Here is a 56,233-nt window from a genome sequence, read left to right on the forward strand (position 1 = left end):
ACATGGTGAAGTCGACGAACAGGTGGGTGCCGAAGAACACCACCACCACGACCGCGACGATCAGCCACAGACGCGAAACGATTTGCGCGGCGAGAAACTCGATGGCCGACAGCGGCGTGGCCTTGAGGCGCTTGAGCACACCGTTCTTGCGGTAGCGCACGATGACATAACCGACACCGTACAGTGCGCTGAACATGATGTTCATGCCCAGTACACCGGGGATCAGCCAGTCCACATAACGGATGATGCGGCCGCTCACCGCCTGCTTCTGCAGCGCGCCTCCGCCGCTGCCCAGCAGCAGCCGCTCCAGCAACTGGCCGCGCGGCGATTCGTCGTTCACCCAGTAACGGCCCCCGGTCGCGTCCACCAGCAGGTCCAGCCGGTGCCGCTCGACCTTGGTGACGGCGACGGCGAGGTCGTCCACGGCGATGAACTGCACCTGCGGGGTGGAGAAGAAACCGCTCTGCGGCGTGTGGCCGACGACGCCCACCTTGTACAGCGGCGCCGGCTCGCCGGAGAAGGCGAAGGCAAATCCGGCGACGATCAATACCGGAAACAGCAGATTCCAGCCCAGCGCGGCACGGTCGCGCAGGAACTCCTTGTTGCGCGCGACGAATACCGCCAGCAGACGCCTGAGCATCATGGCCGCAGCTCCTTGCCGGTGAGTTCCAGAAACAGGTCGTCGAGGGTGCGGGCGCGGATGCGCAGCCGATCCAGCGACACGCCGCCGGCGAGCAGACGTTGTACCGTTTCCGTCACGGCACTGGTGAGGATTTCCACGCTGTCGCCGCAATCGAGCACGGTCAGATCTGCCACGCCGCCGGCGTTGAAGTCGCTTTTTGGCAGTTGCAGCACCACATCACGGAAATGACGCGTCAGCAGATCATCGGGCGAGCCCTGGGCGATGATGCGGCCATGATCCATGATGATGATCTCGTCGCACAGCTCGTAGGCCTCTTCCATGTAGTGCGTGGTGAGCAGCACGGTCTTGCCACGTGCCTTGATGGCGCGCACCAGCTCCCACAACAGGCGCCGCGCCTGCGGGTCGAGGCCGGTGGTGGGCTCGTCGAGAAACACCACCTCCGGGTCGTTCACCAGAGCGATGGCCAGCAACAGGCGCTGGCGCTGGCCGCCGGAAAGTTTGCGCGTATCGCGGTCGAGAAAGGCGTGCAGGGCGCAGGCGTCGATGAGTTCGTCCAGCGCTGCGCCATGATCGTACAGGCTGCGGAACATGCGCAGTGTCTCGCGCACGGTGATGAACTCCTGCAGCGCGGTGGACTGGAACATGATGCCGGCCTCACGGCGGAATTGCGCGCCGAGCGGCGCGCCCTTGTAACGGATGCTGCCCGCGGTGGGCGGCTTGATACCTTCCAGCATCTCGACCGTGGTGGTCTTGCCGGCACCGTTGGGACCGAGCAGGCCGAAACAGGCGCCGCGCGGAATGGTGAAGCTGATGCCATCCACCGCACGCACGCCCTGATAGTGCTTCACCAGATTGTCGACTTCGATCAGTGCGGACATGGCAGGGACGGGCAGAAAAAGGAGGCCAAGTCTTGCCCGCCACGCCGTCCCTGTCAACCGCGCCGGGGGCCCTGATTGTAGCGACTGGCGGCGAAAAGAGTGGCCATCTGCGGGCGGAAATACTGGTAGTTGTTGCGGCCGGCCTGCTTGGCCGCATACATCGCCGCATCGGCATGGCGCAGTAGCATCGCCTCGTCATGGGCGTCGCCGGGGAACAGGGCGATGCCGATACTGACGCCCACCGACAGCTCGCGCCCCTCCACCTGGAACGGCTGCGCAAAGGCCGCGATGATCTTGTCCGCTACCTGGGCGGCATCAGCGCTGCCATTCACACCGGTGAGGATGACGGTGAACTCGTCGCCGCCGAGCCGCGCCACCGTGTCGCTCTCGCGCACGCACAGGCGCAACACGTCGGCGATCACCCGCAGCAGGCTGTCGCCGACGGCATGGCCATGGACATCATTGACCGGCTTGAAGCGGTCCACATCGAGAAACAGCAACGCCATCTGCCGCTGCTCACGCCGCGCCTGCACCAGCGCATTGTGCAGGCGGTCGTGAAACAGCTCGCGGTTGGGCAGGTCGGTGAGCGCATCGTAATAGGCCAGACTGTGCAGACGCTTGCGCACGTGCTCCTGGGTGACGATATCGGAAAATATTCCGGCATAGTTCTGCACCTCACCCTGACTGTCACGGATGGCGATGATGTTGAGCCACTCCAGATAGATCTCGCCGTTCTTGCGCCGATTCCATATCTCGCCCTGCCAGCGCCCCCCCTGGGCGATCTGCCGCCACATGGCCTGATAGAAGTCGGCGTCGTGCCGGCCCGAGGCGAGCAGGCGCGGCGTCTTGCCCAGCACCTCGTCCTCGCGGTAGCCGGTGGTGGCGGTAAAGGCCGGATTGACCGAACGGATGTGCAGATCGGCATCGGTGATCATCACACCGTCCGGGGTGTTGTCGATGACCTTGGCGGCCAGCTGCAACTCTTCCTGCGCCTCGCGCCGTTCGTGGGTGGCGGCAATCAGAATCAGCCCGGTCACCGACCCCAGCACGGTGAAACCCTGCAGGCCGAGCTGGGTGAACAGTTCCGACGGGCCGACGAGGGGACCGAGGCCGCGCCCCGTGTAGTAAGCCGCGACGAGAGCGGTGAGCAGGGTCAGGGTGGCCATGCCGCGCACCTCCAGCCGCAGTGCCGCCCAGATGAAGAACACCAGCAACACGAACTCCAGTGAACCGGAGGACGGTGCCACGCTGAAAACCCACTGGCTGACCAGTACGGCCAGCACGGTCAGCAGCGCCAGCTCCGCCCCCCGGCCCGCTGGCGGCGCATAGGCGCGATTGCTCCACGCCAGGACAAAGGGAGTGAACAGCAGGATTCCCGCCATGTTGCCCAGCCAGCATTCCGGCACCGCCTGCCAGCCTGCATGCCCAAACTCGTCGCGCAACAGCCCGCCCTCGAACAGGGCGACGGGCAGGGTCGCCAGGACCACGGCCAGGATAGCGCGCATGATGTCGCTGATATGACAGAGCGGCAGCTCGCTGTTCACCCAGCGGCGGATCAGCCAGGTCGCCAGCATCGCCTGCGCCACCGCACCAGGTGCCAGCCACGCCATTGTATCGGGCAGGGAAGCAAGCAGCGGGGGGGACAGGACGGCACCGAGGGCGATCCCCGGCCAGGCCTGGTAACCCAATCGCAGCATGACGGCCACGGCAAGACCGGCCGGCAACCACAACGGCACCACCGTGACGCGCTCCGGGGCCAGATACAGGCTCAGCCATCCCAACGCGACATAAGCGCCCGCCACGGCCAGCCACCACATGGGTAACCGGATGCCCTTGCCCTGCACCATGCCGCGCACAGCCATGTGCCCCCCCTTTTTCGGCCCGCTATTTCTAGGGAAGGTCTGAATAAGTCCATCCTGGACTTTTCAGACCACGCCAAGCGAACAGTGTGATTTTCGCTTGGCTTCATTTTTCAACGACTTATCGTCGTTGAAAAATGGCGGCACATCCCTGTGCCGCGGAAGCTCTGAACTTATTCAGAGCTTCCCTAGGGAAGGCCTGAATAAGTCCATCCTGGACTTCTCAGACCACGCCAAGCGAACAGTGTGATTTTCGCTTGGCTTCATTTTTCAACGACTTATCGTCGTTGAAAAATGGCGGCACATTCCTGTGCCGCGGAAGCTCTGAACTTATTCAGAGCTTCCCTAGCTGGGGATGAAACACCCGCTTTTATTCCAATAGTAGACTCTTTTACCTGGTTAAAAAGACCGACAGCGCAAAGCCCCAGACGCAGCGCGGTTGAATGCCATCCGCCCCGCCGCCATGTGAACGCCATGCGCCGCCTCGAAAAGCTCAATCTCACCAACAGCTACGCCCGCCTGCCGCAGCCTTTCCATACCCGCCTGCAGCCCACGCCGCTGGCAGGTACACGTCTGCTCAGCTTCAATCCGGCGGCGGCGGAACTGCTCGACCTCGATCCGCTGGAGGCGCTGCGCCCGGAGTTCACCGCCTGGCTGTCGGGACAGGCCCCGCTGCCGGGCAGCGAGCCGCTGGCAGCGCTCTATGCCGGCCACCAGTTCGGCCACTACGTGCCGCAACTGGGGGACGGCCGCGCCATCCTGCTCGGCGAGGTGCAGAACGATCGGGGCGAACGCTGGGAGGTACAGTTGAAGGGCGCCGGGTTGACGCCCTATTCGCGCCGCGGCGACGGCCGCGCCGTGCTGCGCTCGACCATCCGCGAATACCTGTGCAGCGAGGCGATACACGGCCTCGGCATACCCACCACCCGCGCCCTGTGCCTGTTCGGCAGCGACGAGGAGGTGTGGCGCGAGGAGCCGGAAAGCGGTGCCCTGCTGGTGCGCCTCGCCCCCAGCCATGTGCGCTTCGGCTCCTTCGAGGTGTTCTACTACCGCCGCCAGTTCGACCACCTGCGCCGTCTGGCCGACTACGTCATCACCCACCACTACCCGGAGCTGGCAGAGGAAAAGAATCCCTATCTGGGACTGTTCCGCACGGTGACGGAGCGCACCGCGCGCCTCATCGCCCAGTGGCAGGCCGTTGGTTTCGCCCACGGCGTGATGAACACCGACAACATGTCCATCCTCGGCCTGACCCTGGACTACGGCCCCTTTGCCTTCCTCGACGATTTCGCTCCCGGCCTGGTCTGCAATCACTCCGACTACGAGGGCCGCTACGCCTTCGACCGCCAGCCGAATATTGCCCATTGGAACCTGAGCTGCCTGGGCCAGGCCCTGCTCCCCCTGCTGGGCGAACCGGTGGAGGCAGCGGTGGAACATGACAACGCCGTGTTGGAGGAATACGCCCCGGCCTTTCATGCCCACTATCAGGAGCTGATGCAGCACAAGCTGGGGCTGCGCGAACCGCGCCCCGGCGATGCGCAACTGCTGTACGACCTGCTGCAGCTGCTCGCCGCCCAGCACATCGACTACAGCAACTTCTTCCGCGCCCTGAGCCGCTTCGACAGCACGCCGGGGGCGCGCAACACGGCCCTGCGCGACATGTTCCCGGACCGCGCCGCCTTCGAGCGCTGGGCGGCGGGCTACCGTGACCGCCTCGCTGCCGAGCAGAGCGACGATGCCGCCCGCGGCGATGCCATGCGCCGGGTCAACCCGAAATACATCCTGCGCAACTATCTGGCCCAGCAGGCCATCACCCGGGCGCAGCAGGGTGACAACGATGAAATCGACACCCTGCTGCGCCTGCTGCACCACCCGTTCGACGAGCATCCGGGCTACGAGGACTACGCCGCACCACCGCCGGACTGGGGCCGCCGCCTGGCCATCAGCTGCTCCTCCTGAGCCGGTATGGGCGCTGGAAAACCCCATGCGTTTGGGCTGATAATCGGATTTCCCCACGCCTGTGGAGCACGCCGATGCAACAGACCCTGCGCAAGCTGCTCGACCACCCGGAATTCCAGGAAGGGCGCGACTGGCACCGCCTGCGCTGGCCGGCCAACGAGTACATCTTCCGGGAAGGTGATCCGGCCGATCGGCTGTACCTGCTGGTATCGGGCCAGGTGCGCATCATCGCCGACCTGGAGCTGGAGGCCGGGCGCCACATCCACCCGGGGGTGTGTGACCTGGAAGCGGGGGAAGTCTTCGGCGAGCTGGCGCTGTTCGACAGGCAGGCGCGCTCCGCCTCGGCCATGGCCATCAGCGACTGCGAGGTCATTGGCCTGGACGGCCAGCAGTTGCTGGCCTTCCTCGACGCCCACCCGGACATCGGCTATGCGGTGCTGCGCGAACTCATCACCGCCCTGGTGGGCCGGCTGCGCAACACCAACCGCAAGCTGTTCTCCATCCTGGCCTGGGGCCTCAAGGCCCACGGCCTGGAACAGCATCTCTAGCCGTCTGCTGGCACCACATCACTCCAGCAACAGCACCAAACCCATCGTCAGCAGGGCGATGAACAGGGTCTGCAGACCGCTGCGCAGCCAATGCTGGCCGGAAACCCGCCCGAGAAACACCCCCAGCAGGAATACCGCGACAACGGCACAGCCCAGCGCCGTGTGCAGGGGCAGCCAGGGCAGCGCCACCCCGGCGCGCGCCAGCCACAGGGGCAGCAGGATGAACAGCGAGATGAACAGCGGTGCGGCACCGTTGACCAGGGCAATCAGCAGCGGCACCCAGCGTGCCGCATGACCGTGGGCGCTGTCGCCCAGTTCCTTGCCCATCGCCGCCTCCAGCTCGGCCAGCGCCTTACGCCGCTCCGCCGCCTCGCTGACATAGGCACTGCTCACCCCGCTGACGCCCAGCGCAATGGCCGCGCCGAGACAGGCATTCAGCACGACGGAGAGATCACTGGCGCCGCTGATCGCAAACCCCATGATCAGTCCCAGCATGGTCAGGGCACCGTCAAAACCATTGACGACGAAATAGCGCCGCGCGATGCCCTGCGAGCGGGTGATGTCCAGCCACAGGCGGGCACGGTGCAGCCAGTGCACGTCAAGCCCCGCCGTCGCTGCACACCTCGACCTCGTCGATGCTGTGCAGGGAGCCGCCGCACTGGCCGATGGCCTCGTGCACGCGCCCGAAGTCCAGCGCGCTGCCCGTCACCTCCACCCTCAGGGTCTCGGTCTTCTCATCCACCTCCAACACCGTCACCTGCACCCGACAGTCCGGACCGGTGGCGGCAATGGCATGGGCGAACTCCAGTGCATTGGGGTGGTGTGGCTTGAGTACATCCAGCACCAAGCGTTTGACATTGATCATGGCGGGCTCCAGGCGGCATTCGACATGCTTGACGCGAAGTTATCCTAACGCAGCCGGTGACGGGTGGCATAACCGTCCGCAATGGCGTTACAGTGGGAGCCTGCGCCAAGCCAGTGAATCATGACCATGCACCGCATCCGACATTTCGCCCTCGCACTGCCCGGCCTGCTGCTGGCCCTCGATGCCGCCGCCTTCAGTCCGGTGCAGCATGAAACCGTGATCCGCCTTGGCGAACTCAACGGCGTTGCATTGCAGTGTGGCTACAACGCCGACATGCGCCGCATGAAACAGGCCCTCGTCGACACCGTGCCCAAAGTCAGCCAGCTCGGGGAGCTGTTCGAGCAGGAAACGCGGAAGTCCTTCCTGCGCATGGTGGAGAAGCGCCAGCCCTGTCCCAATCCGGCCCCCTTCCGCAGCGAGGTGGACGGCGCCATCAGTGCCCTGCACCGCGCCTTTGCCGGCACCCGACCTTAAGGGAGTTCACATCATGACACGCACGCTGCTGCTGTTGGCACTGTTACTGCCCGCGCTACTGTCCGCGGCGGAAAACGAATCGCCCATCAATGGCCGCTTCATGTTGATGAACCATTACGGCGAAATGGTCACCGACCGCGACTTCGGCAACCGCTACCAGCTCATCTACTTCGGCTACACCTTCTGTCCCGACGTCTGTCCCTCGTCACTGATGGTCATCACCCAGGCGCTGAAACTGCTCGGCGACGACGCCGCGCGCATCCAGCCACTGTTCATCAGCGTCGACCCGGAACGCGACACGCCGCAGGTGCTGCGCGAGTACGTCTCCTATTTCCACCCCAGCATCATCGGCCTCACCGGCTCACCGGAACTAATCGCCCGCACGGCACAGAATTTCCGCGTCAGCTATGAAAAGGTACTGGTCCCCGGCATGCCGCCCGACCAGTACCAGATGGACCACTCCGCCGGGGTGTTCCTGCTCGCGCCCGACGGCCGCCTGCTGGTCAAGTTCGCCCACGGCATCCTGGCCAAGGACATGGCGGCGCGCATCAAGGACTTTCTGTAAGAAACCCGCGTCATCCGCACTGCAAGCCAGCGCGGATGATGTGCCTACTCGATCTTGATGTAGGCAAAGCCCTCTTCCTGCTGCAACTGCGCCAGCCGTACCACCCCCGAGGGAATCAGCTCCACGGCACTGTACAGCTTGTCCTCCGCCAAGCCGATCTGGCTGCGCGTGATGTTGCACAGCTCCAGCTTGACGTTGTGTATCTCCGCCAGGGTGAGCAGGCGACCACGCAGATTCTCGCGCAGCTCGGCCAGCGGCTTGTCCTCGGCGAAGGGCGTGCCGGCCAGCTTGTCGTCGGTGACGAAGCGTATGCCGTGGGCAACGAACACGATGCGCACGTCGTACTCGATGAACTCGTTGGCGTAGTAATTGACCATGTTGTTGATGCTGGTCAGCATCGCGCTGAAGCGCCGCGGATCGGCAAAGTCGGCGTGATAGACCACCTTCGCCATGCCCTCGGCACGCGCCTGTGGCACCGCCACGCAGGCCAGCAGCACCAATGCGAACAGTATCAACCAGCCGGCGCGGCGGCCGGAGGTCGGGGCATGGACTCGGGAAAGAGGGTGAATATGCAGCATGGCGTTGTTCTCCTCCTGTCGGGCATGGGGGACACGGACGCCCCCTTACCGTGAAGGTGCAGCAGACGGGCATTTCATTCCCGAATCCGGGGAGGCAACAAAGAAAAAGGGCCGCATTGGCTTGCGGCCCTGGTTTCCCTGAGGGAATATCTGAATGGTGGCTACGCTCAGAATCGAACTGAGGACCCCAGCATTATGAGTGCTGTGCTCTAACCAGCTGAGCTACGTAGCCTTGGCGCGAAGAGGCGGCATTCTCCAATCTTCCCCCCGTCCTGTCAACCCTATAGACTGCTCGGCAGGAACCAGAAGGCAACGGGATGTTACGGAAAATCCAGCAGTTTCTCGCCGGCGGCAAGGAGCACGATCGGACCACGCACAACTACCGCCTGATCTTCTTCCACAACGCCACCAGCATGGTGGGACTGGTGGCGGGTGTCTTGCTGCTGCCGATCAATTTCTACCACGGCCACCTGGCCATCGCCGGGATGCTGGTGCTCGTCCTGGCCGCCACCCTGCACAACCTCTACGCGGTGCGCCGCCTGCACCGCATCGAGCGCGCCAACATCATCACCCTGGCAACCCTGCTGCCGCTGTTCGTGGTCCTGGCGGCGGAAGGCGGAATCGAGGGCAGCGGTCCCTACTGGCTCGGGCTCTACCCGCTGATCACCTTCTTCGTCGCCGGGCTGCGCGGCGGCCTGTTCTGGAACAGCCTGTTTCTGCTGCTCCTGTTCGGCATGGCGCTACTGCGCGCCGACGGCGCCGAGTTCATCGCCCCCAGCACAATGCAACTGGTGCTGATGGCCGCGGCCTACCTGTTTTTCACCCTGTTCTGCGCCGTCTACGAATACTTCCGCCAGGCCACCGAGGAGGCGTTGCGCCAGTCGCGGGAGCGCCTGCATCACCAGGCCATGTACGACCCGCTTACCGGCCTGCCCAACCGCACCCTGCTGTACGACCGGCTGAAGACCCTGGTGGAGCAATCGCAACGCTATCAGCGCCGCTTCGCGCTGCTGTTCATCGATCTGGACGGTTTCAAGGACGTCAACGACGCCCATGGCCACATGGCGGGCGATACGGTGCTACGGGTGATGGGGGAGCGCCTGCGCGACCTGTCGCGCCTGGCCGACACGGTAGCCCGCCACGGCGGCGATGAATTCGTCTGGCTGCTGGAGGAGTCCGGCGATGAGGCCGCCGCGACCGAGGTAGCACGGCGCTGCATCGAGGAACTGAGCCGCCCGCTGCCGCTGAACAGCCATCATGTCAGCCTCGGCGCCAGCATCGGCATCGCCCGCTACCCCGAGCACGGCGACAATGCCGATGCCCTGATCCAGGCCGCGGACGCAGCCATGTACGCGGCCAAGCGCGCCGGCCGCAACGCCTGGCGCATGGCGGGACCGCGTGCCGCCTAGAGAACGAAACGAAATCAGACGTTGAAGCGGAAGTGCATGACGTCGCCGTCCTGCACGATGTAGTCCTTGCCCTCCAGGCGCAGCTTGCCGGCCTCCTTGGCGCCCTGCTCACCGTTGTACTTGATGAAGTCCTCGTAGGCGATCACCTCGGCGCGAATGAAGCCGCGCTCGAAATCGGTATGGATGACACCGGCGGCCTGCGGCGCGGTGGCGCCGATGGGCACGGTCCAGGCGCGCACCTCCTTCACGCCGGCGGTGAAGTAAGTCTGCAGGCCGAGCAGCTTGTAGCCGGCACGGATGACGCGGTTCAGGCCCGGCTCCTCCAGCCCCATCTCGGCGAGGAACACCTCTTTCTCCTCGTCATCCAGATCCACCAGCTCCGACTCGATGGCAGCACACACCGCCACCACCACCGCCCCCTCGGCGGCGGCATAGGCACGCACCGCGTCGAGGTGCGGGTTGTTCTCGAAACCGTCCTCCGCGACATTGGCAATGTACATGGTGGGCTTCACGGTCAGCAGGTGCAAATCGTACAGGTGCGCCAGTTCCTCCTTGGCCAGGCCCATGGCCCGCACCGGTTTGGCGCTGTCCAGATGCACCTTGACGCGCTCCAGCAGCGCCAGCTTGACCTTGGCTTCCTTGTCGCCGCTCTTGGCCACCTTGGCGACGCGCAGGATCCCCTTCTCCACCGACTCCATGTCCGCCAGAGCCAGCTCGGTGTTGATCACCTCGATATCGTCGAGCGGATGCACCTTGCCGGCAACGTGGACCACGTTGCTGTCTTCGAAGCAGCGCACGACGTGGGCGATGGCGTCAGTCTCGCGGATGTTGGCCAGAAACTTGTTGCCCAGGCCTTCGCCCTTGGAGGCGCCGGCCACCAGACCGGCGATATCGACGAATTCCATGGTGGTGGGCAACACGCGCTGCGGCTTGACGATCGCCGCCAGCTTGTCCATGCGCGGATCCGGCACCGGCACGATGCCGACATTGGGTTCGATGGTGCAGAACGGATAGTTGGCCGCCTCGATGCCCGCCTTGGTCAGCGCATTGAACAGCGTGGACTTGCCGACATTGGGCAGACCGACGATACCGCATTTGAATCCCATAGAATCAGTTCCAAGTAATGAAGTTACAAGTGACAAGTTACAAGTGGCAAGTAAAGGCTCTTTAATCTTGCAACTTGTAACTTGGAACTTGTCACTTCGTAGAGTGCAATCTATTCATGGCGCGCGCCATCTCGCCCTGCATGATCCACGGCAGGGTTGCGACCGCGGCGGCGATTGCCTCTTCAATCAGAACGCGCTCGCTCTGCGGTGGTTTGCCCAGCACGAAGCCAGTGACCTGGCTGGCGTGACCGGGGTGGCCGATGCCGATGCGCAGACGCAGAAAATTATTGCCGCCCATCAGGCTGCCGATGTCACGCAGACCATTGTGGCCGGCATGGCCGCCGCCCTGCTTGAGTCGTGCGACTCCGGGCAGCAGGTCCAGTTCGTCGTGGGCGACCAGGATGTTTTCCAGGGGGATCTTGTAGAACCGTGCCAGCGCCGCCACGGCCTGGCCGCTGCGATTCATGAAGGTCATCGGCTTGAGCAGCCAGACCTCGTGGCCGTCGAGGCGCACCTTGCATGTCTCGCCGTGAAACTTGGACTCCTGCCTGAGGTTGCCGCCGGCGCTGCGTGCGACGGCATCCACAAACCAGAAACCGGCGTTGTGCCGCGTCTGTTCGTACTCGGCCCCGGGATTGCCGAGACCGACGATGAGCTGAACAGGCGCGGACACAGACGCCGGCTTTGGCAGTGCGTTGCGCGAAGGCGATCAGGCGCCTTCACCCTCCGCCGTTGCCGCACCGCCTTCCTCGGAGACACTGCCGCGAGTGGCGTGTACGCCACCGACCGGCAGATCGTGACCGTGGGCCAGCTCGACCAGCTCGACACCGGCGGGCAGCTTCAACTCGGACATATGGATGGAGTGGTTCAGCGCACAGTTGGACAGGTCCACCTCGATGAACTCCGGCAGGTCCTTGGGCAGGCAGCTCACTTCCACTTCGTTCATGTTGTGGGTGACGATGCCGCCGCCGACCTTCACGCCCGGAGCAACATCGCCACCGACGAAGTGCAACGGTACGTGCACGCGAATCTTTTCCGTGGCGCTGACGCGCTGGAAGTCGATGTGCATGATGAGCGGCTTCACCGGATGACGCTGCAGATCCTTCAGCACGGCCTGCTCGGCCTTGCCGTCCACATTGATGGTGATGATGTGGGAGTAGAAGGCTTCGTTCTCCAGGTGGTGAAACAGGTCATTGTGATCCATGGTCAGGGGCGCAGCTTCCTTGTGACCGCCATACAGCACGGCAGGAACCTTGCCTTCGCGACGCAGGCGGCGGCTCGCACCTTTCCCCAGATCGCTGCGCAGGCTGGCTTCCAGTACAAAATCATTCTTCATTACGATTGCTCCAGGTTGCTATTACCACGGCCCGGCGTCACCACCGGGCCAAACTGCCTCCCCCGCGACCAAGGAAGGCTGACAAGGTACGAGATTCGAGATGCGAGGTACGAAAAACCCTGTTTTCGTACCTTGTTCCTCGTACCTCGTACCTGGGACCAGCGCCTATGGCGCTAGTCCATATACAGCGAACTGACCGACTCCTCGTTGTTGATGCGGCGCATGGTCTCCGCCAGCATCTCGGCGATGGACAGCACGCGGATGCGACTGCAGGCGCGCGCCTCGGGCCGCAATGGTATGGTGTCGGTCACCACCAGCTCGTCGAGCTGGGAGTTTTCTATATTCTGCACCGCCGGACCGGACAGCACAGCGTGGGTGGAATAGGCCGTCACCTTGGCGGCGCCGTGTTCTTTCAGCGCCTTGGCGGCCTTGCACAGGGTGCCGGCGGTATCCACCAGGTCGTCGACCAGGATACAGGTACGCCCTTCCACCTCACCGATGATATGCATCACCTGCGACTCATTGGCACGCGGACGGCGCTTGTCGATAATCGCCAGGTCCGCATCGTCCAGCCGCTTGGCCAGGGCGCGGGCGCGCACCACGCCACCCACGTCGGGTGACACCACCACCACGTCTTCCTTGTGGTTGTTCTTTCTGCGCCACACGTCGCCGAGCAGGATCGGCGAGGCATACACATTGTCCACCGGGATATCGAAGAAGCCCTGGATTTGGTCGGCGTGCAGATCCACGGTCAGCATGCGATCCACTCCGACACCGGTCAGCATGTTGGCCACCACCTTGGCGGTGATGGGCACACGCGCCGAGCGCGGACGGCGATCCTGGCGTGCATAGCCGAAATACGGCACCACTGCCGTGATGCGGCCGGCCGAGGCACGGCGCAACGCATCCACTATCACCATCAACTCCATCAGATGGTCATTGGTCGGCGCGCAGGTGGGCTGAACCACGAACACATTCTTGCCGCGCACATTCTCCAGGATTTCCACCATGATCTCGCCATCGCTGAACTGGCCGACCACAGCCTTGCCCAGCCGCAGACCGAGATAGGCTGCGATGTCTTGTGCCAACTGCGGGTTGGCGTTACCCGCGAAGACCATCATTTCGGAAACCATGGTTCCTCTGCTCTTGAGTGCACGGCGAAGTCAGCTGGCTGGGGCGCTAGGATTACTCGGGGCTTCCGCCCCTCGCCCTGCGGGCCAGCGTCGCTGCGCTCCGCTGTTCCGGTTCGCCGCCGCGAACCGGTCGAACCTTACGGTTCAAATCCTGGCCGCCCAGCAACATGTTCCAGACCGCCTGCGGCGGCCTGAGTTTAGATGGCTGGGGCGCTAGGATTCGAACCTAGGTATGACGGGATCAAAACCCGTTGCCTTACCGCTTGGCGACGCCCCAAAAAACAAAAATGTTGAATTTTGAATTCTGGCCGTCCGAAGGCGGACAAAACTCATAATTCAACATTCTTCCCAACGCCCGTCCGAACCCGCGGTCAGCACACGCCCTGCGCCAGACGCTCCAGCAATGGCGAGCGGTTGCGCCCCCGGGCTACAAAGCCACGCCACCCCGCGGGTAACCGCGCAGCCACCGCACGCGCCGCATTTTCATCGGCAAAGGCGGCGAACACGCAGCAGCCGGTGCCGGTCATGCGGGCCGGGGCAAAGCGGCCCAGCCAGTCCAATGCCTCGGCAACGGCGGGGAAACGTGCCCGCACCACCGGTTCGCAGACGTTGCCACCCCTACCCGCAAGAAAGTCGCGTATTGTGATGGGCGGGCAATCCCGTGTCAATTCCGGGGCCCCGAACACCGCAGCGGTGGCCACCGCCACCGGGGGCACCAGCACCAGATACCAGGGCTCCGGCAAGTCCACCGGTTCCAGCCGCTCCCCCACCCCCTCGGCCCAGGCGGCCCGGCCGCGCACGAACACCGGCACGTCAGCCCCCAGGCGCAGGCCCAGGGCGGCCAGCCGGTCTTCCTCCAGACCGAGGCGCCACAGGGCATTGAGGGCCACCAGGGTGGTGGCGGCATCGGAACTGCCGCCGCCCAGGCCGCCGCCCATGGGCAGGACCTTCTCCACTGTGATGTCGGCGCCGAGCCCACAGCCGGTCTCCGCCTGCAACAGGCGCGCGGCACGCACCACCAAATCGGACTCCGCCGCGACCCCCGGCAGATCGCTGACACGCCGCACCGCACCGTCGTCCCGCACGGTGAAATGCAGGACATCCCCGTAGTCGAGGAACTGGAACACGGTCTGCAACAGGTGGAAGCCGTCGGCCCGGCGGCCCGTGACGTGCAGGAACAGGTTGAGCTTGGCCGGGGCCGGCCAGGGGGCATGCGTATGGGATGAGACGGGATTCACGACGTGATTTCAGCGCGTAGGCACGCAACCGTCAGAGCCGTTCCCAACGATCCACTACCAGGCGGATCTGGGCGCGGTGGTTGCTGATGAACAGGCGCCCGGGCAAGGTCAGTTCGCCATGCCGGGCGTAGTCGCGGAACTCGATGCTCCAGCCGGACTGGCGCAACCGCGCCAGCAGCCCCTGCGGATTGAGCTCCTGTTCGGCGGCCCCCGGCGCCGGCAGGCCCAGCGCCCAATAGCGCAGGGCGGCCACCGGGACGCGCCAACCCATCTCGCGGTACAACAGGGACTCGGCATCCTCATCCACCAGGGTGCTCTCGCCGTCGCTCAGCGAGACGAAGTGGCCATCGCCCTGCAGATGCACGCTGCCCTGGCCCAGCGGGCCGGTGAGATGTATGGCGTAGTCCTGCCCCTCCTGACGCCAGTCGATGCCGGCCTGCCAGCCTTCATCTTCGGTACGGATGGCGATACGGCCGCCCAGCACCCAGGCGGTGACACCGGCGAGCTGGTGCTGGTGCGCGCTCCAGGCCTGCACCGGATCGGCGACCGGCGGCAGTACCGGCGCGGAGCTACAGCCCGCCAGCAGCAGGAGCCCGAGGAGAAGCAGGGTACGCATCACGGCCGGGTGTAGCGTTCCATTACCCGCTTGAGCAGGGCGTGGTCAGGGGCACGCCGCAGGGCGTCCTGCCAGACCTGGCGCGCCTCATCGCGGCGGCCCAGCACCCACAGCACCTCGCCGAGATGGGCGGCGATCTCGCCATCAAAGTGCTTGTCCAGGGCACGGCGCAGGTGGTGTTCGGCCTCCTCCAGCCGGCCCAGGCGGTAGAGCACCCAGCCCATGCTGTCCATGATGGCCGGGTCGTCCGGACGCTGCTCGTAGGCGCGGCGCACCAGGTCGTAGGCCTCCTGGTAGCGATCGGTGCGGTCGGCCAGGGTGTAGCCCAGGGCATTGAGGGCCTGCACATTGTCCGGTTCCTGCTTGAGGATCGCATTGAGGTCGCGTTCCAGCAGATCGAGACGTCCCATGCCCTCGGCATTCATGGCGCGGGCATAGAGCAGTTCGATATTGTCGGGAAACTCCGCCAGCGCCTCGTCGTAAACCTGCTGCGCCGCCTCCGCCTGCCCTGCATCGCGCAGCAGTTCACCCTCCACCAGGCGCAGGCGCAACTCCTGCTGCGAAGTCTGCGGCACGATGCCGCGCAGGTAGGCACGCGCCGCCTCCAGCCCCTGCTGGCGATGGATGAGCACGGCCGAGCGCACCATGGCATCGAGATAGTTGTTGCCGTCCGTCACCTGCTGATACCAGCGCAGGGCCTCGTCCGGGCGCTCGCGGTTTTCGGCAATCTGGCCCAGGGCATAAGCGGCCTCGTCGACGCGCTGGCCCAGCTTGAGCAGGCGCTTGAAGTGCTTTTCCGCCTGCGCCAGGTCCCCGGCCTGCATCGCCAGCAGACCTTCGGCATAGGCCACGTCGGCATTGTCCGGCAGCTCTTTGCCGAGCAGGCGGAACTGTTCACGGGCCTCCGGCAGGCGCTCCATGTCTACCAGCATGCGCGCATACCCGAGGCGCAGGGCGCTGTCCTTGGGCAAGGTCTCCAGGGCGCGGCGGTAGGCCGCCAGGGCCTCCTCGTCGCGCCCCATCTTGCGCAGCACATTGGCCTTCAGCACCAGGGCGCGCGGCAGCTTCGGCTGCATGGCCAGCAGGCGGTCCACCTGCTGCATGGCTCGGGGGAACTCCTCCACCAGATAGGCCAGATTGGCGTAGGCAAACACGGCATTGACATCATCGCTGCGCGGGGCCACCAGGGCCTCCATCACCTGCAGGGCACGGCGCTTGTCCTGCTCGCGGGCGAGGATGTTGGTCACCAGCATGAAGCCGTGGGCGGTGCCGTCAGGAGAGAGAGTGAGCAGTTTTTCCAGATGGATCATGGCCTCGTCGGCCTGGCCCCGGCGGATCAGCAGGGCGGCCAGCGACTGCTGCGCCTCCACCGCCTCCGGCGACAGTTCCACCCACAGGCGGGCGGCCTTGAGCGCAGTGGTGTAATCCTGGGCATAGACGGCAATCTGGGTGGCGCGCCGGGCCAGGCGGGGGTCACGGGTATAGGCCGCGGCTTGCTGGTAGGCATGGGCCGACATCTCCAGCTCACCGCGCTGGGCGGCCACTTCACCCACCAACAGCTGGTACAGCAGACCGGAACTGAGCTCCACCGGCGGTGCCTTTTCCGACTCGGCCCCCGGGAACGGCACCTCTTCCTGTACCACTTCATCCGCGGGCAACGCAGCCTCGTCACGCGGCGCCACGGCAGTACAGCCCGCCAACACCCAGACTCCCGCCATCAGCATCAAGATACGCTTCATCTACCCACACTCCAGACCAGATGTCCGCCAACTATACCCGACTTGCCGTCGCTTTTGCCCGGCGCGCCGAACCCTATACTTGATATTCCCATGGCCTGTCCCGCAGAATTGCAAACCCGCCCATGCCCTGCAAACGACACATGACACTGCTCGCCCTCGGCCTGAATCACCGCACTGCGCCCGTGGAGATTCGGGAGCGGGTGGCGTTCGCTCCCGAGAAGGTACCGCAGGCCCTGCAGGAACTGACCGGCAGCGGCCCGGTACGCGAGGCGGTGATCCTCTCCACCTGCAACCGCACCGAGGTGTATTGCGGCATCGAGGGCGAGGAAAAGGGACCGGTGCTGGAGTGGTTCCGCGACTTCCACCGTCTCAGCGCGCAGGAAGTGGACCCCTATCTCTACACCCACCCGGACAGCCAGGCGGTGCGCCACATCCTGCGCGTCGCCAGCGGCCTCGATTCCCTGGTGCTGGGCGAACCGCAGATCCTCGGCCAGATCAAGCAGGCCTACGGCACCGCGCTGCAGGCCGGCTGCATTGGCCAACTGCTCAACAAGCTGTTCCAGCACACCTTCTCGGTGGCCAAGCAGGTGCGCACCGACACGGCCATCGGCGCCAGTCCCGTGTCCGTCGCCTTCGCCGCGGTCAGCCTGGCCAGGCAGATCTTCTCCGACCTGAACAAACACACCGCCCTGCTCGTCGGCGCCGGCGAGACCATCGAACTGGTGGCGCGCCACCTGCACGAACAGGGCATCGGCCGCATCATCATCGCCAACCGCACGGTGGAGCGCGCCCACAACCTGGCGCAGGAATTCGGCGGCTACGCCATCGCCCTGCCGGAGATCCCGGCCCACCTGGCCGAGGCCGACATCGTCATCTCCTCCACCGCCAGCCCCCTGCCGATCCTCGGCAAGGGCATGGTGGAGAGCGCGCTCAAGGCGCGCAAGCGCCGCCCCATGCTGCTGGTGGACATCGCCGTGCCGCGCGACATCGAACCGGAAGTGGCCGGCCTCGACGACATCTATCTCTATACCGTCGATGACCTCTCCGAGATCATCCAGGAAAACCTGCAGTCACGGCAGCAGGCCGCCCTGCAGGCGGAAGAGATCATCGACACCCAGGTCAGCCACTTCATGGGCTGGCTGCAATCGCTGGAGGCGGTGGACACCATCCGCGCCTTCCGCTGCACCGCCGAGGAGATCCGCGACCAGGTGCTGGAACACTGCATGCGCCAGCTCGCCGCCGGCAAGGACCCCGACCATGTGATGCGCGAAATGGCGCGTCTGCTCACCAACAAGCTGATCCACGAACCCACCGCCCAGCTCAACCGTGCCGGCTTCGAAGGCCGCAAAGAGCTGCTGGACGCCGCCCGCGTCCTGTTCAATCTGAAGCAAAACTAGCCCCGTGAAACCGTCCATCCTCAGCAAGCTGGAGAATCTCTCCGAGCGGCTGCAGGAGCTCAATGCCCTGCTCGCCGATCCGGATACCATCACCAATCAGGACCGCTTCCGCGCCCTGTCGCAGGAGTACGCCCAGCTCACCCCGGTGGTGGATTGCTACAACAGCTATCGCGCCGCCCTGGCCGACATCGAAGCCGCCGACGAGATGATGCGCGGCAGCGACCCGGAGCTGCGCGAACTGGGCCAGCTGGAGCTGGAGGCGGCGCGCGAGAAACGCGATGCCCTGGAGCTGGAGCTGAACAAACTGCTGCTGCCCAAGGATCCCAACGACGCCAAGAACATCTTCCTCGAAATCCGCGCCGGCACCGGCGGTGACGAGGCGGCGCTCTTCGCCGGCGACCTGTTCCGCATGTACAGCCGCTACGCCGAGCTGCGCCGCTGGCAGGTGGAGGTGGTCTCGGAAAGCCTCGGCGAACACGGCGGCTACAAGGAGATCATCGCCCGCGTCATCGGCCAGGGCGCCTACTCGCGCCTCAAGTTCGAGTCCGGCGGCCACCGCGTGCAGCGCGTGCCGGAAACCGAGTCGCAGGGCCGCATCCACACCTCCGCCTGCACCGTGGCGGTGATGCCGGAGGTGGACGAAGTGGAGGCGCAGGAGATCAATCCCGCCGACCTCAAGGTGGACACCTATCGCGCCTCCGGCGCCGGCGGCCAGCACGTCAACCGCACCGAATCGGCCATCCGCATCACCCACCTGCCGACCGGCATCGTGGTGGAATGCCAGGACGAGCGCTCGCAGCACAAGAACCGCGCCCGCGCCATGTCGGTGCTGGCCTCCAAGCTGCTCGCCGCCGAACAGGAAAAACAACAAAGCGAACAATCCGCCACGCGCAAGCTGTTGGTGGGCAGCGGCGACCGCTCCGAACGCATCCGCACCTACAACTTCCCCCAGGGCCGCGTCACCGACCACCGCATCAACCTCACCTTGTACAAGCTGGAGGACGTGATGGCCGGCAATCTCGATCAGCTGATCGAGCCGCTGATCAGCGAATACCAGGCCGACCAGCTCGCTGCCATGAGCGCGGAATGAAAACCATATTCCAGCATCGGCCCCGACCTGTCGCCGAGGCGGGTGTCAGGTTGGCCGTGTAGTCATGCCGACGGTGGCGGAGGCGCTTGCCGCGGCGCAGTTGACCTTGACGGGCAGCGATACACCGCGCCTGGACGCCGAGCTGCTGCTGTGCCACGTGCTGGACAAAAACCGCGCCTGGCTGCGCACCTGGCCGGAGCGTGCGCTCACTGCCGATGAACAGGCCACCTTCGCAGAACTCGTCGCGCGGCGCGCGGCCGGCACACCGGTGGCCTATCTCACCGGCCACTGCGGCTTCTGGTCGCTGGAACTGAGGGTTACCCCCGCCACCCTGATCCCGCGGCCGGACACCGAAACCCTGGTGGAGTGGGCGCTGGAGCTGATCCCGGCGGACGCGGCCTGGTCCATCGCCGACCTCGGTACCGGCAGCGGCGCCATCGCCCTGGCCATCGGCCGTGAGCGGCCCCGCTGCCGCATCGTCGCCACCGACGCCTCGGCCGACGCCCTGGCCGTGGCACAGGAAAACGCCACGCTGAATCAGGTGAACAACGTGGCATTCCGCCACGGCGCCTGGTTCACGCCGCTGGCCGGCGAGCGCCACCACCTCATCGTCAGCAACCCGCCCTACATCGCCGAACACGACCCGCACCTGGCCGGCCTGCGCCACGAACCGCGCAGCGCCCTCAGCGCCGGCCCCGACGGCCTGGACGACATCCGGCTGCTCATCGCCGGCGCCCCGCACCATCTGCCCCCCGACGGCTGGCTGTTGCTGGAGCACGGCTGGGACCAGGGTGCGGCGGTACGCGAGCTGCTGCAGCGGCACGGCTACCGTCAGGTGCAAACCCGCCGCGACGGCGCCGGTCACGAGCGCATCAGCGGCGGACAATGCCCCCTGATCACTGCCGCAGGGCACGGATGTGGTTATACTTGGGCAACGTCAAGAGATGCAGCGGGCTGGAAACAGCCGGGGTGAACGGCATGCCGCAGGAAAACAGCGAATTTCTCAAAATCCGTGACGTCACCTTCTGTACCCTCAACCCGGATCCCAAGCAGGCCCACACCGCCACCCTGCTGCTCACCGGCATGGAGGGCATCGTCGACGCCCACCCGCAGGCGGATCACATCATGCAGGTGCGCTACGACATCACCCTGATCACCCTGCGCGCCATCGAGGAAGTACTCAGCGAGGTCGGCTTCCATCTCGCCAACAACCTGATGTGCAAACTCAAGCGCGCGCTGTACTACTACACCGAGGACACCCAGCGCGCCAACCTCGGCCTCGACGGCCACGCCGCCCCCAAGGACGTGAAGGTCTACGTCAAGCGTTATGAACAACTACGCCACGGCTGCCGCGACGACCGACCGGAGCACTGGCGCAACTATCTGTAGAGTCGCAAGTTACAAGTCACAAGTGGCAAGCGAAAATCCTTTTCTTGCCACTTGCCACTTGTGACTTGTAACTCGTAACTTGTAACTTTCCTGCCATGAACGACGACCAACTCCAGCGCTACAGCCGCCACATCACCCTGCCGCAGGTGGACGCCGCCGGGCAGCGCAGGCTGATGGGAGCGCGCGTGCTGATCATCGGCATGGGCGGCCTCGGCTCGCCCATCGCCATCTATCTCGCCGCCGCCGGTGTCGGCACCCTGGTGCTGGTGGACTACGACACGGTGGAACTGTCCAACCTGCAGCGCCAGGTGGTACACCGCACCGCCGACGTCGGCCGGCCCAAGGTGGAGTCGGCGCGCGATCATCTGCTGGAGCTCAATCCGCACATCGACGTCATCGCCATCAACGGCCAGCTCACCGACGATGCCCTGGACGAACAGGTGCGCCTGGCCGATGTGGTGGTGGATGCCAGCGACAACTTCGAGACCCGCTTCGAACTCAACGCCGCCTGTGTACGCCAGCGCACCCCGCTGGTATCCGGTGCCGCCATCCGCATGGAGGGGCAGGTCACCGTGTTCCACAACGAGCTGCCCGATGCCCCCTGCTACCGCTGCCTGTACCGCGACGAGGAGGGCGGCGGCGACACCTGCGCCCTCACCGGTGTGCTGGCGCCGGTGGTCGGCATCATCGGCACGGTGCAGGCAACGGAGGTGCTCAAGGTGCTGCTCGGTATCGGCGCCACCCTGGGCGGCCGCCTGCTGCTGCTCGACGCCTTGAGCATGGAGTGGCGCACGCTGAAGCTGCGCAAGGACCCGCACTGCCCGGTGTGCGGTGCGGCAGATCGAAGATGAAAGGGACAAGAGAAAAGCGCACCGTAATAAGCGTGCCGCGTACCACCGGCACTTGTATCTTCCCTCTTGTATCTTGTCTCTGAACCATGCCCATCCACATCGCTCGCCCCCTCGTCAACCGGATCCTGGGCCAGGCATTGTGCGCGCCGGAGCAGGAAATATGCGGCCTCATCGGCGCGCGTGACGGTACGCCGCAGACGGTGTATCCGGTAGCCAACGTCGCCGCCGAACGCGACCGTTTGTTCGCCATGGACCCGCAGCAGCAGATCGATGCCATGCGCCGCATGCGCGAGAACGACGAAACGCTGTTCGCCATCTATCACTCCCACCCCCACGCCCCGGCCGTGCCTTCGGCACTGGACCTGGCACAGGCCGCCTACCCGGAGGTGCTGTATCTGATCGTCTCGCTCAACACCAAGGGCGTGCTGGAGATGCAGGGCTACCGCCTGCGCGGCCGGCATATGGAGCCGGTCGAGCTGGCGATGATTACCGATTGACCCATCACGGCCTCGACCTCGCACACTCCCGCCACCCGACCTATGCTTTACCAGGAAGGGCAGCTGTCGCTCTCAACAACCATACGCATGAAAGGGGAGTGTCATGAGTGAAAAACTTATCAAAGAAGCGCGCAAGGTGCTGGACGGCAAGAGTGGCCCGCTGGACGACGAGGAGCTGGAATTTCTTGCCCGTGACATCACCAAGCTGGGCTTCAAGCTCGGTTTCGCCCGTGCCTATGCCAGCGGTCCGCAATTGGTGGAAAAACTGGTGGACGAACTGGAGCGCAAGGAAAAACTGCTGGATCAACTCCGCGCCATGCTGAAGGCACACTAGGGAAGGTCTGAATAAGTCCATCCTGGACTTCTCAGACCACGCCAAGCGAAAAGTGTGATTTTCGCTTGGCTTCATTTTTCAACGACTTATCGTCGTTGAAAAATGGCGGCACATCCCTGTGCCGCGGAAGCTCTGAACTTATTCAGAGCTTCCCTAGAACACCGGACTACGCGGCACTGAATCCGGCCCTCCGGCGGAGGGCCGGATTCAGTGCCGCGTAGTGCCCATATCCGGCGCCGACGGCACAAACAACTGCCCTGCATCCACGGCATCAAAATGATAGCGCTGGTTGCAGAACTCGCAGGTCACCTCGATCACACCCTCGCTGTGCAGAATATCCTGCACCTCGGACTCGCCGAGATTGTGCAGCATGCCAGCCACCCGCTCGCGCGAGCAGGAGCAGTGAAAGCTGACCGGCTCGGCATCGAACAATCGCACATCCTCCTCATGAAACAGGCGATGGATGATTTCCCGTGCCTGGAGGGTCAGCAACTCCTCCGCCGCAACCGTGGCCCCCAGTGCCTGCACCCGCCCCCAGGCATCGGCGTCCTGCTCCGTACCCGGCAGCTTCTGCAACAGGAGTCCCGCTGCGTAACGGCTATCGGCCGCCAGCCACATGCGCGTCGGCAGCTGCTCCGAGCGCTCCAGATAGGCATCGATGGCATCCGCCAGGCTGTGCCCTTCCAGCGCCACGACACCCTGGTAGCGTTCGCCGCTACCCGCATCGATGGTGATGGTCAGGCGACCGGAACCGAACTGGGCCTGCAGGTCAGCCGCGACCACCTCACCCTGCCACTGTGCCATGCCGCGCACGGTGCGCCATGCCGTAGCCTCCACCACCATCAGGTTGATCGGGCCATCACCCTGTAGCTGCATGGTGACCGCCCCCTTGAACTTGAGTGTGGCCGACAACAGCAGGCAGGCCGCCATCATCTCCCCCAACCGCGCGCGCACCACCGGCGGGTAGTCGCGCCGCGACAGCACTTCCTGCCAGGCGGTGTCGAGGCGCACCACCTCGCCGCGGATCGGCGTGTGTTCAAACAGAAAACGTTGCAGGATGTCGTTCATGGCAGACCGGCTATTGATTGATGCATGCGGGACGCAATTATAGCCGGGCGGCGGGTGTACGCGGAGCCTCGCCGCCGCCATTGCTGGGCAGCCAGACCCGGAACGTCGTGCTTGCTCCCGGCGAACTCTTTACCTCGCCATGCTTGTGCACGATACCGAACGAAAGGGACAGGCCGAGGCCAGTATCACGCGCCTCGAACCAGGTCCGGTCATCCTGGCAACCGGTACGGGGCGTGTTCGAAACAGTTGCGCAGATCTGATCACTGCCACTCGCCGCTGTCGGCATGGGAGAACGCCTTCAGGTCCTGCACGATCTGGCGCACACGATTCATGCCCGCACGTGACTCGCGCAACTCCACGGGCAGTGCTGGATGGCTTTCCCGAAGGCGGTTTCGGCCCAGTTCTTCGTCAGGCCGGGGATGTGCCTGCGGTGTTCGCACCGTACCCACTGCGCCGCTCCCCATGCCATCAAGGTCCAAAACACGTCCACCAGCGCGGCATGGCGCCAGAGGCGCCGCACCACTGCGGCCGGCCGCCTGTTCTCCGTATCCGCCACTGACTCTCCCCCTGCGCTTTCGCTCAGTTCAAGCGGCAGGCGCGCACGGACGCACAAAGGGGGCCGTGCGGCCCCCCTTTGCTTTGTACCAGCTGCGGAACAACACGACGGCTCAGCCGGACAGCTTCTTCTTCAGCAGTTCATTGAGCTGCTGCGGATTGGCCTTGCCCTGGGTGGCCTTCATCACCTGACCGACGAAGAAGCCGAACAGCTTGTCCTTGCCGCTGCGGTAGGCGGTGACGTTGTCCGGATTGGCGGCCAGAATGTCGTCGATGATCTTCTCGATGGCGCCGCTGTCGGTGATCTGCCTGAGGCCCTTCTTGTCGATCACCGCGTCGGCATCCCCCTCGCCGTGCCACATCGCCTCGAACACCTCCTTGGCGATCTTGCCGGAGATGGTGCTGTCGAGGATGCGCCGGATCATGCCGGCCAGTTGCTCGGCCGACACCGGCGAATCGGCGATCTCCTTGCCGTCGCGGTTGAGGTTGGCGGACAGTTCGCCCATCACCCAGTTGGCGCACAGCTTGGCCTCGCCGCCGACGCTCTTCACCACCGCCTCGTAGTAGTCGGCCAGCGGGCGGCTGGCGGTGAGGAAATCGGCGTCATAATTCGACAGACCGTACTCGCTGACGAAGCGCTTGCGCCGTGCCTCGGGCAGCTCCGGCAGGGTGGCGCGCACCGCCTCGATGAAGGACGGTTCGAGTACCACCGGCAGCAGGTCCGGGTCGGGGAAATAGCGGTAGTCGTTGGCCTCCTCCTTGGCGCGCATGGAGCGGGTTTCGTTCCTGTCCGGGTCGTACAGGCGCGTCTCCTGCACCACCTTGCCGCCGGATTCGATGAGCGCAATCTGACGCTCGACCTCGTACTCGATGGCCTTCTCCACGAAGCGGAAGGAGTTGATGTTCTTCAGCTCGGTGCGGGTGCCGAACTCCTTTTGTCCCTTCGGGCGCACCGATACGTTGGCATCGCAGCGGAAGGAGCCTTCCTGCATGTTGCCGTCGCAGATCTCGATGTAACGCACCAGCTCGTGGATGCGCTTCATATAGGCCACCGCCTCCTGGGCCGAACGCATGTCCGGCTCGGAGACGATCTCCAGCAACGGTGTGCCGGCGCGATTCAGATCGATGCCGGTCATACCGTGGAAGTCCTCGTGCAGCGACTTGCCGGCATCCTCTTCCAGATGGGCGCGAGTGATGCCGATGCGCTTCGTCGTACCGTCAGCCAACTCGATGTCGATATGGCCGTTGGCGACGATCGGCAGTTCGTATTGGGATATCTGGTAGCCCTTGGGAAGATCGGGATAAAAGTAGTTCTTGCGCGCGAACACCGAGCGCCCGGCCACGGTGGCGTTGATGGCAAGACCGAACTTGGTCGCCATGCGCACCGCCTCCTTGTTCAGCACCGGCAGCACGCCGGGCAGACCGAGGTCCACCGCGCAGGCCTGGGTGTTGGGCGCCGCGCCGAAGGCGGTGGAGGCACCGGAAAAGATCTTGCTTCGGGTGGCCAGTTGGGCATGGATCTCCAGCCCGATGACAGTTTCCCATTCCATAACTTCAGTCTCAAGTTGCAAGTTACAAGTGAAAAGCAGCGTTGTTTTCTTGCTACTTGTCACTTGAAACTTCGTTATTCAAAACCTTGCGGCGCGCGCTGGTGCCAGTCGGTAGCCAGTTGATACTGATGGGCCACATTCATCAGCCGCGCCTCATCGAAATAGTTGCCGATGATCTGCAGACCGACCGGGCGCTGGCCGACGAAGCCGGCGGGGATGGACATGCCGGGCAGGCCGGCCAGGTTGGCGGCGATGGTATAGACATCGGCCAGATACATGGCCACCGGGTCGTCGGTCTTTTCGCCGGCGTTGAACGCCACCGTGGGCGAAGTCGGCCCCATGATCACGTCGACCTCTTCGAAGGCGCGCCTGAAGTCGTCCGAGATCAGTTGGCGCATCTGCTGCGCCTTCAGGTAATAGGCATCGTAGTAGCCGGCCGACAGGGCGTAGGTGCCGATCATGATGCGGCGCTTCACCTCGGGGCCGAAACCCTCGCCGCGCGAGCGCTTGTACAGGTCCTCCAGATCCTTGGGATTCTCGCAACGATAGCCGAAGCGCACACCGTCCATGCGCGACAGATTGGAGGAGCACTCCGCCGGCGCCACCACATAGTAGGTGGGCACGGCGAGGGCGGTGTTGGGCAGGGATATCTCCACCACCTCAGCGCCCAGTTTTTTGTATTCATCGATGGCCACCGTCACCGCCTGCCCCACCGCGGGGTCGAGACCGGCGCCGAAATACTCCCGGGGCAGACCGATCTTCAGCCCCTTGATGTCGCCGCCGAGGGCGGCACGGTAGTCCGGCACCGCGCGCTCCACCGAGGTGGAATCGCGCGGATCGAAACCGGCCATCACACCGAGCAGCAGGGCGCAATCCTCCGCCGTGCGCGCCATCGGCCCGGCCTGATCCAGCGAGGAGGCGAAGGCGATCATGCCGTAGCGCGAGATACGGCCGTAGGTGGGCTTGATGCCGGTGATGCCGCACAGCGCCGCCGGCTGGCGGATGGAGCCGCCGGTGTCGGTGCCGGTGGCAACCGGCGTCAGGCGGGCCGCCACGGCGGCGGCGGAACCGCCCGAGCTGCCGCCGGGCACGGCGGCGGTGTCCCACGGGTTCTTTACCGGACCATAGAAGCTGGTCTCGTTGGAGGAACCCATGGCGAACTCGTCCATGTTGGTCTTGCCCAGCATCACCATGCCGGCGGCATCGCACTGCGCCACCACGGTGGCGTCATAGGGGGCGATGAAGCTGTCCAGCATCTTCGAGGCGCAGGATGTACGCACGCCGTTGGTGCAGAAAATATCCTTCTGCGCCAGCGGGATGCCGGTGAGTGGACCGGCCTCGCCGCGGCGGCGCCGGGCATCGGCCGCCGCCGCCTGGGCCAGCGCCCGCTCGGCGGTGACGGTGATGAAGCTGTTGAGCAGGCCGTCGTAACGCGCGATGCGATCGAGGAAGTGACGGGTCAGCTCCACGCTGGAGAACGCCCCGGCGGCAAGGCCGGCGGACAGTTCGGTCAGGGTCTTGTTGTGCATGGTCAATCCAGTGGCAAGTTACAAGTTACGAGTCGCAAGTGATTGGGTAGCAAGCCGCTTTCTTGCAACTTGCCACTTGTCACTTGCTACTCGATCACCTTCGGAACCAGGTACAGCCCGGCCTCGACGGCGGGAGCGATGGCCTGGAAGTGATCGCGCTGATCGGTCTCGGTGACCTCGTCCTCGCGCAGGCGCTGGGCTGCGTCCAGGGGATGGGCCATGGGGTGCACCCCGCTGGTGTCCACGGTGCGCATCTGCTCCACCAAGGCCAGAATGCTGGACAGATTGCGGGCGTATTCCGGGATGTCCGCCTCGCTGATGGCCAGGCGGGCCAGATGGGCGATGTTCTCGACGTCTTTACGTTCCAGGGCCACGGCTTGCTCCTGATTTTTACCGGGAGAAATAAAAGGCGAAACTTATCACAGATACCCTGCCGCCCGCAGCCCCGCCCATTGCGAAACCCCTAGGCCATTGCTAGAGTACCGAAGTTTTTTCAAGGAAACCCGCCCGTTGCCACTCCGGGCACGCATAATAAAGCTGGATCTACTCTATGTTCGGACGTCTGAAGGGCCTCTTCTCCTACGATATCTCCATCGACCTGGGTACCGCGAACACCCTCATCTATGTGCGCGGCGAGGGCATCGTCCTCAACGAGCCGTCGGTGGTGGCGATCCGGCAGGAGTCTGGCCCGAACAGCCCGAAGCGCATCGCCGCGGTGGGTATCGAGGCCAAGCGCATGCTGGGCCGCACGCCGGGCAACATCACCGCCATCCGCCCCATGAAGGACGGCGTGATCGCCGACTTCACCGTCACCGAGAAGATGTTGCAGCACTTCATCCGCAAGGTGCACGAAAACAAGTTCAAGTTCTTCAAACCGAGTCCGCGCGTATTGATCTGCGTCCCTTGCGGCGCCACCCAGGTGGAACGCCGCGCCATCAAGGAATCGGCCGCCGGCGCCGGTGCCCGCGAGGTGTACCTGATCGAGGAGCCGATGGCGGCGGCCATCGGCGCCGGCCTGCCCATCTCCGAGGCCAGCGGCTCCATGGTGCTGGACATCGGCGGCGGCACCACCGAGGTGGCGGTACTGTCCTTGAACGGCATCGTCTACTCCGCCTCGGTGCGCATCGGCGGCGACCGCTTCGACGAGGCCATCGTCAGCTACGTGCGCCGCAACTACGGCACCCTGATCGGCGAATCCACCGCCGAACGCATCAAACAGGAGATCGGCACCGCCTATCCCAGCACCGAACTGCGCGAGATCGAGGTGCGCGGCCGCAACCTGGCCGAGGGCATCCCGCGCAGCTTCACCCTCAACAGCAACGAAATCCTCGAGGCCATCCAGGAACCGCTGTCCGGCATCATCGATGCCGTGAAAACCGCCCTGGAGCAGACCCCGCCGGAACTGGGCTCGGACATCGCCGAGCGTGGCATGGTCCTCACCGGCGGTGGCGCCCTGCTGCGCGACCTGGATCGCCTGCTGATGGAAGAAACCGGCCTGCCGGTGATCATCGCCGACGACCCGCTGTCCTGTGTCGCCCGCGGTGGTGGCCGCGCGCTGGAACTGCTGGACGAGCTGGGTCACGAAATCTTCTCGCTGGAATAGAGCGGGGCTGCGCGCGGTCCCCGGCGGGTTGCGGCAAAAACATCCGGTACGACAAGCAATCGCCTATTAACAGAGGGTCTTCGGTATCAAACGCCTGTTCATCCAGGGGCCACCCATCACCATCCGTCTACTGCTGCTGATGCTCACGTCCGTAGCATTGATGACGGTGGATCACCGCCAGAATCACCTGGATACCATCCGTGCCGGCCTCTCCCTGGTGGTCTATCCGCTGCAATATCTGGTCGATCTGCCCAGTGCCATTGCCCATTGGGCCAGCGACAACCTGTCCGCCCGCACCACCCTGGTAGAGGAAAATCAGCAGTTGCACGCGCGCCAGTTGCTGCTGGAAGTGCGCCTGCAGAAGCTCTACGCCCTGGAGGCGGAAAACGCCCGTCTGCGCGAACTGCTCAACTCCGCCAGCAAGGTGGGAGAGCAGGTGTTGATCGGCGAACTGCTGGCGGTGGATCAGGACCCGTTCCGCCGCCGCGTACTGATCAACAAGGGCAGCGATGACGGCGTGTTCGAGGGCCAGCCGCTGCTCGATGCCTACGGCGTGCTGGGGCAGGTGGTAGAAGTGACGCCGTTCACCAGCAGCGCCCTGCTCATTACCGACCCCAGCCATGCCATCCCGGTGCAGGTCAACCGCAACGGCCTGCGTGCCATCGCCCTCGGCACCGGCGAGGCGGAGCGGCTGGAGATCCCGCACATCCCCAACAACGCCGACATCCAGGTAGGCGACCTGCTAATCACCTCCGGCCTGGGCCGCCGCTTCCCGCCTGGCTACCCGGTGGCCACCATCACCGAATTCGAGAAAGATCCCAGCCAGCCCTATGCGCGCGTGGTGGCTGAACCGGCCGCCCACCTGGAACGCAGCCGCGAGGTGCTGCTGGTGTCGCGCACCGCCGAGGAGCCATCGCCATGACCCTGGTACGGCATCACGGCGGCTGGGTCATCACCTTTACCTTCGTGGCGGCGCTGATGCTCACCATGCTGCCACTGCCCGACTGGGCGGCGCTGTTCCGTCCGGAGTGGGTGGCGATGGTACTGATCTACTGGTGTATGGCGCTGCCCGATCGGGTCGGCGTCGGCATCGGCTGGATGGCGGGTTTGCTGCTCGACGTGATCAAGGGCGCGCTGCTCGGCCAGCACGCCCTGGCCCTGGCCCTGGTGGCCTATCTGACCATTCACCTGCATCAGCGCATCCGCGTCTTCCCGCTGTGGCAGCAGGCCCTGTTCGTGCTGCTGATGGTGGCCCTCAACCAGATGCTGGTGCTGTGGGTGAAGGGCATCATCGGTCAGCCGCCGGGCAGTTGGTTGTACTGGCTCCCCTCCCTTACCAGCATGCTGCTGTGGCCCTGGGCCTTTCTGATCCTGCGCGACCTGCGCCGCACGTTCCAGGTGCGCTGAGATGTTTCGCGGCGCGCCGCTCCGAAATCCGCAATGGGAAAACTATCTGTTCCGCCGCCGCGTCATCGTCGCGGCGGCGTTCAGTATCGCCCTGCTCACCTTCGTCATCATCCGCCTGTTCTATCTACAGGTGGTGAACCATGAGCATTACACCACCCTGTCGCGCAACAACCGCGTCGACATCCTGCCCATCGCCCCGACCCGCGGCCTGATCTATGACCGCAACGGCGTCATCGTGGCGGAAAACCAGCCCACCTTCAGCCTCGAAATCGTGCCGGAGCGCGTCGAGGACATGGAGGCCACCCTGGCGGCCGTCCGCGAACTGATCAGCGTCAGCGACAACGATCTGGAGCGCTTCCGCCAGATCCTGCGCCGCAAGCGCCGCTTCGAAGAGACGCCGCTGCGCCTGCGCCTGTCCGACGAGGAAGTGGCGCGGATTGCCGTCAACCGCTACCGCCTGCCCGGCGTGGAGATCAAATCACGCCTGTCGCGCGCCTATCCGCTCGGCCCGCTGCTGGCGCATACCCTGGGCTATGTCGGACGCATCGATGAGCGCGAGCTGCAGCAGCTGGACATGTCCAACTATGCCGCCACCGCCCACATCGGCAAGATCGGAGTGGAAAAGACCTACGAAAGCGTACTGCACGGCGAGGTCGGCTACCAGCAGGTGGAAACCAACGCCCGTGGCCGCATACTGCGCGTGCTGGAACGCACGCCGCCGGTACCGGGGCGCAACCTGTATCTCAACATCGACGTGCGCCTGCAGCAGGCCGCACAAACCGCCTTCGGCACGGAGCGCGGCGCCCTGGTGGCCATCGATCCGAATACCGGCGCCGTCCTCGCCCTGGTCAGCCTACCCAGCTTCGACCCCAACCTGTTCGTCAACGGCATCGACAACGTCAGTTACGACGCCCTGGCCAACTCCAAGGAACAACCGCTGTTCAACCGTGCCCTCAATGGCCAATACCCGCCCGGCTCCACCATCAAACCCATCTACGGCCTGCTCGGCATGGAAACCGGAGAGATCCGTCACGACACGCAGATATGGGATCCCGGCTTCTACATGCTGAAGGGCGACGAGCGCCGCTATCGCGACTGGCGCAAGGAAGGCCACGGCTGGGTGGATTTCAACAAATCCATCGTCGAATCCTGCGACACCTATTATTACGAGCTGGCCCTTACCCTCGGTATCGATCGCATGTCCGAATACATGCATACCTTCGGCTTCGGCCGCACCACCGGCATCGATCTCACCGGCGAATCCATCGGCCTGATGCCCTCACGCGAATGGAAGCGCCGCGTCCATCGCCAGCCCTGGTTCCCCGGCGAAACCCTGATCACCGGTATCGGTCAGGGCTTCACCCTCGCCACGCCGCTGCAACTGGCGTCCGCAACCGCCACCCTCGCCAGCTTCGGACGCCGCCTGTCCCCCACCGTGGTCGGCGCTCTGGAAACACCGGACAGCGGTACGCGTACTCCGGTGCAGGCCAAGGAACTCCCGCCGGTGCGCGTGGTCGACCTCAACAACTGGCAGCGCATGCACCGCGCCATGATCAACGTGGTACACAGTCCCACCGGCACCGCGCGCAGCATCAACCGCCAACTGCCCTACACTATCGCCGGCAAGACCGGCACGGCGCAGGTGTTCGGCATCAAGCAGGATGAGGAGTACGTGGCGGAAGAAGTGGCCAAGCATCTGCGCGACCATGCCCTGTTCATCGCCTTCGCCCCGGCGGAACGCCCACGCATTGCCGTGGCGGTGATCGTGCAAAACGGCGGCGGCGGCGGTGCGGTCGCCGCCCCCATCGCGCGCAAGGTGATGGATACCTACCTGCTCGACGACACCGGCAAACTGCGCGAGGAATTCCAGTGATGCTGCTCGACGCCCCGCAACAGTCACGCCGCCCCCGGCTGCCGCGCCTGCACATGGACTGGCCCCTGTTCGGCGGTCTGGTGCTGCTGGCCGTCTGCGGCCTGGTCGTGCTCTATTCCGCCTCCGGCGAAAGTGGTGACATGGTACTGAAGCAGGCCACCCGCCTTGCCGTCGCCTTCGGCCTGCTGTTTTTCTTCGCCCAGCTGCCACCGGAGACCCTGCGCCGCTGGACCCCGCTGCTGTTCGGTGTGGGCCTGAGTCTGCTCCTCGCCGTGCTGGTGCTGGGCGAGATCGGCAAGGGCGCGCAACGCTGGCTGGATGTCGGCTTCATCCGCTTCCAGCCGTCAGAGATGATGAAGATCGCCGTACCGCTGATGGTGGCCTGGTATCTAGCGGAAACGCCGCTGCCGCCGCCGCTGCGCCGCATCCTGGTCGGCCTGATGATCTTCCTGGTGCCGGCCGTGCTCATCGCCAAGCAGCCGGACCTGGGTACCGCCCTGCTCATCGCCAGTGCCGGCGCCTTCGTGCTGTTGTTCGCCGGCCTGCCCTGGCGCCTGGTCAGCTTCACCGCCCTGCTCGCCGTCCCCGTTGCACTGCTCCTGTGGCACTACGGCATGCACGACTACCAGCGCCGCCGCGTACTCACCTTCATCAACCCCGAGAGCGATCCCCTCGGCGCCGGTTACCACATCATCCAGTCCACCATCGCCATCGGTTCCGGCGGCCTGTACGGCAAGGGCTGGCTCAACGGCACCCAGTCGCATCTGGAATTCCTCCCCGAACGCCATACCGACTTCATCTTCGCCGTCATCGGCGAGGAGTTCGGTCTGCTCGGCATCCTGCTGCTGCTGGCCCTGTATCTGTTCATCATCCTGCGCTGCCTGTACATCGCCAGCCGCGCCCAGGACACCTTCACCCGCCTGCTGGCCGGCGGCCTCACCATGACCTTCCTGGTCTACGTGTTCGTCAACATCGGCATGGTCACCGGCCTGCTGCCGGTGGTCGGCGTGCCCCTGCCGCTGGTAAGCTATGGTGGTAGTTCGATGGTGACCCTGATGGCATCGTTCGGTATCCTGATGTCCATCCACACGCACCGCAAACTGCTGAGAACCTGATGCGATGAACCTGCGCCGGATATTTGCCGCCCTTCTGCTGTGCAGCGCCGCCTTCTCCTGCCACGGCCGCAGCGACCTGAACGAGCGCGCCGAAGTGCGCGCCTTCATCGATGAAATGGTGCAGCAACACGCCTTCTCGCGCAGCGAACTGGAGCAGCTGTTCCGCGCAGTGGAACTGCGTCCCGACGTCATCGACACCATCACCCGCCCGGCAGAGAGCAAGCCCTGGCACACCTACCGCCCGATCTTCCTCACCACGGAACGCATCCGCGACGGTGTCGCCTTCTGGCGCGAACATGAGGCACTGTTGCAGGAGGCGCAGCAGCGCTATGGCGTGGCGCCGCAATACATCGTCGCCATCCTCGGCGTGGAAACCCGTTACGGCCGTTTCCGCGGCCGCCACCGCATCATGGATGCCCTGGCCACGCTGGCCTTCGACTATCCGCCGCGCAGCGGTTTCTTCCGCTCGGAATTGCAGCACTACCTGCTGATGACGCGCGAAGAGAGCATCGAACCACTCAGCCTCACCGGCTCCTATGCCGGCGCCATGGGCACGCCGCAGTTCATTCCCTCCAGCTTCCGCAACTATGCCGTGGATTTCGACGGCGACGGCCACCGCGATCTGTTCAACAGCGCGCCCGACATCATCGGCAGCGTCGCAAACTACTTCAAGGTACACGGCTGGATCAACGGCGGCACCATCACCGTACCGGCCACGGTGAGCGGCGAAGACTACAAACCGCTGCTCGCTGCCGGTCTCAAGCCGCACATCACCGCCGGCGAACTTGGCAACTACGGCATTACACCGCGCTGGGGCATCACGGCCAGTGCGCCAGTGGCGCTGCTGGCCCTGGAGGGCGAACAGGGCATGGAACACTGGGTCACCTTCAACAACTTCTACGTCATCACCCGCTACAACCGCAGCCCGCTGTACGCCATGGCGGTGCACCAGTTGAGCGAGGCGATCCGCAAGGCCAAGGACACCGACACCGCGCTGGCGCAAAGCGATGTTCGCTAGATTCCTGCCGCCGCTCGCCGCCGTCCTGCTGCTGAGCAGTTGTGCCCTCGGCGGGCGCGACGGCGGCCCGTCCCATTCCGCCGATCTGTCCCATGTGCCCGACCCGGTGCCGCGCGCCGAACCGCGCAGCCGCTACGGCAATCCCGACTCCTACGTGGTCAACGGCCGCCGCTACACCGTGCGCAGCAGCGCCGCCGGCTATGTCGAGCGCGGCATCGCCTCCTGGTACGGCACCAAGTTCCACGGCCGCCGCACCGCCAGTGGCGAAATCTATGACATGCACGCCCTCACCGCGGCGCACACCACGCTGCCGCTGCCGACCTATGTCCGCGTCACCAACCTGAACAACGGCCGCAGCACGGTGGTGCGCGTCAATGATCGCGGCCCGTTCCACGACAACCGCCTCATCGACCTGTCCTACGCCGCCGCCAGCAAGCTCGGTATCGTCGAAACCGGCACAGGCCTGGTCGAGATCCGTGCGCTCACGCCCGGCGAGCCGGCGCCGCCCCCCGTCACCGTGGCCCAGAGCGCACCGGCAGCGGTGAGCAGCGGCGCCAATCTCGGCAGTGCGGCGGCCACCACCGCCCCGGTCGGCCTCTATCTGCAGGTGGGCGCCTTCGTCAGCCGCACCAATGCCGAACAACTGCGCAGCCGCCTCAGCAGCGAACCGCTGCCGCCGATCCAGGTGCAACAGGGCGCCGATGCCAGCAACACCCTCATTTACCGTGTACGTATCGGTCCCATCGCCAGCGTGGACGAAGCCGACCGCCTGGCCTCACGTCTGGCCGCCCTCGGCATCGGCACGCCGCACGTGGTCATCGAGTGAATACCGAGACTTGAACTTCGCCGGCCGGCTCCGGACCAAGGAAAGTCTGAACTTGTTCAGAGCTTCCCCAACTTGAAACTGCCGTGGCCGCGGCTTTTTCAGGTAAAATAACTGTGTTTTTTCCTCCGCCAACACTATTTCCGTGTGCCATGAAACGTCTGCTGCCCCTATCCCTCGTTGCCCTCTTCGCCCTCGCTCACGGTGTCCACGCCACCCCGCGTCTGATCCCCGAGGCGCCGACAGTGGATGCGCGCGGCTACATCCTGCTGGATTACCACAGCGGCAACACACTGGCCGAGCGCAATGCCGACGAGCGCCTGGAGCCCGCCAGCCTGACCAAGATGATGACCGCCTATGTGGTATTCCACGAACTGCGCGCCGGACACTTCCAACTCAGCGACACGGTACGCGTCAGCAAGAAGGCCTGGCGCATGCCCGGCTCGCGTATGTTCATCGAGGTCGGCACCCAGGTCTCCATCGAGGAACTGCTCAAGGGCATGATCATCCAGTCCGGCAATGACGCCAGCGTGGCCCTGGCCGAGTATGTCGCCGGCAGCGAAGAGACCTTCGCCGCACTGATGAACGAGCATGCCCGCAACATCGGCATGCACGGCACCCACTTCGTCAACGCCACCGGCCTGCCCGATCCGGATCACTACAGCACCGCACGCGATCTGGCGCGCCTGGCCGCGCAGCTGATCCACGAGTTCCCCGCGTACTACGCCTGGTACTCGGAAAAGGAATACACCTACGGCGGCATCACGCAGGGCAACCGCAACCTGCTGCTGTACCGCGACAACACCGTCGACGGCATCAAAACCGGCCACACCGAAAGCGCCGGCTACTGCCTGGTCACCTCGGCCAAACGCGGCGAGATGCGCCTGATCTCGGTGGTGATGGGCACCAAGAGCGAAAACGCCCGCGCCAACGAAAGCCAGAAGCTGCTCAACTACGGTTTCCGCTTCTTTGAAACCCACAAGCTGTATGACGCCGCGCAGCCGCTCAAGGCCATGCGCGTGTGGAAGGGCGCCAGCGAAACGGTGCAACTGGGCCTGAACGAGCCACTGTACATCACCGTGCCGCGCGGCCAGTACAACAAGCTCAATGCCTCGCTCAGCGTGACCAGCGACATCATTGCGCCGACGCAAAAGGGCCAGCACATCGGCACGTTGAATATCAAACTCGGCGACGAGGTGCTGGCAGAGCGCCCGCTCGTGGCCCTGGAGGACATCGCCGAAGGCAGTCTGTGGCAGCAGCTGCTCGACAACGTGCGCAGGCTGCTGCAGTGATGAGCGAAGAGATCGTCTATCTCAATGGCAGTTTTCTGCCGCTGCACGAGGCCCATGTCTCGGTGATGGACCGCGGCTTCCTGTTCGGCGATGGCGTGTACGAGGTCATCCCGGTCTACGGCGGCCGCGCCTTCCGCCTGGAACACCACCTGCAGCGCCTCGACCACAGCCTGCAGGGCGTGCGCATCGACAATCCGCTCGATCACGGTCAGTGGAGCGACGTTCTCACCGCACTGATCCGCCACAACGGCGGCGGCGATCAATCCCTCTACCTGCAGGTTACCCGCGGCGTCGCGCCCAGACGCGATCACGCCTTCCCGGCCGGAGTACAGCCCACCGTATTCGCCATGAGCACCCCGCTCGGTGAGCCCGGCAACGCCGTGCAGAACGGCATCACTGCGGTTACCGTGGACGACATCCGCTGGAAGCACTGCAACATCAAGGCAATCACCCTGCTGCCCAACGTGCTGATGCGCCAGCAGGCCATCGACGCCGGCGCCGCCGAGGCGATCCTGCTGCGCGACGGTCATGCCACCGAGGGTTCGGCCAGCAACGTGTTCATTGTGCGCGACGGCGTGGTGATCACGCCGCCCAAGAGCAACCTGCTGCTGCCCGGCATCACGCGCGACCTGGCGGTGGAGCTGTGCCACGCCAACAACATTCCCTGCCGCGAGGCTGACATCAGCGCGGCCGACTTGCGCAGCGCCGACGAAGTGTGGGTGACCAGCTCGACACGGGAAGTGGCCGCCGTGACGCAGCTCGACGGCCAGCCGATAGGCGACGGCCGGCCCGGCCCGCTGTGGCAACGCATCAGCGCGCTGTATAGCGCTTACAAACAGGATTTCCGCGCCGGCAAGGTGCAGTGAGCCACGCCATGCAACCGGAAGAAACCCACCTCGAATTTCCCTGTACCTTTCCCGTCAAGGCCATGGGCCTCGCCGGCACCGACTTCGACCTGCTGGTGGTGGAGATCGTCGGCCGCCATGCCGGCCCGCTGCGCGAAGGGGCCGTCAGCAGCCGCCCGAGCAGCAACGGCAAATATGTTTCCGTTACCGTAGTGGTGCAGGCGCAGAGCAAGCAACAGCTCGACGCCATCTACAGCGAGCTCACCGCGCACGAGCGCGTGCTGATGGCGCTCTAAGAAGACTGGGACGAGGTACGGGGTGAAAGATACAAGGAGTGGAGTGCGCGGCGCACGCGACCGTATCGCCCGGCCTGCATGCGCCATCTCCCCCATCTCGCCCCTCGTGCCTCGTACCTGGCGCGCCCGCACATGAAACCACTCGTTACCAGACGTCTGGGCCGGTGCGACTACGCGCCCGTGTGGCGCGAGATGCAGCGCTTCACCGAGGAACGCACGGCCGACACACCAGACGAACTGTGGCTGGTGGAGCATCCGCCGGTCTTCACCCTCGGCCTCAACGGCAAGGCGGAGCATCTGCTCAACCCCGGCGCCATCGATGTCATCCAGGTGGATCGCGGCGGCCAGGTGACCTACCACGGCCCCGGCCAGGTGGTACTGTACCTGCTCGTCGATCTGCGCCGCCGCGGCCTCGGCGTGCGTGCGCTGGTGCATCGCATGGAGCAGGCGGTGATCGCCCTGCTCGCCGGCTACGGCATCCCGGCCCGTGCGCGGCTGGATGCGCCCGGCGTCTACGTGGACGGCGCCAAGATCGCCTCCCTCGGACTGCGCGTGCGCCGCGGCTGCAGCTATCACGGCCTGGCGCTCAACGTGGACATGGATCTGGAGCCGTTCAGCCGCATCAACCCTTGCGGTTATCCGGGACTCGCGGTGACACAGCTGCGGGACCTGGGCGTGACCGACGATCTGGCGACGACAGGCGAGAAACTGCTGGTGCAGATGGAGGAAAACCTCAACCCGTAGGAGCGAATCGTATTCGCGATAGCCCGTCCCGCGTCGGCGCTGTATCGCGCATACGATTCACTCCTGCGGCGGGCCGGGCTATTTCTTCTCGGTGGTGATGTACACGCCGGGGATGATGGTCTTCTTGATCACCTTGGTCTCTGCCGCATCGCCCTGCTCGTGCAGGGCAAAGCGCAGGAAGGTCTGCCCCAGGCGGATCACGTCACCATCGTTGAGCGCCTGCTCGCTCACCTGCTTGTGATTGACGAAGGTGCCGTTGGTGCTGCCGAGATCGCGGATGATATAGCGCACCTCGTCCGGCTTGCCCAGCACGACCACACGTTCGAGCAGGGCATGCTCGCGGCTGGCCAGATCGTCATTGACCACGATGTCGTTGCCATCGCCGCGTCCCAGGCTGTAGCTGTCCCCCGACAGCAACACCTTCACCCCCTCGACGTTGTTGCGAATCTGGATCAATGCCGCCATATCACACCCCTGGTCCCGGAAAATACGTGCAGTGGGGAATATACTGCAATCGCCCCGGATTTAAAAAACCACGTCACAGGCCACGCTATGCACGATGACGAACCGCCCATCGTTCCGCCCAATCCGCTCAAGGGCGCCGGCAAGGTTTCCCGCATCCCGGTCAAGGTGGCGCCGCCGGCCGCGCCGCTGACGAAACCGCACTGGATCCGCGCCCGCGCGCCCAACAGCCCCGAGGCGCTGCGCCTCAAGGCGATCCTGCGCGAGCAAAAGCTGCACACCGTGTGCGAGGAGGCCGCCTGCCCCAATCTGGGCGAGTGCTTCGGCCACGGCACGGCCACCTTCATGATCATGGGCGGCATCTGCACCCGGCGCTGCCCCTTCTGCGACGTGGCCCACGGCCGGCCGGAGCCGCTGGATGCGGAGGAGCCGCAACACCTGGCCGCCGCCATCGCCGCCATGGGCCTGCGCTTCGTGGTGATCACCTCGGTGGATCGCGACGACCTGCGCGACGGCGGCGCCGCCCACTTCGCCGCCTGCATCCAGGCGGTGCGCGCCGCCACGCCCGCCACCGGCATCGAGATCCTGGTACCCGACTTCCGCGGCCGCGAGGACCGCGCACTGGCTGCCTTCGACGCCGCCCTGCCCGACGTGTTCAACCACAATCTGGAGACGGTGCCGCGCCTGTACCGGCAGGCGCGTCCCGGCGCCGACTATCACGGCTCCCTGCGCCTGCTGCACGATTTTCACCAACGCCATCCGCAGATCCCCACCAAGTCCGGCCTGATGCTCGGCCTCGGTGAGAGCAATGACGAGCTCGTCGAGGTACTGCAAGACCTGCGCGCCCACGGCTGTACCCACCTCACCCTAGGGCAATACCTGCAACCGTCGCCGCATCACCTGCCGGTGCAGCGCTACGTGCCGCCAGATGAGTTCAAACAACTGGGGGAGATCGCCCGGGGTCTGGGCTTCCGCAATGTCGCCAGCGGCCCGATGGTGCGCTCGTCCTATCAGGCGGAGCGGCAGGCGCGGGGGGAAGAGGTATCGTGAGATCGGGGTTCGGCGCGCTCTCACCGGTCGCGCAGCGACACACTAGGGAAGGTCTGAATAAGTCCATCCTGGACTTTTCAGACCACATCCCTGTGCCGCGGAAGCTCTGAACTTATTCAGAGCTTCCCTAGACGATCTGCCGCCGCGCGTTTTCAGGCGCCGCCTTCGTATAGCACGCGCCAGCGACCGTCCTCGCGGGTGAGATACAGGCGCTTATCCATGTCACCGTTGAAGTTGTTGGAGCGGTAATGCTGGCGGAAGCTGGCCACCACCAGTTCGCGGCCGTTGCTGGCCGTCTGCGGGTAGGCGAACAGCGACAGATTGGACAGCGCCACCTGCTGGAAGGTCTTGCTGACGGCGACGGCGCGCTTGCGCGCCTGCCACTTCTGCCGATCGAAGCCGGGACTCCAGAAATCCGTCGCATAGTGCGCCAGGTAACGCTCCACGTCGCCGCTGGTCCAGTCCGCCACCCAGCCGTCGAGCGCATCGAGCAGTTCCTGCCGCTCGCGGCGCCAGGTCGCCTCATCCACCCACTCCACGCGCGCGGTGATCACCAGCGGCGTCACGCCGGGGCGGATGAAGGCGGCCGCTTGATTCAGGTCGATATTGGGCAGTACCACACAGCCCTCGCTGTCCAGCGGCGGACGGCTGTAATAGGCGTTCTCGGTGCCGTGCAGCCAGATACCGTCGCCGGTCTTGCCGAGACGGCGGTCCAGCTCGTTGGGATAGTTGAGCGGAAAGGCGCCGCTGCCGTACTTGTCGGGCAGGGCGCTGGACGGGATATGGCTAGTGATGAAGTACACGCCCTCCGGGGTGCGCAGGTCGCCGCGCAACACCTTGTTGCCGTTGGCGCGCCCGGTGCTGACGTAGTAGTCGCGCACCAACCGCGGCGGATGACCGTCGCCCTGGCGCGCGTAGATGTACAGGCGGTGATTTTCCTTGTCGACGACGATGGCGGTCTGCACCTCTTCACCCAGGGCCAGCAGGGCGCGCGGCAGGCGATCCTGCGGCAGGGCGTCGAGGTAGGCCCTGAGGCGCACCTCCGCCTCGGCGCGCAGCTGGGCCAGCGCCTCCTCCTCCGGCTGCAGCTGCGCCAGCAACGGCGTGGCGCCGATGTCGGTAACGCTCTGTGTCTGGGCCAGCAGCAGATCGCCCTGCACCAGATGGGCGAGATGGAATTTGGGGGCCCGGTCGGTCAGTTGCGCCAGTTCCTGCCGCGCCTCCTCCAGGCGGCCGGAACGGAACAGGATCAGCCCCTTCAGCAGGCTGGCCTCGTAATCCTCGGGATAGTGCGCCAGGCGCTCCTCCAGACGGGCCAGGGCACGCGGATACAGGGCCATGTCGCCGGATTCGCCCAGCTGGCTGCGCACGGTCAACGCCGCCGCCTCGCCGTCGGCATCTTGAAAGCGATGGGCGCCGTACAGGCCGACCGACAGGGTCAGCAGCACGGCGGCAGACAGCAGTTTGGCGAGGCGGGAACGCGGCATGGCGGTTTAGCGCAGTACCTTGAGATTGGTTTCCGAAGTGATCATCCAGTTACCATCCCGCAGCGCAAGGGTCATGCGCTTGAGGGTGATGTCCTTGTAGCCGGGCGACGCATAGCGCTGGCGCAGGTCGACTACCACGGTAGCGGGGGCCGGTGCCGCCACCTGCACGTCCTCCAGTTCGACCTTGATCCAGGCCGGGCGGCTGAGGCGGCTACGCCGCTCTTCTTCCCAGGCATGACGCGACATGCCTTCCGGCGCATAGGCGGCATCATAATACGCCAGATAGGCGTCCACATTCTGCTGCGACCAGGCCCGTGCCCAGCCCTCCAAAGCGGTGACCACGGCCAGACGCAGGGCCTCCGGCACCTCGGCCACGGCCGGTTCGGCTGCAACGGGAGCGGCGGACGCGGGTTCCGGTTCGGACGCCACCATGGCGGGGGCCGGAGCGGCGACCGGGGCCGTGGAGACAGGCTGTAGCGGCGGTTCCGGTTCCGGCGGAACGGCGACCACGGCAGCCGCGGACGGGGCGGGCACCGTGACCGGCGCAGGGGGCGGGACCACGGCGGAAACGGCGTCGGCCACCGGCAAGGGCGGCACCGCCTGCGGGACGGCGTCCAGTGCCGTCAACAACGCCAGCTGCGGCGGTTGTGCGCCGGACTCCAGACGCAGGGCCTTGGCATAGGAACTGCGCGCCATCTCCACATAAACCGTGCTCAGGTTTTCGTGCACCCGGGCATAGCGCTCATCGGTGCGCAGGGCGCGCTCCAACAACTCCTTGGCCTCGTCCAGCCGGCCCTGGCGGGCGCGCAGGACGGCGAGATTGTTGTAGACCTCGGGCAGCCCCGGATGGGCGGCGATGAGACGCTCGAACAGGGCGGCAGCTTCCTCCAGCTGACCGGTACCGGCCAGGGCCGTGGCGCGCAGGAACTGCGGCGCGGCGGCATCCGTTTCCGCCATACCATCGAGCGTCACCAGGGCCGCGCGATAATCGCCGGCCGCCACCTGAGCGGCCGCCGCCGCCAGCGTATCGGCCTGTACCGGCCCGCCTGCCAGCAAGACCAGACCCAGCACCCAGTTCAGGCTCAGCCGCATCGTCTATCCTTTTGTTTAAATTAGGCAACCGGGCAGGGATTATATCAGTCTGGCGCGCCGTGTCATGGCGCGGCGCATATCAGGGATACAATGAGCGCCAGGCGTCACGACAGGACACAGACATGGACCATCTGCTGGAACGCATCGAGAAACTCATCGACATCGGCATCGCCCTGTCGGCGGAGAGCAACATCGCCCGCCTGCTGGAGATGATCCTGCTCGGCGCCAAGGAGATCACCAACGCCGACGGCGGCACGCTGTACTCGGTGCAGGAGAACCAGGCGGTGAAGATGGAGATCCTGCGCACCGACTCGCTCAACTTCGCCATGGGCGGCACCACCGGCACGGCGATCCCCTTCGCCCCCATCCCGCTGTACGGCGCCGACGGCCAACCCAATCACCACAACGTCGTCACCCACGCGGTGCTCAACGACTGCACCATCAACATCCCCGACGCCTACAGCGCGGCGGGATTCGACTTCACCGGCACGCGCGAGTTCGACCGCAAGACCGGCTACCGCTCCACCTCCTTCCTCACCGTACCGCTGAAGAATCACGAAGGCGATATCATCGGCGTGCTGCAACTGCTCAATGCCCAGAACGACGCCGGCCAGGTGATACCGTTCAGCGCCGAGGCGCAGCGGCTCACCGAGGCGCTGGCCTCGCAAGCGGCCGTCGCGCTGACCAACCGGCGCCTGATCGAAGACCTCAAGCACCTGTTCGAGTCCTTCATCAAACTCATCGCCGACGCCATCGACGAAAAATCGCCTTACACCGGCGGCCACTGCCGCCGCGTCCCGGTAATCACCATGCTGCTGGCCGACGCCGTGGCCAAGGTGCAGGACGGCCCGCTGCGCGACTTCACCATGAGCGAGGACGACCGCTACGAACTGGAGATGGCGGCGTGGTTGCATGACTGCGGCAAGGTCACCACGCCGGAATACGTGGTGGACAAGTCCACCAAACTGGAGACCATCTACGATCGCATCCACGAGGTCGATGCACGTTTCGAGATACTGAAGCGCGACGCCGAGATCGCCTTGTTGCGCAAACGGGCGGAACACCCGACCCAGGCCGACCTGCTGCTCAAGGAGTACCAGGACACGGTGCGCCAGCTGGAGGACGACCGCGACTTCATCCACCGCTCCAACCAGGGCGGTGAATTCATGCGCCCGGAGGACCAGGCGCGCATCGAGGCCCTCGCCCGACGCACCTGGATCGACGCCACCGGCGCGGTGCGCCCGCTGCTCACCGAGGACGAGGTGCGCAACCTCAACATCGCCAAGGGCACCCTCACCGACGACGAGCGCCAAGTGATCAACAACCACATCGTCGCCACCATCAACATGCTGGAGGCGCTGCCCTTCCCCAAGCACCTGAAGCGCGTGCCGGAATTCGCCGGCGGCCACCACGAACGCATCGACGGCCGCGGCTATCCGCGCGGCCTCACCCGCGAGCAGATGTCGGTGCAGGCACGCATCATGGCCATCGCCGACGTGTTCGAGGCCCTCACCGCCCGCGACCGTCCCTACAAGCCGGGCAAGAAGCTGTCCGAAACCCTGCGCATCATGGCCTGCATGAAGCAGGACGGCCATCTCGACCCCGACCTCCTCGACGTGTTCATCAAGGAACGGGTGTTCCAGCAGTACGCCGAACAGTATCTCGATCCGGAGCAGGTGGACGCCGTCGATATCTCGCGCCTGCCGGGCTACGAGAACACAGGTACGAGGTAAAAGGCACGAAATACGAAAGACATGCCGTGCCGAGCGCAGGCACACATCAGCCCGACCGTCTTGCCGTAAGGAATCCGCCGCTTCAACCCTACAATCCTTGCTGTTATAGTTGTGCGCCATAAATGTCCGTGCTGCACGGGCGTACAACAATAAACGGCCAGACCAACATGCAAGATTTTTCCAATCGCCCGGTCAGCGCGGTGATGAACCGCGACGTGGCCCGGGTGGAACCGCAGACGCCGCTGCGCGCGGCGCTGGAGCTGATGCGGGAACGCAGCATCAGCTCCGTGGTGGTGGCCAGCGATGGCATCGCCGTCGGCATCCTCACCGAGCGCGACGTCCTCGCCGCCCTCACCACCCTGCCACAGCAGCTCGACACCCCCTGCCACCGCTTCATGCACGGCCCGGTAATCACCATCCGCGGCGATGCCGGTTATCTCGACGCCTACCACCGCATGCTGGAACACGACATCCGTCACCTCGTCGTGCTCGACGACCAGGGCCGCATCGCCGGCATGGTGAGCGAGAGCGACATCGTGCGCGAGATCGGGCCGGAATATTTCATCCAGTTCCGCGATGTCGGCAGCGTGATGTCGGCGCACCTGTGTCTGCTCGCCGCCGGAACCAGCGTCGCCGCCGCCGCCGCGACCATGGCGCGGGACGGTCACGGCTGCGTCATCATCACCGATGCAGAACGCCGCCCGCAGGGCATCGTCACCGAGCGCGACGTCGTGCGCATCGGCCTGGAACAGCGCGACCCGCAGCAACTCACTCTCGCGGCGGTGATGACCAAGCCGGTGCTCACCATCAACGTGGATATCCCACTGCATGCCGCCATGGAGCGCATGAGCAGGAACGGACTGCGCCGCCTGGTGGTGGTGGACGGCGCAGGCCGCGTCTGCGGCCTGCTCGGCCAGCGCGACGTGACGCGCGGCCTGGAAAGCCGCTACGCCGCCTTCCTGCGCCGCGTCATCGACCGCCAGAACGAGGCGTTGCAGCAGCAGCGCTTCCGCACCATCTTCAACTCGGTCAACGACGCCATCTTCATCCACGACGCCGACAGTGGCGCCATCATCGACGCCAACCAGCGTGTCATCGAGATGTACGGTTACACCCTGGCGCAGCTCTGCCAGATCAATATCGAACAGCTCTCCGCCGGCACACCGCCCTATACGCAACAGGAGGCGGTGCAGTATCTGCAACGCGCCGCTGCCGGCGAGCCGCAGACCTTCGAGTGGCAGGCGCGCCACCGCAATGGTCATCTGTTCTGGGTCGAGGTAAACATGCGCGCCGCGCTGGTGGAAGACAAAAAACGCATCCTGGTTTCGGTGCGCGACATCGGCGCGCGCAAGAAAAACGAGGAAAAGATGCGCCGCCTCAACTGGGCGCTGTCGGCCCTGAGCCGCGGCAACGCCGCCCTGGTGCACGCCGAAACCATCCAAGAGCTGTACGACACCGCCTGCGACGCCATCACCGATCAGGATGTCTATGCGCTGGCCTGGATCGGCATGCCGCAATACGATGCCGACAGAAGCGTGGAAATCGTCGCCCAGGCCGGCAGTGCGCATGCCTATCTGGACGGCCTCAAGGTGTCCTGGGGCGACAGCCCGCTGGGCCAGGGGCCGGTAGGCCGCGCCCTGCGCGGCAACACCACCATCGTCTACAACGACATGCTGCAGGAGGACAGCTTCAAACCCTGGGCCGAGCGTGCGCGCAAACACGGCCTCGCCTCCATCATCGCCGTGCCGCTGCGCAGCCGCGGCCAGATCAACGGCGTGCTGGCCGTGTACGCCGACGTCACCGACGCCTTCGGCCCGGACGAGGTGCGGCTGTTCGAGGAACTGGCCGACGACATCGGCTTCGGCATCGACAGCCACCGCACCCGCGCCGCCTACGAACAATCGCTGCTGGACCGCGAGCGCCACGCCTCACAATTGCAGGCCACGCTGGAGCAGGCCATCGGCGCCCTCGCCGCCACCCTGGAAAAGCGCGATCCCTACACCGCCGGTCACGAACGCCGCGTCGCCGACCTCGCCGTCGCCATCGGCCGCCACCTCGGCCTGGATGACAACCGTCTGCACGGCCTGCGTCTGGCCGGCTACATCCACGACATCGGCAAGGTACAAATCCCCTCCGAACTGCTGAGCAAACCGTCGAAACTCACGCCGGTGGAATTCGAACTCATCAAGCTGCATGCCGAGGCCGGCCACGACATCATCAAGGATATCGCCTTCCCCTGGCCCATCGCCGACATGGTGCTGCAACACCACGAATGCCTCGACGGCAGCGGCTATCCGCACGGTATCACCGGCGACCAGATGCTGCAGGAATCCAAAATTCTCGCCGTCGCCGACATCGTCGAGGCCATGTCGTCGCACCGCCCCTACCGCCCGGCCCTCGGCGCCGAGCCGGCGCTGGAACAAATCACCCGGCTGCGCGGCAGCAAACTCGACCCCGCCGCGGTGGACGCCTGCCTGTACTTGTTCCGCGAAGCAGGCTATCAGTTTCCGGAGTAGGGCGCGGCGTACACGGCGCGCCGGCCATGAGCTCATGCACGAGGGAAACGCCATGAAGCCACTGCTTGCCGCTACCTGCTGTCTCTTGCTGCTGTCCACTGCAGCCCGGGCACAGGACAGCGCCATCAAGACCGAGATACTGGCCCAGGCCAGCCGCAGCTGGGACTACAACCGGCTGCCGGCCTATCCGGACGGCGCGCCGGAGATCAGCGTGCTGCGCGTCGAGGTGGCTCCCGGCGCGCAGCTGCCGCTGCACCGCCATCCGGTGATCAACGCCGGCTACCTGCTCAGCGGTGCACTGACCGTGGTGAAGGAAAGCGGCGAAACCCTGCACCTCAAGGCCGGCGAAGCCGTCATCAAGGTGGTGAATACCTGGCACTACGGGAAGAACGAAGGCGACGTGCCGGCGGTGATCGTGGTTCTATGCCGGCACGCCGGGAACACCGCTCAGCGAACACAAGGAATAAGTCGGCAGCGCCGACGCTGCGGCAGGAATGCCGCAGCGTGAAGCCTCACCCCCCTACCTCGAACATCGACTCCAGGTCGTGGCGCGAATACGCTTTGAAGGCCAGCAGGGTTTCCGTCTTGGTGATGGCATGGATGCTCTGCAAACGATGCGTCACCAGATGCGCCAGGTCCTCCGCCGCCGGCACACGGGCGATGGCGATGATGTCGTACTGACCGCTCACCGAATACGCCTCGGTAATCCCGTCGATCCCCGCCAGATGCTCGGCCACCTCGTTGACCTTGTCGCGTTCGGCGTTGATGAGGATGATGGAAGTGACCATGGCGTGACTATATGGACGCCTCCCGTTTGCCAAGGGCGATTTTGGTGTGTTGGGACAGATAGGCTGCAGTTCTATATCCGGCCTGTTGTGCAGGAATAGACCTGCTGGCCCTGATGGAATCCGCTGACCCGCGCCTCATTCTCCTGAAGGACTCGAAGTCCTTACCGCCATACAGGTTTGGCGGGTCACGGTCTGACCTGTTTGCCATCACACTTTATCGACCTTGCGCAACCTTTACGGCGGCCACTCCTTTCTTCAAAGTGGTTGATACACTCGTCAGGCACCTATGCCGGCTGACTGACGAATCCCTTTTGGTACGTCCGTTCATGGGCGAGCATCGCCCAGATCGTTCGCGCCATCTTGTTGGCCAGGGCCACGACCGCGACATTCAGCGGCCGGCGCTGGCGTAATTTCGTGACCCACGGGCCGGGGTCTTTGGCGTGGGTCAGCACGGATCGCGCACCGTGAATCAGCAAGGTGCGCAGGTAGGTGTCACCGCGCTTGCTGATGCCGAGCAGTTTGATGCGCCCACCAGTGCCCACCTGTCGCGGCACCAGGCCGGCGAAGGCGGCGAACTCTCGCCCCGACTTGAAGGCTTTGGCGTCGCCCATGATGGCGACCGCCGCCGTGGCGGTCAGCGGCCCGACACCAGGAATTTCAGCGATTCGCTTGCAAGCTTCGTCTTGCTTGAGCCACAGCTGGATGCGCTGCTCGATGGCGGCGATTTCCCCATCCAGCTTCTCGATGCGCGCCCATTGCTCGCGCAACGTATCGATCACCATTGCCGGCAGCCGGTCTTCCAGTCTGGCCAAAGCCGCAGCAATTCCCTTCCTGACCCCCGCTTTGCCCTGCGGCATCACTTCACCGTATTCGGCGAGCAACCCCCGCAGGCCGTTAATCTGCGCGGTGCGGAACTTGACCAACTGGCTCCTCATGCGGTGCAGCGCCAGGATGGCCTGCTGTTCTTCCGTCTTGATCGCCACCGCCTTGACGTGCGGCTGCTGCACCGCTGTCCAGATCGCCCGCGCGTCCTGCCGGTCGTTCTTGTTGCCGGTGACGAACGGCTTCACCGCCTTGCCTGGCAGGAGCTTGACCTGGTGGCCCAGCGCCGTGAGTTTCCTCGCCCAGTGCTGCGCACCGCCGCAGGCTTCCATCCCAATGAGGCATGGTTGCCGGTTAGCGAAGTGTTCGAGGAACTTCTCGCGCTTGAGCTGCAGGCTCACGATCTCTCCGGTCTCCATGTCGATCCAGTGCAACTGAAATACCCGCTTGGCGATATCCACGCCAACGACCGTTTTGCTACCATTCATTTCGGACCCTCCGGTTTGCCTGTGAAGACCTTCAGTATCTTCCACCTTGGGCACTTCGATGCCGTCGGCCCGTGAGGGTCCACCTTCATCCCACCCACACCGCAAAGCTATCCACGGCGCCGGGCGCCGCAGGTCCCTCCATACCGAAGACGGCCAGCGCGCCGGATAACTCGTGTTCAGCGCTCACGGGGTGGGAGGCGTCCATTCAATTCTCCTTGGTGTGGGTTTGATTGGTCGTTGGAGGATACCTGAGGGAGATGGGGCAGGCCAACGATCGGCGGAGGATTGTGCGCTGCGCGCGCTGATATCGATGCGGGGACCGCCCCGCGCGCGGGTCACTTTCGTTGTCCCGCCAACGAAAGTAACCAAAGGAAGGCGGCCCCGATGTCTCGCCGCTATCGCGGTCCCCTGCGCTACTCGCCCGAGGCGGGTTCCTCCGACAGCACGTCCCTGTACTGACGGAGGAATGCGCGCCATCCATGGCGCGCCCCCTGCGGGCTATTCCGCCTCGGGCTGCGTTGCTCGGCGAGACATAGGGGATTTCCTACAGGCTCGCCTGTCGGCATCGCGCTGTTCGGTGTGCGCTCCGCGCACACTTTCTTCCTCCTCCCCCACGGACGTGGGGGAGGCCGGGAGGGGGCGCGTGGGCCGGCACCATCCCTAACGCCCCTCCCCACCCCTCCCCACTTGAGTGGGGAGGGAGCCTCCCATAGGAGCGGCTCCGCCGCGATTACGACCTGTGGCAAGGCTCAACGCCGAATCGCGCCAGAGGCGCTCCTACAGGTGTACAAACACACACTGTCACCCATGTCCCTGGACCCATCTGTTACCGATGTATTTAGATCACCAGCGCACAGCTCTCACGTGACTGAGCCCGGAAGGCGAAGGAGCCCCGGTAGCCGGGCCTTGGCGGGCGAAGCAGCCAAGGTGTGCCGGCGTAGAGTCATTTGTGGCCAGGGCCTCAACGAGGCCCGTGGGACGCAGGACGTGCCGGGGCTGCGCGAAGCGCATGTTTGTCCTGAGTCCGAATGTTGCCAGGGCGACTTGAAAGTCCCGTGGCGATGTGATGAGGACCAGGACACGCTTGTTGTGTTCTATGTTTTTAATCCTTTGACTTTCCGCCCCTCCCGTCTGCCGCGCCGACGATTCGGCAGGATAGCCGAATCGCACAGCCGTAGGCTGCCCGAAGGGTGAGGCACAGGGATGTGCCGAATGAAGCCAGGGCACCCGCAGGGCGCGGCAATCGGGCCGACTTTCTTTGGTTACTTTCTTTGGCGGGACAAAGAAAGTGACCCGCGCGCGGGGCGGCTCCCCGCATCAAAATCAATCCGCGCGACAGCGCACAACAACCATCCTCTTGATCCAAATCCACGTTTGCGCGTTAATCGGTCACACAATCGGATATTTCCTTTGCTGTCGTGACAGGCCAATGCGGCCGATCACCAATAGCATGTAATCATGCCTAATACACAGTTATAAACTTGAGAAAGATCGGAGGCCTTTCGTAATGCCACTATTTGAGATGTCAGGGGAAAACCTTATTCCTGTGGAGCAAGCGAACTTCGCTCTGGAGAAGGAGCTACAAACCCTAATTGAGAGGAACCTTTCGGCAGTATTTAACTGCCGCTTTGTTGCCTCAGAGTTCTCAACGGGCGCATTACATGCCGGGCGCATAGACAGCCTCGCGCTGTCCGAGGATAACAATCCTGTAATCATTGAATACAAGAAGGTGGAATCTTCCGAGCTTATAAACCAAAGCCTGTTCTACCTGCACTGGATTCATGATCACAAGGGCGATTTCGAAATAGCCGTTCAGCGGTCACTAGGGAACGGCGTCGAAGTTGACTGGTCCGATGTTCGGGTTATCTGCATTGCGCCGAACTATAAGAAATACGACCTTCATGCGGTTCAAGTGATGGGGGCAAATATAGAGCTGTGGAAGTACCGCCTGTTTAAGAACGGTTCCATTTATCTTGAAGAGGTGTTCCAGGCAACAAAGGTCACCGTGACTGGAGCCCAAATCTCGGACCACCGGGTTCTTTAGTTTCGCTCTCTAGACTACCTTCTTTGCCGGATAGGCGGTAGCCGGAGGCCGATAGTTCAAACGACTGTGCGGTCGTTGCTCGTTGTACATCCGGCGCCATCTCTCGCTGATCACCTCAGCCTCCAGCAAGGTGTGAAACAGCTCCGCATCGAGCACTTCGCGGCGGTAGGTGGCCACCAGGCTTTCAGCCGCCCCGTTCTGCCAAGGCTTGCCAGGGTCGATGTGCGCCATGCGTATGCCACGACGCTGAGCCCAACGCTGCACCACGAAGGCGATGAACTGACCACCGTTGTCACAGCGGACGAAATCGGGGCAGCCATATTGCTCCACCATCCGATCCAGCTCCCGCTCGACATCCACTGCCTTGAAGGAGCGCGCCACCGGCAGTCCCAGGCAATAGGCTGTCGCCTCGTCTTTGACGAGCAGGGTCTGAAAACGCCGGCCATTCTCTAAACGGTCCTCGGAGAAATCCATGCACCAGACGCTGTTCGGCCCATGGGGCGGCGGATCAAGGCGCGCGCCTGTACGCTTCTTCTTGCGGCGTTTACGCCAGTGGGCGGTATAGCCCTCCTGGCGCCACAACCGCCGCACGCGCTTCAGGCTCGCACTAGAACCATTCTCGCGCAGCCATCCGGCTACAAGACGGTAACCCCAGGCCGAGTGCGCCTTGGCAATGTCCTCAATGGCCTCACACAGTGCCTTGTCCTTCTCCGGCTGCCGATACCGATAGGTGACCATTGAGCGCGACACCCCCAGCAACCGGCAGGCCCGACGCTGCGAGATACCGCGTTCGGTCGCGTGCCGCACCGCTTCGAGGCGGTCCGGCACGCCTACCATTTTTTTGCCGCTATCTCCTTCATCACCTCGATTTCGAGGTCCCGCTCGGCCACCAGCTTTTTGAGGCGGGCATTCTCCTGCTGCAGCCGCTTCAGCTCCGTGACCTGGCTTGCCTCCATACCGCCATAGCGCTTGCGCCAGGTATACAGTGTTTGCTCCGAGACCTTGTGCTTGCGGGCGGTCTCCGTCACCCCATGGGCCTGGCTCTCCCGCACTATCCCAACGATCTGCTCTTCGGTGAATCTCGACTTCTTCATAGGTCCTCCACTGGCTTATTATCCTCAACTAGCCAGTGGTCCGAAATTCGGGGAGCACTCCAACCGCATCGCCTTCCTCTGTCGATGCGGGAAAGAACCCAGTCATGGTAGAGGCCGGAAAAAAGGCAGCTCAGGTACGCGCTACAGCCACTTATGAATTCGACGATCACCTTGAGGGAAAACCTGCTCACATTCAGTCACTTATGCACAGCATTCGGGAGTTCATTGTCGGGCTCGATCCTGCTGTCGAGGAAGTGCCAAAGAAATTTTACGTTGCCTACAAAATTTCTCAGAACATTGTTTGCATGGAACCGCAGAGTCGAAACATTAAGCTGTTCGTAAAACTTAGTGCTGCCGATGTTGGGTCACCGCCGAAATTCTATCGTGATGTCACGGAAATCGGGCACTACGGCACAGGCGACGCTGAATTCACAATTGCGTCGGAGCAAGACTTTGAGTTGGTCAAGCCATACATTGAACTGGCGTACAACAAGGTTGGCGGGTAACACTTCTAACACGGCACACCAGCCAGCCGCTCAACCGCTGCGCGGGCTCGCGTCGGCTGAGCTAGGCGTTGAACAGAAACTGAAAAGGACTTCCCATGCCCCACCACACCGCCTCCTGCCACTGCGGCAAAGTAAAGTTCTCCTTCGACTGTCCGCCGATCACCAAGGGCCTGCGCTGCAACTGCTCCATCTGCGCGCGCAAGGGCGCGATGATGTCGCCCGAGCCGATTGCGCCGGAGCTGTTCAGGATTGAAGCGGAGGAAGGCGCGCTGGGGCTGTACCAGTTCGGCGCCGGGCGGCGAAGCACTACTTCTGCAGGCACTGCGGCATCTACACCTTCCACGAAACCGCACGCAAGATCGGCCACTTCCGCGCCAATCTAGGCTGCGTCGACGGCGTGGATACGTTCGCGCTGGAGGCGGACGTGTTCGACGGGAAACATCTGCTGTGATGGCAGGATACGCATTGCGTACCCTACGACCGCTGGAGCCTGTCGCCCCGTGAGTTGAGCCGCGCCTGACTGCCCCCGTCAGTCAGGCGCGCTCACTTGAAGCAGCACCGATCAGCGATTGCCCTTGCCGGCCTTCTTCTCTTCCTCGGCACCGGCCTTCTCGATGCCTTCCAGCGCGGCGACCTCCAGCGCCGGCAGCTCGGGCAGGCTCTTGGCGTCTTCCACCAGCGACTTGAGCTGGGCGTGCAGATCACTGCACAGGGTATACAGTTCGCGGTATTTCTCCGCCAGCTTGGCGGCGTTGTCCTGCGCGGCCTGCATGTTCTTTACCTGCTGCTCCAGGGCCTGCTTTTCCTTGCGCAGGGCGGCATTGGCGGCGGCGACTTCCTTACGCGCGTCGGCCTCGTCCATCTTTTCCTTCTTCAGGGCCTTCAGCTTTTTCACCACGTTTTCCGGCGTGTCGGCCAGGGCGGTGTTGATGGCCTTGATGGCGCGCTCCTTCTCGGCGACGGCGTCCTTCAGCTTCTTCACCTCGGCGGCGTGCTGGGCGCGCTCGGCGACCATTTGCTGTTCGAACTTCTCCAGCTTGGCCTGGGTTTCGGCGCGGGCGGCTTCGGCGATGTTGCGCGCCTTTTCACTGTCGGCCAGTTTCTTCTCCATGGTGGAGACGGCGACCTTGGCCTGCTCCTGCGCCTTGCTGACGCTGATGTCGGCCTCGATATAGCGCTTGATGGCGTTATCGAGGGCAGCCTTGAGTTCTTCCTGGGAACAATTCGGGTCCAGCTTGAGGGCATCGGTTGCGGCGCGCATCAGCACCTGCTTGCTGATGGCGAGGTCTTTCCAAACTTTCAATTGCAGTTCGAGATCTGCTTCAGCCACATGGTTCTCCTTGGAAAACTGTCGGGGGGTCAAATTTTGAGGGGGCACATATTAGTCGAAATCGCGGCAAATTGCTGATTTTTCCGTGGCCTACGGAGGAAGCCGGCTTGGGGAAGGAGGCCGTCGACAGGTGTATGGTGGCCCCAAAAGGCCTCTGCCGCACCGCGATGAGAGCAAGCAAACCCTTTTATATCAATTGGATACGAATACCCGGGCGTGATCGCTCGGTCGGCACGCCGGCTCCCTCTCCCCCCAGGAAGAGAGGGAACCCGGCGTCATGGTTTGGATGGAGGGCCGGTTTCGACGGCCCTACGGTACCGAACCGGCGCCGCGCACCGTGTCCCTCGTGCCCCCCGGAGGGGTCAGGCGAAGCGATAGCCCTTGGGCACCACCACGATGCCCTGCTCGCTGACGGTGAAGCGCTCGCGGTCGCGCTTGCCGTCGTAGCCGATCTGCTCGCGTGGCGGCACCACCACGTCCTTGTCGAGGATGCAGCGGCGCAGGCGCGCGCCGGCGCCGACGCGCACGCCCTGGAACAGGATGGCATCCTCGACGAAGGCGCCGTCGTCGATGAACACCTGGGGAAACAGGATCGAGTGCTGCACGCTGCCGCCGGCGATGACCACGCCGCCGGCAACGATGGAGTTGATGAAGATGCCCTCGGTACCGGAGACGCCGGGCACGGTGCGCGCCGGCGGGGTCTGCATCTGGTAGGAGCGGATCGGCCAGTCGGCCTGGTACAGGTCCAGCGGCGGCACCGGTTCGAGCAGGTCCATGTTGGCCTGGTAGTAGGCGTCGATGGTGCCGACGTCGCGCCAGTAGCGATCTGGCGTGACGCGGCCGGTGTCGCCGCCGAAGCGGTAGGCCATCACCTTCCGGCTGGCGATGAGGCGTGGCAGGATGTCCTTGCCGAAATCGTGACTGGACGCCTCGTCGGCATGGTCACGGCGCAACTCGTCCAGCAGCAGCGCGGTGGAAAACACATAGATGCCCATGGATACCAGCGCCTCGTCGGGCTGTCCCGGTATGGGTTTGGGCGCCGCAGGCTTTTCCTCGAAGCCGATGATGCGGTCCGCGTCATCCACCGCCATGACGCCGAAGGCGCGCGCCGCGCCCAGCGGCACCTCCATCGCCGCCACGGTGACATCGGCGCCGCCGGCCTTGTGCGCCTTGAGCATCGCCGCGTAGTCCATGCGGTAGATGTGGTCGGCGGAGAGGATCAGCACCGCCTCGGCCTCGCTGCGCTCCACCAGATACAGGTTCTGGTAGATGGCGTCGGCGGTACCCTGGTACCAGCGCTCGCCGGTGCGCATCTGCGGCGGCACCGGCGTGATGTACTCGCCCAGCTCGGGATTGAAGATCGACCAGCCGTCGCGCAGGTGTTTCTGCAACGAGTGGGATTTGTACTGGGTCAGCACCAGCACGCGGCGCAGGCCGGAGTGCAGGCAGTTGGCCAGTACGAAGTCGATGATGCGGTACTTGCCGCCGAAGGGCACCGCCGGCTTGGCGCGCTCGGCGGTGAGCGGCTTGAGGCGGGTGCCGGTGCCGCCGGCGAGGACTACGGCTAGGGTCTGGTCCAGCATGATGCGTTGCACCTCTGTGGGGTTGTCCGTTGCAGCTTACAGAGCAAGAAGCGCACCAGGACGAGGCAGGTGGCGTCCGAGGGGTGTTGTGGCCTGTGGCTTGTGTCAATTTGGTGCAGGCCGTGGGGCAGGCGCACCAACTAGTTGCAAGTGACAAGTTTCAAGTGGCAAGAAAAGGCTTTTCCACTTGTAACTTGCAACTTGGGACTTATTTACCCTGCCAGGTGAAACCCTTTTCGCGGAACAGCCTGAGGCAGGCGTCCACCACCACCGGGTCGTAGCGGACGCCGCGGAAGCGCTCGATCTCCACCAGCGCCTCCTCCAGCGGCAGGGCGGCACGGTAGGGACGGTGCGAGGCCATGGCCTCGACCACGTCGGCCACGGCGAGGATGCGCGCCTCGAGCAGGATCTCGTCGCCCTTGAGTCCCTTCGGATAGCCGCTGCCGTCGAGGCGCTCGTGGTGCTGCACCACCATCTGCGCCACCGGCCAGGGGAATTCGATGCCCTTGACGATGTCGTGGCCCATCACCGGATGGGACTGGATGATCTCGAACTCGGTATCGCTCAGGTGGCCGGGGCGGTTGAGGAATTCCGCCGGCACATAGATCTTGCCGATGTCGTGGATCAGCGCACCGAGGCGCAGGCCTTCGCGCTGTTCTTCCGGCAGGCCCATCTCACCGGCAATGGCGGTGGCCAGCTCCGCCACGCGCTGCTGATGGCCGGCGGTGTAGGGGTCGCGCTTTTCGATGGTGACGGCGATGGCCTGGATGGTCTGCACCAGGGAGCGCTGCAGGCTCTCGCCGATGCGCTTGCGCTCGTCCTCCACCTGCTTGCGCGCGGTGATGTCGCGGGCGATGCCCTCCAGCGCCACCAGCCGCCCGGTTTCATCGTACAGCAGGGTATTGCGCTGCTCGGTCCAGATCAGCGTGCCATCCTTGCGAATCCAGCGCAGGGTGAGGACGCCGTCGCCCACCTGTTCGCCGGCCGCCATGGCTTCCAGCAGGTGGCGGTCGTCG

The 56,233-nt window shown here is 64.5% G+C and carries 55 protein-coding genes, 2 tRNA genes and 2 pseudogenes (2 of these 59 only partly in view); 30 read left to right on the forward strand and 29 right to left on the reverse strand.

The features are described 5' to 3' along the window. The 3 genes in view from EP379_RS12770 to EP379_RS12780 are tightly spaced (at most 53 nt apart) and all read right to left on the reverse strand, a layout consistent with a single transcriptional unit that may run on beyond the window. Positions 1 to 643: the 5' portion of an ABC transporter permease gene (locus tag EP379_RS12770; RefSeq protein ID WP_127478172.1), read on the reverse strand. The gene continues 353 nt to the left of window position 1, outside the view; only the first 643 of its 996 coding nucleotides appear in the window; its start codon is at positions 641 to 643; its stop codon lies beyond the left edge, outside the window. After that, entirely contained in the window at positions 640 to 1,521 is an 882-nt protein-coding gene (locus EP379_RS12775) for an ABC transporter ATP-binding protein (RefSeq protein WP_172600483.1), read from the reverse strand. Before EP379_RS12775 ends, EP379_RS12770 begins: the two co-directional genes overlap by 4 nt. Before the next feature lie 53 nt (positions 1,522 to 1,574). Beyond that, a complete protein-coding gene (locus EP379_RS12780) occupies positions 1,575 to 3,383 on the reverse strand; it encodes a diguanylate cyclase domain-containing protein (RefSeq protein WP_127478173.1) in 1,809 nt (602 codons plus the stop codon). A 471-nt stretch (positions 3,384 to 3,854) separates the two neighbouring features. On the opposite strand from EP379_RS12780, the gene EP379_RS12785 reads away from it, so the two are divergent. Both EP379_RS12785 and EP379_RS12790 read left to right on the forward strand, forming a co-directional pair. Then, positions 3,855 to 5,339, forward strand: a complete 1,485-nt coding sequence (locus EP379_RS12785) for a protein adenylyltransferase SelO (protein WP_127478174.1) — start codon at positions 3,855 to 3,857, stop codon at positions 5,337 to 5,339. A gap of 74 nt (positions 5,340 to 5,413) precedes the next feature. Beyond that, positions 5,414 to 5,887 carry a cyclic nucleotide-binding domain-containing protein gene (locus EP379_RS12790; RefSeq protein ID WP_127478175.1) on the forward strand — a complete coding sequence of 158 codons (474 nt, stop codon included), beginning with the start codon at positions 5,414 to 5,416 and terminating at the stop codon, positions 5,885 to 5,887. Between the two features lie 18 nt (positions 5,888 to 5,905). On the opposite strand, the gene EP379_RS12795 is transcribed toward EP379_RS12790, so the two are convergent. Then, entirely contained in the window at positions 5,906 to 6,484 is a 579-nt protein-coding gene (locus EP379_RS12795) for a VIT1/CCC1 transporter family protein (protein ID WP_127478176.1), read from the reverse strand. A 1-nt stretch (position 6,485) separates the two neighbouring features. After that, positions 6,486 to 6,752: a DUF211 domain-containing protein gene (locus EP379_RS12800; RefSeq protein WP_127478177.1), complete on the reverse strand. Its 267-nt coding sequence runs from the start codon at positions 6,750 to 6,752 to the stop codon at positions 6,486 to 6,488. Positions 6,753 to 6,878: 126 nt separating this feature from the next. Between EP379_RS12800 and EP379_RS12805 the strand changes: the two genes are divergently transcribed. Continuing rightward, complete coding sequence (locus EP379_RS12805; protein WP_127478178.1) at positions 6,879 to 7,226, forward strand: hypothetical protein; 348 nt, start codon at positions 6,879 to 6,881, stop codon at positions 7,224 to 7,226. 13 nt (positions 7,227 to 7,239) lie between these two features. After that, entirely contained in the window at positions 7,240 to 7,791 is a 552-nt protein-coding gene (locus tag EP379_RS12810) for an SCO family protein (RefSeq protein ID WP_127478179.1), read from the forward strand. Positions 7,792 to 7,835: 44 nt separating this feature from the next. On the opposite strand, the gene EP379_RS12815 is transcribed toward EP379_RS12810, so the two are convergent. Then, positions 7,836 to 8,360 carry a DsrE family protein gene (locus EP379_RS12815; RefSeq protein WP_420824461.1) on the reverse strand — a complete coding sequence of 175 codons (525 nt, stop codon included), beginning with the start codon at positions 8,358 to 8,360 and terminating at the stop codon, positions 7,836 to 7,838. Between the two features lie 164 nt (positions 8,361 to 8,524). Further along, positions 8,525 to 8,601: transfer RNA gene (locus EP379_RS12820), tRNA-Met, on the reverse strand. A gap of 85 nt (positions 8,602 to 8,686) precedes the next feature. Between EP379_RS12820 and EP379_RS12825 the strand changes: the two genes are divergently transcribed. Beyond that, positions 8,687 to 9,778, forward strand: a complete 1,092-nt coding sequence (locus tag EP379_RS12825; protein WP_127478181.1) for a GGDEF domain-containing protein — start codon at positions 8,687 to 8,689, stop codon at positions 9,776 to 9,778. A gap of 14 nt (positions 9,779 to 9,792) precedes the next feature. On the opposite strand, the gene ychF is transcribed toward EP379_RS12825, so the two are convergent. The 8 genes from ychF to EP379_RS12865 form a co-directional block, all read right to left on the reverse strand. Then, complete coding sequence (gene ychF, locus EP379_RS12830) at positions 9,793 to 10,884, reverse strand: redox-regulated ATPase YchF (protein ID WP_127478182.1); 1,092 nt, start codon at positions 10,882 to 10,884, stop codon at positions 9,793 to 9,795. Positions 10,885 to 10,975: 91 nt separating this feature from the next. Then, positions 10,976 to 11,557 (reverse strand): aminoacyl-tRNA hydrolase, encoded by a 582-nt coding sequence (pth, locus tag EP379_RS12835; RefSeq protein ID WP_127478183.1) that lies wholly within the window; start codon positions 11,555 to 11,557, stop codon positions 10,976 to 10,978. A gap of 36 nt (positions 11,558 to 11,593) precedes the next feature. Then, the gene (locus EP379_RS12840) at positions 11,594 to 12,220 is read right to left on the reverse strand and encodes a 50S ribosomal protein L25/general stress protein Ctc (RefSeq protein ID WP_127478184.1); all 627 of its coding nucleotides are present in this window, start codon (positions 12,218 to 12,220) and stop codon (positions 11,594 to 11,596) included. 173 nt (positions 12,221 to 12,393) lie between these two features. Beyond that, entirely contained in the window at positions 12,394 to 13,341 is a 948-nt protein-coding gene (locus tag EP379_RS12845; protein ID WP_127478929.1) for a ribose-phosphate diphosphokinase, read from the reverse strand. Between the two features lie 214 nt (positions 13,342 to 13,555). Continuing rightward, a tRNA-Gln gene (locus tag EP379_RS12850) sits at positions 13,556 to 13,630 on the reverse strand. A gap of 94 nt (positions 13,631 to 13,724) precedes the next feature. After that, entirely contained in the window at positions 13,725 to 14,591 is an 867-nt protein-coding gene (gene ispE, locus EP379_RS12855; RefSeq protein WP_127478185.1) for a 4-(cytidine 5'-diphospho)-2-C-methyl-D-erythritol kinase, read from the reverse strand. A 31-nt stretch (positions 14,592 to 14,622) separates the two neighbouring features. After that, a complete protein-coding gene (lolB, locus tag EP379_RS12860) occupies positions 14,623 to 15,207 on the reverse strand; it encodes a lipoprotein insertase outer membrane protein LolB (protein WP_145987908.1) in 585 nt (194 codons plus the stop codon). Then, the gene (locus EP379_RS12865; RefSeq protein WP_127478187.1) at positions 15,207 to 16,946 is read right to left on the reverse strand and encodes a tetratricopeptide repeat protein; all 1,740 of its coding nucleotides are present in this window, start codon (positions 16,944 to 16,946) and stop codon (positions 15,207 to 15,209) included. The genes lolB and EP379_RS12865 overlap by 1 nt, the downstream gene beginning before the upstream one ends. A gap of 140 nt (positions 16,947 to 17,086) precedes the next feature. Here EP379_RS12865 and hemA point away from each other — a divergent pair, with 140 nt between their 5' ends. From hemA to EP379_RS12900, 7 genes are all read left to right on the forward strand, one after another. Then, positions 17,087 to 18,343, forward strand: coding sequence for a glutamyl-tRNA reductase (gene hemA, locus EP379_RS12870; protein WP_127478188.1), 1,257 nt, complete (start codon positions 17,087 to 17,089; stop codon positions 18,341 to 18,343). Between the two features lie 4 nt (positions 18,344 to 18,347). Next, positions 18,348 to 19,433 carry a peptide chain release factor 1 gene (prfA, locus tag EP379_RS12875; RefSeq protein ID WP_127478189.1) on the forward strand — a complete coding sequence of 362 codons (1,086 nt, stop codon included), beginning with the start codon at positions 18,348 to 18,350 and terminating at the stop codon, positions 19,431 to 19,433. 64 nt (positions 19,434 to 19,497) lie between these two features. After that, complete coding sequence (prmC, locus tag EP379_RS12880; protein WP_127478190.1) at positions 19,498 to 20,406, forward strand: peptide chain release factor N(5)-glutamine methyltransferase; 909 nt, start codon at positions 19,498 to 19,500, stop codon at positions 20,404 to 20,406. A gap of 5 nt (positions 20,407 to 20,411) precedes the next feature. Next, complete coding sequence (locus EP379_RS12885; RefSeq protein WP_127478191.1) at positions 20,412 to 20,822, forward strand: hypothetical protein; 411 nt, start codon at positions 20,412 to 20,414, stop codon at positions 20,820 to 20,822. Between the two features lie 95 nt (positions 20,823 to 20,917). Then, complete coding sequence (locus EP379_RS12890; RefSeq protein WP_127478192.1) at positions 20,918 to 21,673, forward strand: HesA/MoeB/ThiF family protein; 756 nt, start codon at positions 20,918 to 20,920, stop codon at positions 21,671 to 21,673. 86 nt (positions 21,674 to 21,759) lie between these two features. Beyond that, on the forward strand, positions 21,760 to 22,170 hold the full coding sequence (locus EP379_RS12895) for a M67 family metallopeptidase (RefSeq protein WP_127478193.1): 411 nt from the start codon (positions 21,760 to 21,762) through the stop codon (positions 22,168 to 22,170). A gap of 103 nt (positions 22,171 to 22,273) precedes the next feature. Then, complete coding sequence (locus EP379_RS12900) at positions 22,274 to 22,504, forward strand: hypothetical protein (protein WP_127478194.1); 231 nt, start codon at positions 22,274 to 22,276, stop codon at positions 22,502 to 22,504. Positions 22,505 to 22,711: 207 nt separating this feature from the next. Here the strand turns inward: EP379_RS12900 and hslO are convergent, their stop codons facing one another. From hslO to gatC, 4 genes are all read right to left on the reverse strand, one after another. After that, complete coding sequence (gene hslO, locus EP379_RS12905; protein ID WP_127478195.1) at positions 22,712 to 23,572, reverse strand: Hsp33 family molecular chaperone HslO; 861 nt, start codon at positions 23,570 to 23,572, stop codon at positions 22,712 to 22,714. 668 nt (positions 23,573 to 24,240) lie between these two features. Beyond that, positions 24,241 to 25,698 (reverse strand): Asp-tRNA(Asn)/Glu-tRNA(Gln) amidotransferase subunit GatB, encoded by a 1,458-nt coding sequence (gene gatB, locus EP379_RS12915; RefSeq protein WP_269471027.1) that lies wholly within the window; start codon positions 25,696 to 25,698, stop codon positions 24,241 to 24,243. Between the two features lie 53 nt (positions 25,699 to 25,751). Then, positions 25,752 to 27,206, reverse strand: coding sequence for an Asp-tRNA(Asn)/Glu-tRNA(Gln) amidotransferase subunit GatA (gene gatA, locus EP379_RS12920; RefSeq protein WP_127478198.1), 1,455 nt, complete (start codon positions 27,204 to 27,206; stop codon positions 25,752 to 25,754). 86 nt (positions 27,207 to 27,292) lie between these two features. Beyond that, positions 27,293 to 27,580 carry an Asp-tRNA(Asn)/Glu-tRNA(Gln) amidotransferase subunit GatC gene (gatC, locus tag EP379_RS12925; protein ID WP_127478199.1) on the reverse strand — a complete coding sequence of 96 codons (288 nt, stop codon included), beginning with the start codon at positions 27,578 to 27,580 and terminating at the stop codon, positions 27,293 to 27,295. Between the two features lie 176 nt (positions 27,581 to 27,756). On the opposite strand from gatC, the gene EP379_RS12930 reads away from it, so the two are divergent. From EP379_RS12930 to lipB, 11 genes are all read left to right on the forward strand, one after another. Next, positions 27,757 to 28,809, forward strand: a complete 1,053-nt coding sequence (locus EP379_RS12930) for a rod shape-determining protein (protein WP_127478200.1) — start codon at positions 27,757 to 27,759, stop codon at positions 28,807 to 28,809. Positions 28,810 to 28,909: 100 nt separating this feature from the next. Continuing rightward, positions 28,910 to 29,731: a rod shape-determining protein MreC gene (gene mreC / locus EP379_RS12935; protein WP_269471040.1), complete on the forward strand. Its 822-nt coding sequence runs from the start codon at positions 28,910 to 28,912 to the stop codon at positions 29,729 to 29,731. Continuing rightward, positions 29,728 to 30,216 (forward strand): rod shape-determining protein MreD, encoded by a 489-nt coding sequence (gene mreD / locus EP379_RS12940; RefSeq protein WP_127478202.1) that lies wholly within the window; start codon positions 29,728 to 29,730, stop codon positions 30,214 to 30,216. The genes mreC and mreD overlap by 4 nt, the downstream gene beginning before the upstream one ends. A 1-nt stretch (position 30,217) precedes the next feature. Then, the gene (gene mrdA, locus EP379_RS12945) at positions 30,218 to 32,089 is read left to right on the forward strand and encodes a penicillin-binding protein 2 (RefSeq protein ID WP_127478203.1); all 1,872 of its coding nucleotides are present in this window, start codon (positions 30,218 to 30,220) and stop codon (positions 32,087 to 32,089) included. Beyond that, on the forward strand, positions 32,089 to 33,204 hold the full coding sequence (rodA, locus tag EP379_RS12950) for a rod shape-determining protein RodA (RefSeq protein WP_127478204.1): 1,116 nt from the start codon (positions 32,089 to 32,091) through the stop codon (positions 33,202 to 33,204). Before mrdA ends, rodA begins: the two co-directional genes overlap by 1 nt. A 4-nt stretch (positions 33,205 to 33,208) precedes the next feature. Then, positions 33,209 to 34,222, forward strand: a complete 1,014-nt coding sequence (gene mltB / locus EP379_RS12955; RefSeq protein WP_127478205.1) for a lytic murein transglycosylase B — start codon at positions 33,209 to 33,211, stop codon at positions 34,220 to 34,222. Continuing rightward, positions 34,212 to 35,048, forward strand: a complete 837-nt coding sequence (locus EP379_RS12960; protein ID WP_127478206.1) for a septal ring lytic transglycosylase RlpA family protein — start codon at positions 34,212 to 34,214, stop codon at positions 35,046 to 35,048. Before mltB ends, EP379_RS12960 begins: the two co-directional genes overlap by 11 nt. A gap of 149 nt (positions 35,049 to 35,197) precedes the next feature. Beyond that, complete coding sequence (locus EP379_RS12965) at positions 35,198 to 36,337, forward strand: D-alanyl-D-alanine carboxypeptidase family protein (protein ID WP_127478207.1); 1,140 nt, start codon at positions 35,198 to 35,200, stop codon at positions 36,335 to 36,337. Further along, on the forward strand, positions 36,337 to 37,203 hold the full coding sequence (locus EP379_RS12970) for a D-amino acid aminotransferase (RefSeq protein WP_127478208.1): 867 nt from the start codon (positions 36,337 to 36,339) through the stop codon (positions 37,201 to 37,203). The genes EP379_RS12965 and EP379_RS12970 overlap by 1 nt, the downstream gene beginning before the upstream one ends. Positions 37,204 to 37,211: 8 nt before the next feature. Then, complete coding sequence (locus EP379_RS12975; protein ID WP_127478209.1) at positions 37,212 to 37,478, forward strand: HP0495 family protein; 267 nt, start codon at positions 37,212 to 37,214, stop codon at positions 37,476 to 37,478. Between the two features lie 132 nt (positions 37,479 to 37,610). Beyond that, positions 37,611 to 38,222: a lipoyl(octanoyl) transferase LipB gene (gene lipB, locus EP379_RS12980; RefSeq protein WP_127478210.1), complete on the forward strand. Its 612-nt coding sequence runs from the start codon at positions 37,611 to 37,613 to the stop codon at positions 38,220 to 38,222. Between the two features lie 78 nt (positions 38,223 to 38,300). Here lipB and EP379_RS12985 read toward each other — a convergent pair whose 3' ends face one another. Then, positions 38,301 to 38,687 carry an FHA domain-containing protein gene (locus EP379_RS12985; protein WP_127478211.1) on the reverse strand — a complete coding sequence of 129 codons (387 nt, stop codon included), beginning with the start codon at positions 38,685 to 38,687 and terminating at the stop codon, positions 38,301 to 38,303. Between the two features lie 87 nt (positions 38,688 to 38,774). Between EP379_RS12985 and lipA the strand changes: the two genes are divergently transcribed. Next, positions 38,775 to 39,734 (forward strand): lipoyl synthase, encoded by a 960-nt coding sequence (lipA, locus tag EP379_RS12990; protein ID WP_127478212.1) that lies wholly within the window; start codon positions 38,775 to 38,777, stop codon positions 39,732 to 39,734. A 152-nt stretch (positions 39,735 to 39,886) separates the two neighbouring features. Here lipA and EP379_RS12995 read toward each other — a convergent pair whose 3' ends face one another. Together EP379_RS12995 and EP379_RS13000 are read right to left on the reverse strand one after the other, a co-directional pair. Then, entirely contained in the window at positions 39,887 to 41,221 is a 1,335-nt protein-coding gene (locus EP379_RS12995; RefSeq protein ID WP_127478213.1) for a L,D-transpeptidase Cds6 family protein, read from the reverse strand. 6 nt (positions 41,222 to 41,227) lie between these two features. Further along, positions 41,228 to 42,313 (reverse strand): L,D-transpeptidase Cds6 family protein, encoded by a 1,086-nt coding sequence (locus tag EP379_RS13000; protein WP_127478214.1) that lies wholly within the window; start codon positions 42,311 to 42,313, stop codon positions 41,228 to 41,230. 122 nt (positions 42,314 to 42,435) lie between these two features. On the opposite strand from EP379_RS13000, the gene EP379_RS13005 reads away from it, so the two are divergent. The 3 genes from EP379_RS13005 (at position 42,436) to EP379_RS13015 (ending at position 47,070) form a co-directional block, all read left to right on the forward strand. After that, positions 42,436 to 44,046, forward strand: coding sequence for an HD family phosphohydrolase (locus EP379_RS13005; protein ID WP_127478215.1), 1,611 nt, complete (start codon positions 42,436 to 42,438; stop codon positions 44,044 to 44,046). Between the two features lie 122 nt (positions 44,047 to 44,168). Continuing rightward, complete coding sequence (locus tag EP379_RS13010; RefSeq protein ID WP_127478216.1) at positions 44,169 to 46,562, forward strand: CBS domain-containing protein; 2,394 nt, start codon at positions 44,169 to 44,171, stop codon at positions 46,560 to 46,562. Between the two features lie 52 nt (positions 46,563 to 46,614). Continuing rightward, entirely contained in the window at positions 46,615 to 47,070 is a 456-nt protein-coding gene (locus EP379_RS13015) for a cupin domain-containing protein (protein ID WP_127478217.1), read from the forward strand. 4 nt (positions 47,071 to 47,074) lie between these two features. Here EP379_RS13015 and EP379_RS13020 read toward each other — a convergent pair whose 3' ends face one another. Next, positions 47,075 to 47,350 carry an Lrp/AsnC family transcriptional regulator gene (locus EP379_RS13020; RefSeq protein ID WP_127478218.1) on the reverse strand — a complete coding sequence of 92 codons (276 nt, stop codon included), beginning with the start codon at positions 47,348 to 47,350 and terminating at the stop codon, positions 47,075 to 47,077. Positions 47,351 to 47,634: 284 nt separating this feature from the next. Then, positions 47,635 to 48,660, reverse strand: a complete 1,026-nt coding sequence (locus EP379_RS13025) for an IS110 family RNA-guided transposase (protein ID WP_127476133.1) — start codon at positions 48,658 to 48,660, stop codon at positions 47,635 to 47,637. A gap of 1,507 nt (positions 48,661 to 50,167) precedes the next feature. Here EP379_RS13025 and EP379_RS13030 point away from each other — a divergent pair. Further along, a pseudogene (locus tag EP379_RS13030) lies at positions 50,168 to 50,659 on the forward strand (PDDEXK family nuclease); the annotation flags it as partial. 54 nt (positions 50,660 to 50,713) lie between these two features. Here the strand turns inward: EP379_RS13030 and EP379_RS13035 are convergent. Then, complete coding sequence (locus tag EP379_RS13035) at positions 50,714 to 51,541, reverse strand: IS3 family transposase (RefSeq protein WP_127476515.1); 828 nt, start codon at positions 51,539 to 51,541, stop codon at positions 50,714 to 50,716. Further along, the gene (locus EP379_RS13040; protein WP_127476513.1) at positions 51,535 to 51,798 is read right to left on the reverse strand and encodes a transposase; all 264 of its coding nucleotides are present in this window, start codon (positions 51,796 to 51,798) and stop codon (positions 51,535 to 51,537) included. Before EP379_RS13040 ends, EP379_RS13035 begins: the two co-directional genes overlap by 7 nt. 62 nt (positions 51,799 to 51,860) lie before the next feature. Here EP379_RS13040 and EP379_RS13045 point away from each other — a divergent pair. Further along, a pseudogene (locus tag EP379_RS13045) lies at positions 51,861 to 52,304 on the forward strand (DUF5655 domain-containing protein); the annotation flags it as partial. Positions 52,305 to 52,399: 95 nt separating this feature from the next. Then, positions 52,400 to 52,687, forward strand: coding sequence for a GFA family protein (locus tag EP379_RS17090; RefSeq protein ID WP_476718235.1), 288 nt, complete (start codon positions 52,400 to 52,402; stop codon positions 52,685 to 52,687). Between the two features lie 179 nt (positions 52,688 to 52,866). Here EP379_RS17090 and EP379_RS13055 read toward each other — a convergent pair whose 3' ends face one another. The 3 genes from EP379_RS13055 to EP379_RS13065 form a co-directional block, all read right to left on the reverse strand. Further along, positions 52,867 to 53,634: a hypothetical protein gene (locus EP379_RS13055; protein ID WP_127478219.1), complete on the reverse strand. Its 768-nt coding sequence runs from the start codon at positions 53,632 to 53,634 to the stop codon at positions 52,867 to 52,869. 362 nt (positions 53,635 to 53,996) lie between these two features. Beyond that, positions 53,997 to 55,217: a glucose-1-phosphate adenylyltransferase gene (gene glgC / locus EP379_RS13060; RefSeq protein WP_127478220.1), complete on the reverse strand. Its 1,221-nt coding sequence runs from the start codon at positions 55,215 to 55,217 to the stop codon at positions 53,997 to 53,999. A gap of 208 nt (positions 55,218 to 55,425) precedes the next feature. Beyond that, on the reverse strand, positions 55,426 to 56,233 hold the 3' portion of the coding sequence (locus EP379_RS13065; RefSeq protein WP_127478221.1) for a PAS domain S-box protein. 3,512 nt of this gene lie beyond the right edge of the window; only the last 808 of its 4,320 coding nucleotides appear in the window; its start codon lies off the right edge, out of view; its stop codon occupies positions 55,426 to 55,428.

It is taken from the genome of Sulfurivermis fontis (assembly GCF_004001245.1).
Lineage (GTDB): Bacteria > Pseudomonadota > Gammaproteobacteria > Thiohalomonadales > Thiohalomonadaceae > Sulfurivermis > Sulfurivermis fontis.

What these genes read in the sequence shown, in the direction of transcription:
- EP379_RS13015 (WP_127478217.1), top strand. Translation starts at nt 46,615, where the DNA reads ATGAAGCCACTGCTTGCCGCTACCTGCTGTCTCTTGCTGCTGTCCACT.
- gatA (WP_127478198.1), bottom strand. Translation starts at nt 27,206, where the DNA reads ATGCACAACAAGACCCTGACCGAACTGTCCGCCGGCCTTGCCGCCGGG.
- EP379_RS13000 (WP_127478214.1), bottom strand. Translation starts at nt 42,313, where the DNA reads ATGCGGCTGAGCCTGAACTGGGTGCTGGGTCTGGTCTTGCTGGCAGGC.
- EP379_RS12965 (WP_127478207.1), top strand. Translation starts at nt 35,198, where the DNA reads ATGAAACGTCTGCTGCCCCTATCCCTCGTTGCCCTCTTCGCCCTCGCT.
- EP379_RS12970 (WP_127478208.1), top strand. Translation starts at nt 36,337, where the DNA reads ATGAGCGAAGAGATCGTCTATCTCAATGGCAGTTTTCTGCCGCTGCAC.
- rodA (WP_127478204.1), top strand. Translation starts at nt 32,089, where the DNA reads ATGCTGCTCGACGCCCCGCAACAGTCACGCCGCCCCCGGCTGCCGCGC.
- glgC (WP_127478220.1), bottom strand. Translation starts at nt 55,217, where the DNA reads ATGCTGGACCAGACCCTAGCCGTAGTCCTCGCCGGCGGCACCGGCACC.
- EP379_RS13005 (WP_127478215.1), top strand. Translation starts at nt 42,436, where the DNA reads ATGGACCATCTGCTGGAACGCATCGAGAAACTCATCGACATCGGCATC.
- EP379_RS12790 (WP_127478175.1), top strand. Translation starts at nt 5,414, where the DNA reads ATGCAACAGACCCTGCGCAAGCTGCTCGACCACCCGGAATTCCAGGAA.
- EP379_RS12900 (WP_127478194.1), top strand. Translation starts at nt 22,274, where the DNA reads ATGAGTGAAAAACTTATCAAAGAAGCGCGCAAGGTGCTGGACGGCAAG.
- EP379_RS12995 (WP_127478213.1), bottom strand. Translation starts at nt 41,221, where the DNA reads ATGCCGCGTTCCCGCCTCGCCAAACTGCTGTCTGCCGCCGTGCTGCTG.
- EP379_RS13040 (WP_127476513.1), bottom strand. Translation starts at nt 51,798, where the DNA reads ATGAAGAAGTCGAGATTCACCGAAGAGCAGATCGTTGGGATAGTGCGG.
- mltB (WP_127478205.1), top strand. Translation starts at nt 33,209, where the DNA reads ATGAACCTGCGCCGGATATTTGCCGCCCTTCTGCTGTGCAGCGCCGCC.
- EP379_RS12985 (WP_127478211.1), bottom strand. Translation starts at nt 38,687, where the DNA reads ATGGCGGCATTGATCCAGATTCGCAACAACGTCGAGGGGGTGAAGGTG.
- EP379_RS12845 (WP_127478929.1), bottom strand. Translation starts at nt 13,341, where the DNA reads ATGATGGTCTTCGCGGGTAACGCCAACCCGCAGTTGGCACAAGACATC.
- EP379_RS12785 (WP_127478174.1), top strand. Translation starts at nt 3,855, where the DNA reads ATGCGCCGCCTCGAAAAGCTCAATCTCACCAACAGCTACGCCCGCCTG.
- ychF (WP_127478182.1), bottom strand. Translation starts at nt 10,884, where the DNA reads ATGGGATTCAAATGCGGTATCGTCGGTCTGCCCAATGTCGGCAAGTCC.
- EP379_RS13010 (WP_127478216.1), top strand. Translation starts at nt 44,169, where the DNA reads ATGTCCGTGCTGCACGGGCGTACAACAATAAACGGCCAGACCAACATG.
- EP379_RS12810 (WP_127478179.1), top strand. Translation starts at nt 7,240, where the DNA reads ATGACACGCACGCTGCTGCTGTTGGCACTGTTACTGCCCGCGCTACTG.
- lipA (WP_127478212.1), top strand. Translation starts at nt 38,775, where the DNA reads ATGCACGATGACGAACCGCCCATCGTTCCGCCCAATCCGCTCAAGGGC.
- EP379_RS12775 (WP_172600483.1), bottom strand. Translation starts at nt 1,521, where the DNA reads ATGTCCGCACTGATCGAAGTCGACAATCTGGTGAAGCACTATCAGGGC.
- hemA (WP_127478188.1), top strand. Translation starts at nt 17,087, where the DNA reads ATGACACTGCTCGCCCTCGGCCTGAATCACCGCACTGCGCCCGTGGAG.
- EP379_RS12895 (WP_127478193.1), top strand. Translation starts at nt 21,760, where the DNA reads ATGCCCATCCACATCGCTCGCCCCCTCGTCAACCGGATCCTGGGCCAG.
- EP379_RS13035 (WP_127476515.1), bottom strand. Translation starts at nt 51,541, where the DNA reads ATGGTAGGCGTGCCGGACCGCCTCGAAGCGGTGCGGCACGCGACCGAA.
- mrdA (WP_127478203.1), top strand. Translation starts at nt 30,218, where the DNA reads ATGTTTCGCGGCGCGCCGCTCCGAAATCCGCAATGGGAAAACTATCTG.
- EP379_RS12885 (WP_127478191.1), top strand. Translation starts at nt 20,412, where the DNA reads ATGCCGCAGGAAAACAGCGAATTTCTCAAAATCCGTGACGTCACCTTC.
- EP379_RS12780 (WP_127478173.1), bottom strand. Translation starts at nt 3,383, where the DNA reads ATGGCTGTGCGCGGCATGGTGCAGGGCAAGGGCATCCGGTTACCCATG.
- hslO (WP_127478195.1), bottom strand. Translation starts at nt 23,572, where the DNA reads ATGAACGACATCCTGCAACGTTTTCTGTTTGAACACACGCCGATCCGC.
- EP379_RS13020 (WP_127478218.1), bottom strand. Translation starts at nt 47,350, where the DNA reads ATGGTCACTTCCATCATCCTCATCAACGCCGAACGCGACAAGGTCAAC.
- EP379_RS17090 (WP_476718235.1), top strand. Translation starts at nt 52,400, where the DNA reads ATGCCCCACCACACCGCCTCCTGCCACTGCGGCAAAGTAAAGTTCTCC.
- EP379_RS12865 (WP_127478187.1), bottom strand. Translation starts at nt 16,946, where the DNA reads ATGAAGCGTATCTTGATGCTGATGGCGGGAGTCTGGGTGTTGGCGGGC.
- EP379_RS12975 (WP_127478209.1), top strand. Translation starts at nt 37,212, where the DNA reads ATGCAACCGGAAGAAACCCACCTCGAATTTCCCTGTACCTTTCCCGTC.
- lolB (WP_145987908.1), bottom strand. Translation starts at nt 15,207, where the DNA reads ATGCGTACCCTGCTTCTCCTCGGGCTCCTGCTGCTGGCGGGCTGTAGC.
- EP379_RS12960 (WP_127478206.1), top strand. Translation starts at nt 34,212, where the DNA reads ATGTTCGCTAGATTCCTGCCGCCGCTCGCCGCCGTCCTGCTGCTGAGC.
- prmC (WP_127478190.1), top strand. Translation starts at nt 19,498, where the DNA reads ATGCCGACGGTGGCGGAGGCGCTTGCCGCGGCGCAGTTGACCTTGACG.
- EP379_RS13025 (WP_127476133.1), bottom strand. Translation starts at nt 48,660, where the DNA reads ATGAATGGTAGCAAAACGGTCGTTGGCGTGGATATCGCCAAGCGGGTA.
- EP379_RS12800 (WP_127478177.1), bottom strand. Translation starts at nt 6,752, where the DNA reads ATGATCAATGTCAAACGCTTGGTGCTGGATGTACTCAAGCCACACCAC.
- EP379_RS12805 (WP_127478178.1), top strand. Translation starts at nt 6,879, where the DNA reads ATGCACCGCATCCGACATTTCGCCCTCGCACTGCCCGGCCTGCTGCTG.
- EP379_RS12890 (WP_127478192.1), top strand. Translation starts at nt 20,918, where the DNA reads ATGAACGACGACCAACTCCAGCGCTACAGCCGCCACATCACCCTGCCG.
- mreD (WP_127478202.1), top strand. Translation starts at nt 29,728, where the DNA reads ATGACCCTGGTACGGCATCACGGCGGCTGGGTCATCACCTTTACCTTC.
- lipB (WP_127478210.1), top strand. Translation starts at nt 37,611, where the DNA reads ATGAAACCACTCGTTACCAGACGTCTGGGCCGGTGCGACTACGCGCCC.
- EP379_RS12840 (WP_127478184.1), bottom strand. Translation starts at nt 12,220, where the DNA reads ATGAAGAATGATTTTGTACTGGAAGCCAGCCTGCGCAGCGATCTGGGG.
- EP379_RS12825 (WP_127478181.1), top strand. Translation starts at nt 8,687, where the DNA reads ATGTTACGGAAAATCCAGCAGTTTCTCGCCGGCGGCAAGGAGCACGAT.
- EP379_RS12930 (WP_127478200.1), top strand. Translation starts at nt 27,757, where the DNA reads ATGTTCGGACGTCTGAAGGGCCTCTTCTCCTACGATATCTCCATCGAC.